This window comes from Pseudomonas sp. LF-5, from assembly GCF_037626295.1.
GTDB lineage: Bacteria > Pseudomonadota > Gammaproteobacteria > Pseudomonadales > Pseudomonadaceae > Aquipseudomonas > Aquipseudomonas monsensis.
On record NZ_JARKMT010000008.1, the window covers coordinates 113,124 to 170,145 of the forward strand.

Below are 57,022 nucleotides of genomic sequence, written 5' to 3' on the forward strand. Positions count from 1 at the left end.
AGTGGCCATGCGTGCCCGCCGTCTCGGGTTGCCTCAGGATCAACTGCGGGTGATGACCGAAACCTGCATCGAAACCATCATCGCCACGGCCCGTCAGGAAAAACCCAAGGTGATGGTGATCGACTCGATCCAGACGATCTTCACCGAGCAATTGCAATCGGCGCCCGGCGGCGTTTCGCAAGTGCGTGAGAGTGCGGCGTTGCTGGTGCGCTACGCCAAGCAAAGCGGCACCGCGATTTTCCTCGTTGGCCACGTCACCAAGGAAGGCGCACTCGCCGGCCCCCGGGTGCTTGAGCACATGGTCGACACCGTGCTGTATTTCGAGGGCGAATCCGATGGCCGGTTGCGCTTGCTGCGCGCGGTGAAGAACCGTTTCGGTGCGGTCAATGAACTGGGCGTGTTCGGCATGACCGACAAGGGCCTTAAAGAGGTTTCCAACCCATCGGCGATTTTCCTCACCCGCGCCCAGGAAGAAGTCCCGGGCAGTGTGGTAATGGCGACGTGGGAAGGCACCCGGCCGATGCTGGTGGAAGTGCAGGCGCTGGTCGATGACAGCCATCTGGCCAACCCGCGTCGGGTGACGCTGGGGCTGGATCAGAACCGCCTGGCGATGTTGCTCGCGGTGCTGCATCGCCACGGCGGCATTCCGACCCACGATCAGGACGTGTTCCTCAACGTGGTCGGTGGGGTCAAGGTGCTGGAAACAGCGTCCGACCTGGCGTTGATGGCGGCGGTGATGTCGAGCCTGCGCAACCGGCCGCTGCCCCATGATCTGCTGGTGTTTGGCGAAGTGGGCCTGTCGGGCGAGGTGCGTCCGGTGCCGAGCGGGCAGGAGCGCTTGAAAGAAGCTGCCAAGCATGGCTTCAAACGGGCGATCGTGCCGAAGGGCAATGCGCCGAAGGAATCCCCGTCGGGTTTGCAGATCATCGCCGTGACCCGCCTCGAACAGGCCCTCGACGCGCTCTTCGAATAACTTGAACCCACCGCATAACCTGTAGGCGCTGGCCAGCCAGCGCCTACAGGGTTCAATTGTGGATTCTAGATTTCGATCAGGGCACCCAGTTCGCGCTCCAGTTCGGCTTCGTCAGCCAGGTTCAGCTCGATCAGCCGCCGCAAGCGCTGGATCGATTCCAGGCCGATATGCCGGCAGACAAAGCCCAACTGACCCTGATCTTCATGGGCCAGATGCACATCCATCTGGATATCGACGTCATCGCTCAGATGGATGTCGACGAAAAAATCCTGCTCCGCATTCCCCAGCCACGGCTCGGGCCGCTCGATCAGCAGCCCTTTGAGTGACAGGTCGATCAGCTTGACCGGCCAGATGAATTGGCCCTGACTCAGCTCGGTTCTGGCATCGAACGCAATACGTTTGAAGCGACGGCGATTGGCTGGGTGTTCGCTCATGACGCAATCCTCGGAAGAGTTCGCTGACTATAGACCCGACCAATGGGTGCCTGCCAATCAACCAAGCGTCTAGACCAATGTCGGGGTATGGCCTTTGGCGCCAGTAGCGCTAAACTCGGGGTGGCTGTCTTTCTTGTCCACCCTGGCTGGAATAATAAAATGAAAAATAATAATAGCCTGCTGCGCCACTTACCCTGGCTAGTGCTGGCAATCGTAGGAGCGTGCGCCCTGGGCGTAGTGGCATTACGCCGAGGAGAGGCGATCAACGCCTTGTGGATCGTGGTTGCTGCCGTGGCCATTTATCTGGTCGCGTACCGTTACTACAGTCTGTTCATCGCCAACAACGTGATGCAACTCGACCCGCGTCGGGCCACCCCCGCCGTGCTCAACAACGACGGTCTGGACTATGTGCCGACCAATAAACACATTCTTTTCGGTCACCACTTCGCAGCGATTGCTGGCGCAGGGCCTCTGGTCGGCCCAGTGCTGGCGGCGCAGATGGGGTATCTGCCCGGCACGCTGTGGCTGATTGCCGGCGTGGTGCTGGCGGGCGCTGTGCAGGATTTCATGGTCCTGTTCATGTCGACCCGGCGCAACGGCCGTTCCCTGGGTGACATGGTGCGTGAGGAAATGGGCCGTATCCCCGGCACCATTGCCCTGTTCGGCTGCTTCCTGATCATGATCATCATCCTCGCGGTGCTGGCGCTGATCGTGGTCAAGGCGCTGGCCGAGAGCCCGTGGGGCATCTTCACCGTGATGGCGACCATCCCGATCGCGATGTTCATGGGCATTTACATGCGCTACATCCGCCCGGGCCGCATCGGCGAGATCTCCGTGGTCGGCGTATTGCTGCTGCTCGGGTCGATCTGGCTCGGTGGGCAGATTGCCGCTGATCCGGTGTGGGCCAAGGCGTTCACCTTCACTGGCGTGCAGATTACCTGGATGCTGGTCGGTTACGGCTTTGTGGCTGCATCGCTACCGGTGTGGCTGATTCTGGCGCCGCGTGACTATCTGTCGACTTTCCTCAAGATCGGTACCATTGTCGCCTTGGCGATCGGCATTCTGGTGACCATGCCCGAGCTGAAAATGCCGGCACTGACCCAGTTCGTCGACGGCACCGGCCCGGTGTGGAAGGGCGGTCTGTTCCCGTTCCTGTTCATCACCATCGCTTGCGGTGCGGTGTCCGGTTTCCATGCACTGATTTCTTCGGGCACCACGCCGAAGCTTTTGGATAACGAAACCAACGCCCGTTACATCGGTTACGGCGGCATGCTGATGGAGTCGTTCGTGGCGATCATGGCCATGGTTGCCGCTTCGGTGATCGAGCCAGGCGTGTACTTCGCCATGAACAGCCCGGCCGCCGTGGTCGGCAGTGATGCCGCGTCAGTGGCGCAAATGGTCACGAGCTGGGGCTTCGCGATCACGCCGGAAGCGCTGCAAGCCGTGGCTCACGACATCGGCGAGACCACCATTCTGGCCCGTGCCGGTGGTGCGCCGACCCTGGCGGTCGGTATCGCGCAGATCCTGCACAGTGTCCTGCCGGGTGAAAACACCATGGCGTTCTGGTACCACTTCGCGATCCTGTTCGAAGCCCTGTTCATCCTCACCGCTGTCGACGCCGGTACCCGTGCCGGTCGTTTCATGCTGCAGGACTTGCTCGGCTCCTTTGTGCCGGCGCTGAAACGCACCGAATCGTGGACCGCCAACCTGATTGCCACCGCCGGTTGTGTGGCGATGTGGGGCTGGTTGCTGTATCAAGGCGTGATCGACCCATTGGGCGGCATCAACACCTTGTGGCCACTGTTCGGTATCTCCAACCAGATGCTGGCCGGTATCGCGCTGATGCTCGGCACCGTGGTCCTGATCAAAATGAAGCGCCAGCGCTACATTTGGGTCACTCTGCTGCCAGCCACCTGGCTGCTGATCTGCACCACCACGGCGGGCTTCATCAAGTTGTTCGACGCCAACCCGGCGATCGGCTTCCTGTCGCTGGCCAAGAAATACAGCGATGCGCTGGCCAATGGTCAGGTGCTGGCACCGGCGAAGAGCGTTGAGCAGATGCAGCACGTGATCTTCAACGCTTACACCAACGCAACGCTTACCGTGCTGTTCCTGTTCGTGGTCTTCAGCATCCTGTTCTACGCGCTCAAGGTCGGCATCGCCGCCTGGGGCAAAAAAGAGCGTACGGATAAAGAATCGCCATTCCAGGCTCTGCCGGATGCGTAACCAGAGGATTGCACCATGTTCAATGACCTGAGTCGCCTCGGTAAATACCTCGGTCAGGCCGCGCGCCTGATGGTCGGCATGCCCGACTACGACACCTACGTCGAGCATATGCAAACCAAACACCCGGACAAACCGGTGATGAGCTACGAGATGTTCTTTCGCGAACGTCAGGAAGCCCGTTACGGTGGCAAGGGTGGGCCGAAGTGCTGTTGAGCTGACAGCGCAAGGTTGAGGTAATCCCTGTGGGAGCGAGCCTGCTCGCGAATACGGAGTGTCAGTTGATGAATAATTTGACTGGCACACCGCTTTCGCGAGCAAGCTCGCTCCCACATTTGTTTTTGTGTTGTTCATTCATTTGAAGGAGATCGAGTTTTGTCTTCTCCCATCCCCGTAACGGTACTCAGCGGTTTTCTCGGCGCCGGCAAGACCACCTTGCTGCGGCACCTGCTCAAAGCCGAGCACGGCCTGAAAATCGCCGTGATCGAAAACGAATTCAGCGACGCCGGCATCGACACTCAGTTGCTGGGTGATGAGCCGGTGCAAGTCATGACCCTGGCCAACGGCTGCGTCTGCTGCACCATTCACACTGACCTGACCAAGGCCCTGTACCTGCTGCTCGAACGCCTGGACAGCGGCGAAATCGCCTTCGACCGTCTGGTGATCGAGTGCACTGGCCTGGCCGACCCGGCCCCGGTGGCGCAAACCTTCTTTATTGAGGAAGAACTGCGCGAGCGCTACCTGCTTGACGGCATCATTACCCTGGTGGATGCCGCCCACGCCGATCTGCACCTGACCCAGACCATCGCCCAGGCACAGATCGGTTTCGCCGACCGCTTGCTGGTGAGCAAGACCGATCTGGTGGACGAGGCGACGTTCACCGCGCTGAGCGAACGCCTGACGCGAATCAACCGTCGTGCGCCGATCCGCGTGGTCGAGCATGGCAACATCAATCTGGCTGAACTGCTGGATGTGCGTGGTTTCAACCTCAACGCTGATCTTGGTGGCGGGGTGAGTCTGCGTCCGGTCAGCAAGGCGCCCTCCATCGACCGTATCTCCAGCCTGGTGCTGCGCACTGAGCAACCGCTGGATATCGATCAGCTCAGCGAGTTCATGAATGAGCTGCTGGAAGACCACGGCAAGCAATTGCTGCGCTACAAAGGCGTGCTGAACATCGCTGGTGAGGATCGGCGCCTGGTGTTTCAGGGCGTGCTGAAACTCTATGGTTTCGACTGGGATACCGAATGGGCCGAGGGTGAGGCGCGGGAAAGCGTAATTGTGTTTATTGCCGATGATTTGCCGGAAGAGAAGATTCGGGCGGGGTTTGCCAAAGTGGCTTCTGCCTGATGGATCTTGGTTGTCAGTGATGGCCTCTTCGCGAGCAAGCTCGCTCCCACAGGAGACCGTATTCTGTCCAGAGGAATGCGGTCAACTGTGGGAGCGAGCTTGCTCGCGAAGGCGATCTAACCGACAGCACAATGCTCAAGGTCTGAACCGAGCAGTGCCTGTTCAAGATGATCCAGATGTCGATTCATCAGCATCCCGGCCGTGGAAGCATCGCCTCGCTCCACCGCCTCGATCAGCGCCAGATGCTCCTGCCACGCGCAACAGCTGTGCGTCTGGCGCTCACTTCGCGCAATCGCCAATGACGTCAGCGGCACCAGGCTGCCGAGAAAATGCGCCAGCGGGGCATTCCCCGCCATTTGCGCCAACTGCAGATGAAACTCTCCGGACAAGCGAATCGCCGCCCCCCGCCGATCCTGTTCGACGGCCAGGCGCTCGCGCTCGATCAGCGTGCGCACGCGCTTCAAAGCGTCTGCCTGCGGGCGCTGGCAGGCCAGATACACCAGCGTGCTTTCGGTCAGGCGCCGCGCCTGCAGAGCTTGCCGTGTCTGCTCCGGATCCGGTTCCGCCACCCGTGGCCGGTGATTGGCCCGCAGCACGATGATGTGCTCATGTGACAGTTGGGTCAGTACCCGGCGCACGTCTGCACGGCTGGCGCCGAACATGTCTTTCAGGCTGTCTTCGGTAAAACGGCTGGCCGAATGGATGCGCCGCTCGAGAATCGCATCGAACAGTCGCGGATACAGATCCGCCGCCGGTGCGCGCGGGCGGGAGAAGGGCAGGGGCGTCGGGGGCTGGCGAGTGGGCGACGCTGCGGCAAAACTGTTCATGGCCTGTCTCCAGTAGGGGTCAGCGACTCAAGTGGTCATCCGGAATATTCAGTTCGATACCCATCCGCTGGCCCTCACGCAGAATGTGCCGACGCATTTCGGCGCTGGCCTGGGCGCTGTTCTTGCTGCGGATGGCGCGTACCACCGCCTCGTTTTCTTCCAGGCGTTCGGCCAAGTGTTCGGGCGAATTGCGCAGCACTTCGGCGCTTTGCTTGAGGGCGTTGCTGGTCTGTTGCACCACGCTCTGGAAGATCGGGTTGGAGGTCAGGGTGAACAATTCTTCGTGAAAGGCGATGTAGGCGCTGACTCCGGCTTCGCTGTCGCCCGCTTCCAGCGCTTCGCGCATGTCCATCAAGGTCAGGCGCAGTTGCCCGACTTCCTTGCTGCTGATCGACTGCGCCACCAGACCGACGATGAACGGTTCCAGGGTGTAGCGCAGTTGCAGCACGTCTTCGAGGCTGGCGCCGGCGACTGCGCTGTCGTGATTCTGGCTGTCGCTCATTTGCGCATCGAGCACGACCACGCCTTTGCCCGGCATCGAGCGTACAAGGCCGAGGGTTTCCAGGACGATGACCGCTTCGCGCAGGCTTGGGCGGCTGATGCCCAGTTGCTCGGCCAGTTCGCGCTGGCCCGGCAGCATCTCGCCGGAGCGCCACTGGCCACGGGCGAGGGCGCTGCGCAGTTTTTCTACGACTGAGTTGACGACGGTTGATGTGGTAATCACTTGTCTTGCTCCATGTGCCCGTCAGGAGCCGGCAAACGAAGATCAAAAGATCGCAGCCTGCGGCAGCTCCTGCAGGAGTTAAATCAGAACTCTTGCTGGTGCGCCGGAGTTGCTGTTTTACGCGGTTGAAAGGTGTAGCCCTGCTGACCGCTGAGTACTTTGTTTGCGCGTTGCACGTCGATGTCCTTTTCCCAACGGGCGATGGCCACGGTGGCGACACAGTTGCCGATCATGTTGGTCAGTGCGCGGCCGATGCCCATGAACCAGTCCACGGCCAGGACCAGCACCAGACCGACCACCGGGATTGCCGGAATCGCCGTCAGCGTGGCCGCCAGAATCACCAGTGCCGAGCCGGGAATGCCGTGGGCGCCTTTGGAGGTGATCAGCGACACCAGCAGAATGGTCAGCAAGTCGGTCATGGCCAGTGGTGTGCCGGTGGCGTTGGCGATAAACACAATCGCCAGGGTCAGGTAGATCGAAAAACCGTCGAGGTTGAACGAGTAGCCAGTGGGGATCACCAGGCCGACCGTCGAGCTGCCAATGCCGAGATGTTCAAGCTTGCGCATGATTTGTGGCAGCACGGCGTCGGAGGAGGCGGTGCCCATGACAATCAGCAATTCTTCGCGCAGGTATTTCAGCAACGGCCACAGACGCAGGCCGGACGCACGCATCACCAGACCCAGAATCACGCTGACGAACGCCATGCAGGTCAGGTAGAACAGGCCGACCAGACTGCCCAGGTGTTGCAGCGAATCGAGACCGTATTTGCTGGTGGTGAAAGCAATGGCGCCGAACACCCCGATTGGCGCCAGACGCACGATCATGCCCATGATCCGGAAAATCACATGGCTCAGTTCGTTGATCAGTCGCGAGATCCCGGATGCTGCTTCACCGACCAGATTCAAGGCACTGCCGAACAACACCGAGAACAGCAGCACTTGCAGGATGTTGTTGTCGGCGAAGGCGCCGAGCACCGAGGTCGGAATCAAATCCATCAGGAACTGGGTGGTGGTGTGTATGTGTTGACCGCGTTCGGCGATGTCGCCCATGTCGGCGGCAGACAATTGTTCAAGATGGATATTCGCGCCGCTGCCAATGCCGGTGCTGAAGGCGAATACCAGGCCGATCACCAACGCGAGGGTGGTCAGCACTTCGAAGTAGATCACCGATTTGAGGCCGATGCGCCCGACCTTTTTCAGATCACCCGCGCCGCTGATACCGCTGACCACCACGCAGAACACGATCAGGCCGATGAGCATCTTGATCAGTTTGATGAAGCCGTCGCCGAGCGGTTTGAGCTGAGCAGAGTATTCGGGAAGGGTCAGCCCGCAGACGATGCCAAGCACCAATCCGAGAACCACTTGGAGGAAGATTGAACGCGAGCACCATCTGAGCATGGGAGGAATCCTGGTCGGTGTCCTGGCTGCCGTGCGCGGGGCGCATCAGATTCAGGACTTAATTATTGTGGTCTTACCGGTATGTCCAGTGCAGGCGCAGTCTAGGATTGGTTTTGGCGGGATCGCAAGTGAAAAATGACGAATTGGCATGACCGGTCTGACCAGTCAGGGGCAATGCCGCGTTCTTGAGCCATTCACGGGTTTGAAAATTTTTTGCAGGCGAAAAAAAACCGGCCATCACTGGCCGGTTTTTTCATGCTGCGGGTTTAACGTCGCAATTAAGCGCCGTACACCGGCAGTTTCTTGCAGATGGCTTTGACTTTCTCACGCACGGCGTCGATCACCGCTTCGTTGTTCAGGTCAGCCAGGATGTCGCAGATCCAGCCGGCCAGCTCTTTGCACTCTGCTTCCTTGAAGCCGCGAGTGGTCACAGCCGGGGTACCGAAACGCAGGCCGGAAGTGACGAATGGCGAGCGTGGATCGTTAGGCACGGAGTTCTTGTTCACGGTGATGAACGCTTTGCCCAGAGCGGCGTCGGCGTCTTTACCGGAGATGTCCTGCTTGATCAGCGACAGCAGGAACAGGTGGTTCTTGGTACCGCCGGAGACTACGTCGAAACCGCGCGCGATGAACACTTCGGCCATGGCCTGGGCGTTCTTCACCACTTGTTCCTGGTAAGCCTTGAACTCAGGCTGCAGCGCTTCCTTGAAGCAGATCGCTTTAGCGGCGATCACGTGCTCCAGCGGGCCACCCTGGGCGCCCGGGAATACTGCGGAGTTCAGCTTTTTCTCGATCTCGGCGTTGGCGCGCGCCAGGATCAGGCCGCCACGTGGACCGCGCAGGGTCTTGTGGGTGGTGGTGGTCACGACGTCAGCGAAAGGCACCGGGTTCGGGTAGACGCCAGCGGCGACCAGACCGGCTACGTGAGCCATGTCGACGAACAGGTAGGCACCGACTTTGTCAGCGATTGCACGGAAGCGCGGGAAGTCGAGGATCTGCGAGTAGGCAGAGAAACCGGCCACGATCATTTTCGGCTTGTGCTCAACGGCCAGACGCTCGACTTCGTCGTAGTCGATCAGGCCGTTGGCGTCGATGCCGTACTGCACCGCGTTGTACAGCTTGCCGGAGGACGACACGCTGGCGCCGTGGGTCAGGTGACCACCATGGGCCAGGCTCATGCCCAGGATGGTGTCGCCACCTTGCAGCAGGGCCAGGTAGACCGCGGCGTTGGCTTGCGAACCGGCGTGCGGCTGAACGTTGGCGTAATCGGCGCCGAACAGCTCTTTTGCACGATCAATTGCAAGCTGCTCAACAACGTCGACGTACTCGCAACCACCGTAGTAGCGCTTGCCCGGGTAGCCTTCGGCGTACTTGTTGGTCAGTACCGAGCCTTGAGCTTCCATCACCGCAGGGCTGGTGTAGTTTTCCGAAGCGATCAGCTCAATGTGCTCTTCCTGGCGCTGAGCTTCTTGCTCCATGGCGGCAAAGAGATCGGCGTCGTACTTGGCAATAGTCAAATCACGGCTGAACATGGCGGTCCTCAAGGATCGGGGGCAGAAAAGGGGGGCATTCTAACTCAATGGGTTTTGGATGGCATATGAAACGACATCATGTCGCAGACAAGTGGCATTCATGACAGATGTGCGGTGCATCTGCCGGCCCCATCGCTGGCAAGCCAGCTCCCACAATGTCTGTGTTTCAATCGGAGAATATTGATCCACGGCAAGTCCTCGGGGAACCGGAGTGGCCGCAGGATTTCGTGATCGCCATCCATCCCTGTGGGAGCTGGCTTGCCAGCGATGAGGTCAGCAGCAACACCCGAAGGTTTCAGTCGAACATGAAGAGGGCGTCGTTACTGAACTGCGCCTCAAACCGGCTCGCCGGCATTGGCCGGCCGAACAGATAGCCCTGCACCTCATCGCAACCGTGCTCGCGCAGGAAGTCCAGTTGCTCATGGGTTTCCACGCCCTCGGCGATCACCGCCAGGTTCAGGCTGTGGGCCATGGCGATGATCGCCCGGGCAATCTGCGCGTCCTGTTCACCGGACGGCAAGCCATCGACGAAGGTACGGTCGATCTTCAGCACGTCGATCGGGAATTGCTTGAGGTAGTTCAACGATGAATAACCGGTGCCGAAGTCGTCGACCGCAATGCTCAGGCCGAGGTTTTTCAGGCCGGCGAGAATCTGCATCGCCTCGCTGACTTCGCGCATCAGGATACTTTCGGTCAGTTCCAGTTCCAGGCACGCCGGCGGCAGGCCGGTTTCGCGCAGGATCGTGGCGATCCGCGTGCCGAGCTGGCCATCGGAGAACTGTCGCGCGGAAATGTTCACCGAGACCTTCGGCACCCGCACCCGGCTCTGGTGCCAGGTCTTGAGTTGACGGCAGGCCTCGCTGATCACCCAGTCGCCCACGTCTACCACCAGCCCTAGCTCTTCCAGCACCGGAATGAAATCCCCCGGCGGCACCAGCCCGCGACGCGGATGACGCCAGCGCAGCAGCGCTTCGGCGCCGGTCAGGCGTTTGCCGTCGCCGCTGAATTGCGGCTGATAATACAGGACGAATTCGTTCTGTTCGAGGGCGTGGCGCAGGTCGCTTTCCAGCTCCAGACGTTCCAGCGCACTGGCGTTCATGTCGGCCTGGTAGAACTGGAAATTGTTCTTGCCGCGTTCCTTGGCGTGGTACATCGCGGTGTCGGCGTTCTTCATCAACTGGCTGAGTTCGTTGCCGTCCTGCGGACTCAGGGCGATACCGATACTCGCGGTGACAAAGAATTCGCGACCTTCGAGCACAAACGGCCGCACCAGGCTGGCGAGGATCTGCTCGGCGACATGAATCGCCCGGTTCAAGGCCATTTCGCGGCTGGAGCGATGTTGCAGCAGCAAGGTAAATTCGTCGCCGCCCATGCGCGCCACGGTGTCGTCATCGTCGACGCAGGCCAGCAGGCGCGTGGCCATGTCTTTCAACATGCGGTCGCCGGCGGCGTGGCCGAGGGAGTCGTTGATCGGCTTGAAGCGGTCGAGGTCGAGGAACATCAGCACCACCCACGACTTCTGCCGTTCGGCCGATTGCAGTGCGGTGTGCAGGCGATCCTGGAACAGCGTGCGGTTTGGCAGATGGGTCAGGGCGTCGTAGTAGGCGAGGCGGTGAATCCGCTGTTCGCTGGCCTTGCGCTCGCTGATGTCGCTGAAGAAGCACACGTAACTGGCGAGGTCGCCTTCATCGTCGAGTACCGCAGTGATGCCGACCCACGCCGGGTAATGCTCGCCGTTACGGCGCTTGAGCCAGACTTCGCCTTCCCAGGTGCTGTGCTGGTGCAATTGCTTGAGCACGTAGCGCAGGTGCGCGTCCTGTTGCTCGTCGACGGTGAGCATGTTCGGCAACTGATCGAGCACCTCCGACACGGCGTAACCGCTGACCCGGCTGAAGGCTTCGTTGGCCTGCACGATGTAGCCGGCGGGGTCGGTGATCAGGATCGCCGACGTCGAGTGTTCGAATACCGTAGCGGCCATGCGCAGGTCTTTTTCAGCGCGGCGTTGCTGGCTGATGTCGCGGCCGACGCCGAGCACGCCTTCGAACGCGCCGTGTTCGTCCCACACCAGCACCAGGCGCAGTTCGATCGGGATCTTGCGGCCGTCTGCGCGCAGGCAATCGAACAGGAACATCTGGGTCTGCACCTGGTTGCGCAGCAAGGCCAGTTGTTCAGGCTTGTCGAGCGCTTTGCTGACCCGGTCCATCAGGGAGTAAATGCCGCTCAGCTGTTGCGGGTTGGCGATGGTCGATTGCCAGCCGTTCTGGAAAATCCACTCGGCGTCGTAGCCCAGCACTGCCTGCACCGACGGGCTGACGTAGTTCAGCGACAGCTTGCTGTCGGTGGAGAAAATCACGTCGCTGATGCTTTCGGCGAGCATGCGGTAGCGCTGTTCGCTGTCGCGCAGGGATTCACTGGCCTCGATCTGTTCGGTGATGTCCTTGGCCACGCCGATGATCCGCGTGACCTGATCGTGTTTGTCCCGGGCCAGCGCCTGCTCGCGAATATCGAAACGCCGCCACTTGCCGTCACGATGACGGAAACGCAACTGGCATTGCAGCAACTGGCTGTAGCCGGCGTGCCGCTGCATCTGCCGCGAACGGTGGTAGTAATCGGCGTCTTCCGGGTGCAGGAGGATTTCCCAGAAGTACTCGCCCATCTGATGCAGTTCGGTGCGGTTGTAACCGAGGGTCTGGCCGAGGTGGTGGTTGCTGAAAATCATCCGCTGGCTGATCACGTCTTGCACGTACAGATGATCCGGCACGGTGCGCACCACGTCCGACCAGAAACCTTCGCGCTCCAGCAACGACAGCTCGATCAGCTTGCGGCTGGTGATGTCGTTGATGCTGAGGATCACCGCTTTGTAGTCGTGCTGTTCCTGCGGCAGGCGCAATACCATCCACAGGTGCTGGTCGCGGCCGTTGCTGTTCGGCAGTTTGGCTTCCAGTTCCAGCTGTTTTTGCTGCTGCAGGACGGCGTCGAGCACCTGATTGCCGATCGCGCAGTGGTAGTGCGGATGGCCGTCAATCAACAGCTGCCAGGCGTGTTCGCAGGAATTGACGTTGAGCAGTTGCAGCGCCACCTGGTTGACCTCGGTGACGCGCAATTCCTGCAGCAGTTGCTGGCGTTGCACCGGTTGGTCGAGCCAGGCCTTGAGCTGATCGCTGGTCTGAATCTGCGCCCTGTCGAAGAATTGCTTGAGCCCGGACAGGTCCAGCACACACAGCGCGACGCCGGTGCCTTCGAAAATATCCTGATAACGCCGACGCCCTTCATGCACCTGACGCTGGCGACGGCGCATGTTCAGCAGCGCGATCACCGGCAACATCGAGAAGGCCAGGCCCAACAGGCATTTGCCGATGAACGCCGGTAGCAGTTCTTCGAGCACGCGCTGCCGATCGAACAGACCACGCAACTGCCAGTCGCTGCTGCTCAGCGGCACGGTCAGCACGGTGTTGGCCAGATCGTCCGGTGTCAGGACACCGGGCTTGGCTGCGGGCAGGGCTTCGTCGCGGCTGATGATCTGATGGTTGACGCGGTTTTCCACCAGCCACAGGGGCCGTGCTCCGGCTTCGTTCTGTTTGGTCAGAGAATCGAAAAATGTCGGCGTCAGACGCAGGGCCCAATAGCCGCGGGTGCTGCCACTGGCCTGATGCAGTAACAGGTGCACCACCGACCCGTCATCGGCGTTGCTGAAATAATGGGCTTGCGAATGACTGCGGCGCACCAGTTCGGTGAGGTAGTCGGCGTCAGCACTGTTGGCGGTGCTGTCGCTGATGATTCTGCCGGAAGGGCTGAGCAGCGCGATGCTGCGCAGGTCCGGCAGCGAACGCTGCAGCTTGCGCAGCAGGGCCTGCTGTTCGTCGGCCGATTGCGGTTGTTCGACGATCGGTAGCAGGTTGAGGGCGATTTGCGCGTTCAGCGCCATGTTCAGGCTGACCTGCGAAGCGAGATCGGCGGTGTAGTCGATGGTGTACTGGCGCTGGTTTTTCTGGGTTTCACGCAGTTGATCGAGCAGTTGCCAGAACAGCAAGGCCAGCAATAAAAGCACCAGAGTCGCCAGCGCGCCCTTCAATGTTCCGCGCAGGGGCGAGCCGGGCGCCGGTTGGAGGCTGCTCACAGAGGCTGGCGGAGTGACGTTGGACAAGCTGTAATCCTGCGATTTGGCTGGACTGGCGCGACGTGCACTATAAGCCGGACGCCCAAAGGGCGGCTAGCATGCCTTGAGTTGTGGCGAAGTGCCAGCCCCGCTCGGCTGGACTGCCACCGGTCATTAAGGTAGCTTTGCCGGTTACGCGGGAGCGTTCCAGCTCCTAGAATCAGACTTTTTTCAGCGCGCACGCATTGATGGCCATCAAGTGGTCTAGTGAACGACGCGCATCGGTCTGGCCGGGCATCGCCTGCGCTCCAATCATTCATCTGTCACTGACCCAAGGTTCTCCATGGCTCAATACGTCTTCACCATGCATCGGCTGGGCAAAGTTGTTCCGCCGAAGCGGGAAATTCTGAAAAACATTTCGCTGTCGTTCTTCCCTGGCGCCAAGATCGGCGTACTCGGCCTCAACGGTTCGGGTAAATCCACGCTGCTGAAAATCATGGCTGGCGTCGACACCGAGTTCGAGGGCGAAGCCCGTCCGATGCCGGACCTGAACATCGGTTATCTGCCGCAAGAGCCACAACTGGATCCGGCCAAGACCGTGCGTGAAGTGGTCGAGGAAGCAGTCAGCGTGATCAAGGATGCGCAAGCGCGTCTGGACGAGGTGTACGCCGCTTACGCCGATCCGGATGCCGACTTCGACAAGCTGGCTGCCGAACAGGCCAAGCTCGAAGCGATCCTGCAAGCCAGCGATGGTCACAACCTCGAGCGTCAACTGGAAGTTGCTGCCGATGCGTTGCGCCTGCCGGCCTGGGACGCAAAAGTCGAACACCTGTCCGGTGGTGAAAAGCGCCGTGTGGCCCTGTGCCGTCTGCTGCTGTCCGCCCCGGACATGCTGCTGCTCGACGAACCGACCAACCACCTGGATGCCGACTCCGTAGCCTGGCTGGAGCACTTCCTGCACGACTTCCCGGGTACCGTGGTTGCGATCACGCACGACCGTTACTTCCTGGACAACGTTGCTGGCTGGATTCTGGAACTCGACCGCGGCGCGGGCATTCCTTACGAGGGTAACTACTCGGGTTGGCTGGAAGCCAAATCCGATCGTCTGGCGGCCGAATCCAAGCAGCAGTCGGCTCACGAAAAAGCCATGAAGGAAGAACTGGAGTGGGTGCGCAAAGGCGCCAAGGCCCGCCAGTCGAAATCCAAGGCACGTCTGCAACGCTTCGAAGAAATGCAGTCGCAGGAATTCCAGAAGCGTTCGGAAACCAACGAGATCTACATCCCGGCCGGTCCGCGCCTGGGCGACAAGGTCATCGAATTCAAGAACGTCACCAAGGGCTACGGCGATCGCGTGCTGATCGACAACCTGTCGTTCTCCATGCCGAAAGGCGCCATCGTCGGCGTGATCGGTGGTAACGGTGCCGGTAAGTCGACCCTGTTCCGCATGCTGATGGGCAAGGAAACGCCGGATTCGGGCACCATCGAAGTCGGCGAAACCGTGCAACTGGCCTGCGTGGACCAGAGCCGTGAAGACCTCGACGGCAGCAAGACCGTGTTCCAGCAGATCTCCGACGGTTCCGACCAGATCCGCATCGGCAACTACGAGATCCCGTCGCGCACCTACGTCGGTCGCTTCAACTTCAAGGGCGGCGACCAGCAGAAGTTCGTCAAGGACCTGTCCGGTGGTGAGCGCGGTCGCCTGCACCTGGCGCTGACCCTGAAGGAGGGCGGCAACGTCCTGCTGCTCGACGAACCGTCCAACGACCTCGACGTTGAAACCCTGCGTTCCCTGGAAGAAGCCCTGCTGGACTTCCCGGGCGCCGCCATTGTGATCTCTCACGATCGCTGGTTCCTGGACCGCGTCGCGACCCACATCCTGGCGTACGAAGACGACTCGCAAGCGGTGTTCTTCGAAGGCAACTACACCGAGTACGAAGCCGACCGCAAAAAGCGCCTCGGCGAAGCGGCTGCCCAGCCACACCGGGTACGCCACAAAAAACTGGCCTGATTCGGGTTGGTTGCATAAAGAGCGGAGCCTTCGGGCTCCGTTTTTTTTGCCCGGGTTTTGTCAGCGGGACCGAGTCGCGACCCCTTCGCGAGCAAGCTCGCTCCCACAGGGGAACGCATTTCAAATGTGGGAGCGAGCTTGCTCGCGAAGGCGGTATAACTGTTGGTGCATAACTCAAATTTAGAATCACCATACAGGTGCAAAAAGCCCAAAAAACCGCCTGATTTATATCCTGTGCACCATTTAATTTCATAACTGCGACATTTTGCGCTGTTCCTGTGCGCAAATCGTTTGCTACAGTCCGGCTCAATCGCTTCCAACGACAATAAATTTGCCGAGACTTTTCCCATGATCGAATCCGTCGAATCCTTCCTCGCCCGGTTGAAAAAACGCGACCCGGATCAACCCGAATTCCACCAGGCCGTCGAAGAAGTCTTGCGCAGTCTGTGGCCGTTTCTCGAAGCCAATCCGCGTTACCTGACGTCGGGCATTCTGGAGCGCATCTGCGAGCCGGAGCGCGCAGTGGTGTTCCGTGTGTCGTGGGTCGACGATCAGGGCAAGGTCCAGGTCAATCGCGGTTTCCGTATTCAAATGAACAGCGCCATCGGCCCGTACAAGGGCGGCTTGCGCTTCCATCCTTCGGTGAATATGGGCGTGCTGAAGTTTCTCGCCTTCGAACAGACCTTCAAGAACTCCCTGACCTCGCTGCCCATGGGCGGCGGCAAGGGCGGTTCGGACTTCGATCCAAAGGGCAAGAGCGATGCCGAAGTCATGCGTTTCTGCCAGGCGTTCATGAGCGAGTTGTACCGCCACATCGGCGCCGACGTCGACGTGCCGGCCGGCGATATCGGCGTCGGTGCGCGGGAGATCGGTTTCCTGTTCGGCCAGTACAAACGCCTGAGCAACCAGTTCACCAGCGTGTTGACCGGCAAGGGCATGACCTACGGCGGCAGCCTGATTCGCCCGGAAGCCACCGGTTTCGGTTGTGTGTATTTCGCTGAAGAAATGCTCAAGCGCCGCGGGCAGGCCGTCGAAGGCAAGCGCGTGGCGATCTCCGGTTCGGGCAACGTCGCCCAGTACGCGGCGCGCAAGGTCATGGATCTCGGCGGCAAAGTGATTTCCTTGTCCGATTCCGAAGGCACGTTGTACTGCGAGTCCGGCCTGAGCGAAGAGCAATGGCTGGCATTGCTGGAGTTGAAGAACGTGAAGCGCGGACGCATCAGCGAGCTGGCGACCGCGTTTGGCCTGGAATTCCGCGCCGGGCAGCTGCCGTGGTCGCTGGCCTGCGACATCGCGCTGCCTTGCGCCACCCAGAACGAACTCGACGCCGAAGCTGCACGAACCCTGCTGCGCAACGGCTGCGTGTGCGTGGCCGAAGGCGCCAACATGCCGACGACGCTTGCGGCTGTGGATATCTTCATCGAGGCCGGCATTCTGTTTGCGCCGGGCAAGGCGTCCAACGCCGGCGGGGTTGCGGTGAGCGGTCTGGAGATGTCGCAGAACGCCATGCGCCTGCTGTGGACGGCGGGTGAGGTGGACAGCAAGCTGCACGCGATCATGCAGTCGATCCACCACGCCTGTGTGCATTACGGTGAAGAGAACGGCCAGGTCAACTACGTCAAAGGCGCGAACATCGCCGGCTTCGTCAAAGTCGCCGATGCGATGCTCGCCCAAGGCGTGGTTTAACCCGCTTCGATGCGGATCACTTCGATCATCTGATCGCCAGCGGGGCGCTGCCACAGCACTTCGTCATTGAGCCGGGCACCGAGCAAGGCCCGGCCCAACGGCGAGGCCCAGTTGATCAGGCCCTGACTGGCGTCGGCCTGATCTTCGCCGACCAGTTGCACTCGGCGTTCGGTGTTGTGTTCGTCGGCATAAGTCACCCAGCTGCCGATCTGCACCTTGTCGGTGGACGTCGCAGGGGCGGCGACCTGCGCACTGCTCAGGCGCTGATTGAAATAGCGCAGATCCCGTTCCAGATCGGCCAGACGCTGCTTGTCGGCCTGCTCGCCTTTGGCTGATTGTTCGGCGTGCAGGGTCTGCAAGTCGGCGACTTTGGCCTGCAACTGTGCCAGGCCTTGTGGTGTGACGTAATTGGGCTGCGCGCTGACCTGCCGTTCGACGGGCTGATCGGCTTGCGCGGCGGCGTTGTCTTCGTTGACGAAAGCGCGGCTCATGGTGTCCTCCTGTGATAGGAATTGGTCCATGGTCGCCGGCATTTGGTTTCACTGGATGTCTGGAAACGACCTATTGCGAGCGATAGGCTCGTCCGGCGTCCTGATCTTTCTGCTGCTGCCAGGCACGCTCGCGTTCGTCCCAGTGCTCGTTGCGATACGCCTCGCGATCCTTGTTCTCCAGCATCGCCTGACACTGGCGAAAGCCGTCGGTCCAGCCTTCGGCGTATTGTTTGTCCTTGAGATAGCGCGGCACGTTCTTGCGAAACTCGCCACTGATCGAGCCGGCGGCTTGCCGTCCGCTGACGCAACCATCGTCAAAGCCATCGGCGAAGGCCGGTGGATAACCTCTGGCGATCAAATCTTCATGGGTGGTCTGGCAACCGCCCAGTAACAGCACAACACCCAACAGTCCCGCACACCGCCACATCGCACTCTCCCGCGCCGGTTGTCCGGCTTATGGGGAAAGTCTAGAAGCTGATTCATGACACGGCTGTCGAAGCCCCGTGAAAAATCCATTAACACCACAAGACCAAATGTGGGAGCGAGCAGGCTCGCTCCCACAGGGGGAGTTTGTCGGGCTTCAGATCAGTAGTGATACCACTTCACTTCAAGCATGACCTCTGTTTCCGGGGTCGCGAGATGGCTGAACTCACGCTGCGCACTCAGGCGCAAACCGAGGTTGCGCGACAGCTCCCACTGCTGGTTCAGGCTCAGGCTGCGGCGCACTTCGCCGTTGGTGAAGTAATCGCCCTTGGCCTCGACGCTGAGATTGCCCAGCGGGTTTTTCCACAGCACGCCGCTGTTGAAACCGGCCGCCGGGGTGATGAAACCGGCGAAGTCATTGTTGTGCTCGATGCGCACGGTGCCGAGGGCAAAGCCGAGCATGTCTTCGCCCAGTTGCCAGGTGCCGCCACCGCCACCGTTGACGTGGCTGACCAGGGTTTCGTCATCGTGCTTGCCGGGCACACGCTCAAGGCCGCCGGTGACTTGCCATGACAACGGCTGCAACAACTCATTGCGCGGGGTCAGCGAGCGGATGGTCGCCAGATCCAGTTGCTGGAACTGCCACTGGTTGCCTTCGTACTGGCGCAGTTTCATCTGCAGGATCTCGATCTGCGCGCCGAGCGGGAAGCTCTCGGCGTTGTCGTTGAGGTCGTGGTAAGCCATGCGCAAGCCGTATTCGCCGAAGGCGCGGTCGCCTCGGGTGCCGAGACCGGCCTGCCAGGTGCGCGATTCGTGGCCGTCCTCGGGCAGGCCGGGTTGCGGGATGTCCAGCTCCGGCGCCGGATTCTTGTTGATCGCCCGCAGCAGTTCGAAGCTGCGCTGTGCCCGTTGCGAGTCGCGTTCCTGACCGTTGGCGCGGTAGCGCTCCAGGCGATATGCCGCGTCGATGATCAATGCTTGGCGGTCACGGGGCAGCGTTTTGAACGCCGGGTCCTGCAACACCTGTTGATCGGCACTGACTTTCAGCACCCATTGCTGTTCGTCACTGGTCAACGGCTCGGCACGGCTGAGCAATTCACGCTCGCGGGACGGGCGGTACTCGATACTTTCCACCAGCCCGGCTTCCTTCACCGCTTTGACCGTGTCGGTGGGGATGGCGGTCAACGGGAATTGTTCGGTCAGGCGCAGGCTCGGCCGTGCCACTTGCAGCAGCTCAAGCAGGCGATACGAGCAGTTTTCGTCGAAGAAGAAATAGTCGAACTGGATCTGCTTCAGCTCCCACACATGTTCGACCATGCGTGCGGTTTCTTCCTGCGTCAGGTTCAGCCGGTACTCCCACAAGTCGCGGTTTTCCAGGCTGCGGTATTCGGAGAGTTTTTCCTGATAGGGCACCAGCGCGAACAGCCCCGGATAGCCGCCCATCAAGCCTTTCCAGGCGTAGAGGATGCTGTTGTCCGAGCCTTCGATGTAGGCGCCGAAGTTGATCGCGTAACTCAGCAGTGAAGTCTTGTCGGCTTGCACATCAGCCTGGTCGATGCGCAGCAAGGTGTGGCCGAACATCGACGAAGGACTGTTGAGATAAGCCGCCGGGAAAATCATCACCGCGCTGTGCGGCGAGACATCCTTGAACCATTTTTTGTATTCGGCGCATTCCGGCGTCGGCAGATCGCTGAGGTTGAGCTGTGCCTTCAGCCAGCGCGTGCGCGCCGGGTAGACGCACTGCGCGTGTTGTTCGCCGAGACTGGCCGGAGCGTACAGCGCTTGCACGGTGGCGGCCAGTTCACGGTCGGGGTGTTCGTTGCCATCGGGCGCGAGGAAGAACTTCTTGTCGCTGACATAGCTGCGCCAGCCGCCAAGCTTGGCGGTTTCGTAGTGACCGAGGGAAATCCAGAAACGATCATTGGCCAGTTGCTGCAAACGTTGAGGGTCGATGTGAGGCGCGGCGGATAGCGGGGCGCAGACACAGAGCGCCAGCCAGGCAAGGCGTTTGAGCATAGGTGGCAACTTAAGTCGAAAGAAAATAAAACCCGGATCGGGGTGTAATCACTCCACCCTGTGGCGAGGGGATTCATCCCCGTTGGGCTGCGAAGCGGCCCCGGAACCTGAATTCCCAATGCATCAGATACAGAGCATGCACGGGTTTGGCGACGGCTTCGCAGCCGAACGGGGATGAATCCCCTCGCCACAGGTTCAGCGTCACAGCGAACTGATTGCATTCAAAAACAAAACCCGCTTCCCGAAGGAAGCGGGCGGGGTCGAGCTTAAGCCTGAGTCGCGTACTTGGCCAGACGTGGGTCTGATTTCAGCACGGCCAGAGTGTTGGTATGCACGTCTTCAGCGGTCACGTCAGCCTTGCTGAAGATCTGCTGGAAGTGTTCGTGAGTGACGGCAGCGAAGTGCGCACGGTCTTCCGGCGCCACACCCAGTACCACGGCATAAGTCGTCAGCGCTTCGCCGTTGCCTTTGGCCATGTCTTCGGACAGTTCGTTCATCATGCCATTCATGGCGAACCAGGATTTGCCGCCGTACGTCAGCGACGCGTTGGTGGAGCAACCGTTGGTGCCGGACGTCATGCCGAACGTGGCGTTACCGGAAGTGCCGTTGGTGGTGGAAGCGAGGAAGTGCGCCGGGGTGCCACGCTGACCTTCGAACAGCATGTTGCCCCAACCGCAATCCGGGCCGCCCGGGGCTTGCGCCATTGCGTTGATGGATACAGCGGTGAAGAGAGTACCGAGAAGAATCCGTTTCATATCTTTGTTCTCTTTGTGTGCATACCAATGGACAGGGTTCTGGCCCCCCAAGCTCTGTACGAAACAGACCCAAACGAAGCCAGTGGGCCAGTATTAGTTCCAGCCGCGCAGTTTGGAGTTTAGGCACGTTCTAACGGTTCCGTGATTTTTTACAAAAGATTCGGTAATAGCCCCGGTTTCAGGGAACCTGCTGCGCAGAGGGCCGGTTGTCTATGCTTTGGCAGATGGCGCGCCTTGCCAGTGGGGCACGGGCGGCGCCAGAATGCCGCTATCTGCCCCGCCTGATTGTTAAGGAAGTCCGATGCCTGATCCTGTTGCTGCCAGCCTGCGTATAGCGCCCGAAGCGCTGACTCGTCCGTTTTCCGCTGAACAGTTCAGCTTCACTACCACCAATGATCTGGAGCCCTTTCGCGGTGTGCTCGGCCAGGAACGCGCGGTCGAAGCCTTGCAGTTCGGTGTGGCCATGCCACGCCCCGGTTACAACGTCTTTGTCATGGGCGAGCCCGGCACCGGGCGCTTCTCGTTCGTCAAACGCTACCTGAAAGCCGAAGGCAAACGCCTGCAGACCCCGGCGGACTGGGTTTACGTGAACAATTTCGATGAACCGCGCGAGCCGCGCGCACTGGAGTTGCCATCGGGCACTGCCGGTTCGTTCATCGGCGACATCAACGGTCTGATCGACAACCTGCTGGCGACGTTTCCGGCAGTGTTCGAGCACCCGTCCTACCAGCAAAAGAAAAGCGCCATCGACCGCGCTTTCAATCAGCGCTATGACAAGGCCCTCGACATCATCGAGCGTCTGGCTCTGGAAAAAGACGTCGCCCTGTACCGCGACAGCAGCAACATCGCCTTCACCCCGATGCTCGACGGCAAGGCGCTGGACGAGGCGGAGTTCGCGCAGTTGCCGGAAGCCGATCGCGAGCGTTTCCACGATGACATCTCCGGCCTCGAGGAGCGCCTGAACGAAGAACTCGCCAGCCTGCCGCAGTGGAAGCGTGAATCGAACAATCAACTGCGTCAGCTCAACGAAGAAACCATCACCCTGGCCTTGCAGCCATTGCTCTCGCCGCTGTCGGAGAAATACGCGGAGAACGCTGCGGTCTGCGGTTACCTGCAAGCCATGCAGGTATATCTGCTGAAAACCGTGGTCGAGCAATTGGTCGACGACAGCAAGACCGACGCCGTTGCGCGCAAGCTGCTCGAAGAGCAATACGCCCCGAGCCTGGTGGTCGGGCATCCGGCCAGCGGCGGTGCGCCGGTGGTGTTCGAGCCGCACCCGACCTACGAAAACCTGTTCGGCCGCATCGAGTACACCACTGATCAGGGGGCGCTCTACACCACCTATCGGCAGTTGCGTCCGGGGGCGCTGCACCGCGCCAATGGCGGCTTCCTGATTCTGGAAGCGGAAAAAATGCTCAGCGAGCCGTTCGTGTGGGATGCGCTGAAACGCGCCCTGCAATCGCGCAAGCTGAAAATGGAATCGCCTCTGGGGGAGATGGGCCGTTTCGCGACCATGACCCTCAACCCGCAGCACATTCCGTTACAGGTCAAAGTCATCATCATTGGCGCGCGGCAGCTGTATTACACGCTGCAGGATCTCGATCCGGACTTCCAGGAGATGTTCCGCGTGCTGGTCGATTTCGACGAAGACATCCCGATGGTCGACGAAAGCCTGGAGCAATTTGCCCAGTTGCTGAAAACCCGCACGTCGGAAGAAGGCATGGCGCCGCTGACCGCCGATGCGGTGGCCCGTCTGGCGACCTATAGCGCGCGGCTGGCCGAGCATCAGGGACGTTTGTCGGCGCGTATCGGCGATCTGTTCCAACTGGTCAGCGAAGCGGATTTCATCCGTCACCTGGCCGGCGATGAAATGACCGACGCCGGGCATATCGAGCGCGCACTGAAAGCCAAAGCCACGCGTACCGGGCGGGTGTCGGCGCGGATTCTCGACGACATGCTCGCCGGGATCATCCTGATCGACACCGACGGCGCGGCGGTCGGTAAATGCAACGGGCTGACCGTGCTGGAAGTCGGCGATTCGGCGTTCGGTGTGCCGGCGCGTATCTCCGCCACTGTGTATCCGGGCGGCAGCGGCATCGTCGACATCGAGCGCGAGGTCAACCTTGGCCAGCCGATCCACTCCAAAGGCGTGATGATCCTCACCGGGTATCTGGGCAGCCGTTACGCGCAGGAATTCCCGTTGGCGATTTCCGCGAGTATCGCCCTGGAGCAGTCCTACGGTTATGTCGATGGTGATAGTGCGTCGCTGGGCGAGGCGTGCACGCTGATTTCGGCGCTGTCGAAAACCCCGCTCAAGCAGTGCTTCGCGATCACCGGTTCGATCAACCAGTTTGGCGAAGTACAAGCGGTCGGCGGGGTCAACGAGAAGATCGAGGGCTTCTTCCGCCTCTGCGAAGCACGCGGGCTGACCGGCGAGCAGGGCGCGATCATTCCGCAGGCCAACGTCGCCACGCTGATGCTCGACGAAAAGGTCCTGGCGGCGGTGCGCGCCGGGCAGTTCCACGTGTACGCCGTGCGTCAGGCGGACGAGGCGTTGAGCCTGCTGGTCGGTGAACCGGCCGGTGCACCGGATGCTGACGGTCAGTTCCCCGAAGGCAGCGTCAACGCGCGGGTGGTGGAGCGTCTGCGGGTGATTGCCGAGATGATCAGCGAAGAGGACCTGAAAGAGGCCGAGAAGGAGCTGGCGCAGGAGGCGTTGGCAGAGGCCAAACCGGCATAAGCCTTAACCCGGGCAAACTGTAGGAGTGAGCCTGCTCGCGATAGCAAATCATCAGTCACTGTGACTTTGACTGATACACCGCTATCGCGAGCAGGCTCACTCCTGCATTTGTTTTTGCGGTGATCTTCGGGAAAAGTGCCACTACTCTGACGTCAATATTCACACAATGACCATTCGGCGCCTTCTGGTTCTATGCGGCTTGCTCGGCAGACTTTTCTTCTATTCTCAGCTCAAGGACATCGACAGTATCACTGGATCGAAACAGCCTTCGCGTGAGGGCTGAACACCGGCTTTACCGAGGGTCGCCGCCATGTCGCGCAACCTCTGCCTCACCCGTCAATGCCTGGGTCTTGTGACCCGTATCGAGTGCGCCATCAAGCCGTTGGCCGGCGATAACGGCATGTGGACCTTGCTCTTCGCTGCCGGCATGGCCGGTGAACAACCTTCCGCCATCAAGGCCCAGGGCCCGTTTCATGGGCCGGTCGCCGCCGAGTCGATTCTCGACACCATCGTCGAAAGCCTGACGATGCATGGTTACGAACTGGCCGACGATCCGCAGATCTGGAGCCTGCACCTGCAAGCCCAACTTCGTCAGATTAATGGTGGGCGTGGGCGTACGGTCGGCATGTTCGACCATTAGGCGCAATCACGGCGCAGTGTCGGGCAACTGCGCCTTGTCGAGTTTGACCTCAAAACCGTATTGCACGGTATTGAGTTCAGTTCGCTGATAGGTCTCCACGTGCGTTGGATGGCCATAGAAGTAATGCACGCCGAACAGCGCCGGACCTTCCGCACTCGCGTCATGACTGACCGACAGAATCTGTTTCAGGTAGTTGCCGCTGTCGTCTTTGACGAAGAATCGCCAGGCGTTGGCCGGGAACTGTTTCAGGTCGACCACTAGCGTGTTGTTCTTGATCTCCAGGCCTTTGGGCAGCGACTTGGCGTCGTAGGATTTTTTCTCCACGCTGGCGAGAAACAACGGCATCGAACCCACGGCAATCGCCGGGGTTTCCGGGAACAGGTTCAAATCGTAAGTGATGGTCGCCTGCAGCGGATCGACTTGATACGCCTCGGGCGGCAGTTCGATCGGCTCATCGAGTTTGCCGCTGCGTTTCTCGGTGAAGAACGTGACCGGGCTTTCACCCGGGCTGAAATCATCGCCGAGCAGCTCATCGTTGAAGGTCCGCCGGTGAGAGAACTCGATGCGTGCAGCGCTCGGATCCTCCACCGACTGATGGATGCGGATGCCGGCCTTCAACGCTTCCTCGGTGAGGCTCGCGCCCTTGAGCCAGTTCGGCGCCAGATCGTCATAGACCACCACCGCCGGGTCCAGCGGCTGGATGGCTTTTTCCGTGGTGTGCTGACTGAACGTGCGCACCGGCAGGTCCAGCGCCTTGCGGGTCACGGTCGCCGATGAGAAATCGAGCACGCTGACTTCCAGGGTCTCGACAGGGCCGTTGAAGTAGACCTTGTTGTAACGGCGCGGGTGCTGTTGCTCGAAGGCCTGCTGGTCGTCCTCGAGCTGTTTTTCCAGGGTTTCGCTCCAGGTTGTCTGCTGTTGCAGATGCGCCAGTTGTTTCTCGTAGAAGGCCACTTGTGCCGGGCTCTCGTTGATCGAACCGGCGCGCACCAGGTATTGCCCGGTGCTGTCGCGGGCCTGAACGATCAACGGATTGAGCTGTACCCCTTGGACCTCGGGGGCCAGTGGCAGGCTGTTACTGAATTCGACTTCGGCGTAGTTCTTTTCCAGTTTCAGCAGGGTGACGCTGAGGTTGTCGTCGGTGCGAGTCTGGCCGACGTCCTTCTGGCTCAGGTTGAAGCTGAACAGGCGGCGCGGGGTGATGACTTCGACCTTGCCTTGCAGGCTCACCGGTTGCGGCTGGGTTTTCTTGTCCACGTTCAGACCGTCGATGAACGGGTAGGTGACGGTCAGGTCATCGGGGTGGGTGACGTTGGAGCTGGAAGGACTGAGCTGGATGCCCGGGTCGGTTTCCGACCACTCCGGCTGCCAGGCGATCACGCGTTTGTTGCTCAATGTCACCGATTGCCATTCCACGCCATGGGGGAACGGGAAGCCACCGGGAGCGTTGAGGTTGAAGGGGAATACCGGTTGCAGGTCGGTGAGGTAATCGGAGCTGGCGTCCTTGTGCAGCACGAACAGGCCGTTGATGAGCGTATCGACCAGCGCCTGTGGGGAAGGGTAGTGCTTGAGGATGCCGAGGGTGTCTTCGCCGTGGACGGTTTTCAGCTCGGTGCTGTCGAGCTTGAGTCGCGCGCGTTCGAGCAGCAGCAGTGAGCCGCCGAGTTCGGTTACGGCATCCTTGAGTTTCGGGTCGGTAATGGCGTCCAGTGAGTGTTCGAACGTTGCCGTCTTCGCGTCGAGGCTGACCGAGGGTTTTTGCTCTTCGCCGGGAGAGCAGCCACCCAGCAGCAGAGCGAGGCAAATTCCGGCAGTCTTCAACGGTAATCGCACATCCATTTCCAGTCGTCCTGTCCACTTTCGCTAGGCGGTCAATGGTTTGGACAGTAGCAGAAAAAAAATCGCACACACACGCAGGTCGCGGTGATCGGAGGTGCGAGCCGGGCGGTTTCTGGCTGTCACAGCTGGCTGTTATACTCGCCCCCGATTACAACCCCCCCTTGTGTGAGATTCAATGGAACGCTTTTTCGAAAACGCAATGTACGCCTCGCGCTGGCTGCTGGCGCCGATCTACTTCGGCCTGTCCCTCGGGTTGCTGGCGCTGGCACTGAAATTTTTCCAGGAAGTCTTCCACGTCATCCCCAACGTGTTCTCGATGGCCGAATCGGACCTGATCCTGGTGCTGCTCTCGCTGATCGACATGGCGCTGGTTGGCGGCCTGCTGGTGATGGTGATGATTTCCGGTTACGAAAACTTCGTCTCGCAGCTGGACATCGACGACAACAAGGAAAAGCTCAACTGGCTGGGCACCATGGACTCTTCGTCGCTGAAGATGAAAGTGGCGGCGTCGATCGTGGCGATTTCCTCGATCCACTTGTTGCGCATCTTCATGGACGCCAAGAACGTCGATCCCGAGCACCTGATGTGGTACGTGATCATCCACATGACCTTCGTGATCTCGGCGTTCGCCATGGGTTATCTGGACAAGGTCACCAAGCACTGATCATTAATTGATCACTGCCAAAACACCGCCCGTCTGTTGCGAAACAGACGGGCGGTGTCGTTTGTGGCTTGTGCTTTGGTGCGCGCGGGCATATCCCTGTAGAGGTCCTGATTCGCCACTGCGTGAGGTGCGTTCATGAACCTGCAAGAGCTGAATGCGTTTGCCATCGCCAGGAAGGTTGATGAGCTGAACCTGATCTCCATGGAAGGCGGGATTTATCTGCTGGAAGCGCGGATGCACGGGGCGGCGTATCCGTTGAGTGATCTCAAAGGCAACATGCTGACGTTGCGATCAGTGGAGCATGCGCGGGATCTGCTGCATAACTTTCCATTGCTGCCGTTCAACCTTGTACACACCTCGGTGCACGATGAAATGTGCGGCCTGGGTGGCAGCGTTGATGAGAGCCTGAAAGTGCCGCTTGCCTGGCGCTCGGCCCTGTAGGGCCTGCCACACACAGGTTCGGCATCTGTGCTAGTCTGCTCGCCCTTTTGGTTCCGGGCGCGCCGGGACGCGCTGTGCACGCACGGCAAGTCTTGTGGCCGTCCGCACAGCGGAGCAGTGTCATGTCCGAAGTAAATCTGTCCACCGACGAAACCCGCGTCAGCTACGGCATCGGCCGTCAGCTGGGTGACCAGCTGCGCGACAACCCGCCACCGGGTGTCAGCCTGGACGCCATCCTGGCTGGTCTGACCGACGCGTTCGGCGGCAAGCCAAGCCGTGTGGGTCAGGAAGAAATGTCCGCCAGCTTCAAAGTGATCCGCGAGATCATGCAAGCCGAAGCGGCGGCCAAAGCTGAAGCGGCTGCTGGTGAAGGTCTGGCTTTCCTGGCTGAAAACGCCAAGCGTGAAGGCATCACGACCCTGGCTTCCGGCCTGCAATTCGAAGTGCTGACCCAGGGCGAAGGCGCCAAGCCATCCCGTGAAGACACCGTGCGTACTCACTACCACGGCACCCTGATCGACGGCACTGTGTTCGACAGCTCCTACGAGCGTGGCCAGCCTGCTGAATTCCCGGTCGGCGGCGTGATCGCTGGCTGGACTGAAGCCCTGCAACTGATGAATGCCGGCAGCAAATGGCGTCTGTACGTGCCGAGCGAACTGGCTTACGGCGCGCAAGGCGTTGGCAGCATCCCGCCGCACAGCGTGCTGGTATTCGACGTCGAGTTGCTGGACGTTCTGTAATGCCAGGCCTGCCTTGATGGCGGGCTAATGCAGGAGTGAGCCTGCTCGCGATGGTGTCTGTTCAGTCGACTACTCAGTTGCCTGATATGCCACTATCGCGAGCAGGCTCACTCCTACAATTTTTTTGGGGCTTCATATTTCGATCTTGTGATTCAGCTCATGGGTCGGGCGCAAGGCCCGGGCATAGCAGAACAGGAATAGATTGCGCACCAGCTCCTTGAGCACCAGCGGTTCGCTGGAATTCAGGCTGCTGACGTCCAGATCGCCCTGATCCTGCAGCTCATGCAGGGCATCTTCTTCCAGTACCGCACAGACTTCTCCGGTTTCCCGATGCAGGATCCTGAGGTAAGGGTGTGGACGATCCAGCCAGGCGTCGATCAAATAAGTCATGGGTCTCATCTCCTTGAAAGGTTTCAATGAGAATAATTCTTATTCGTCAAATAGCAAGTGCCTATTGGCGGATCGGGATTTTTTCCGGGTAAAGATTGCGTAAGGTCAAAACGGCTGGCGTCTGGCTATTACGTGTGCGTGCAGGGGCAAGGCGGGGAGGGCGAAGCACCATCCCGCGCCGGGCGCGGGATGGCTGACAGCCGGATCAGACTTTTCTGACGAACTCGGATTTGAGCTTCATTGGGCCGATGCCGTCGATCTTGCAGTCGATGTCGTGGTCGCCATCGCACAGGCGGATGTTCTTGACCTTGGTGCCGACCTTGACCACCAGCGAGGTGCCCTTGACCTTCAGGTCCTTGATCACGGTGATGGTGTCGCCATCCTGCAGGACGTTGCCAACCGAATCCTTCTTCACGGCATCATCGGACGCCACTTCAGCTTCGCCGCTGGCCGACCACTCGTGGGCGCACTCAGGGCAGATCAGTTGGGCACCGTCTTCGTAGGTGTATTCGGAATTGCATTTCGGGCAGGGTGGCAACGTGCTCACTAAGGCTCCTTGAGGGATGTGGTTCGCTAAAAGTCGCACATTGTATAAGGTTTTAGCGCTTGGTGGGCAGGCAACAAAAAGCCGCAGGCTTCGGGGGAAGGCTGCGGCTGTTTGATTGCGCGGTAATCAGTGCGTGCGGGCGACCGCAAACTCACTCAATTCAACCAGTGCATCGCGGTACTCGCTGGCCGGCAGCGCATCGAGGCACTTGATTGCACGGGCCACATAATCACGCGCCAGTTGTGCGGTGTAGTCCAGCGAACCCGAGGCTTCCACGGCGATGCGGATGCTTTCCAGGTCTTCGATCCCGCCCTTCTGGATCGCCTGACGCACCAGTGCCGCCTGCTCTGGCGTGCCTTCGCGCATGGTATAGATCAGCGGCAGGGTCGGCTTGCCTTCGGCCAGATCGTCACCGACGTTCTTGCCCAGGGTCTCGGCGTCGCCCTTGTAGTCGAGCAGGTCGTCGACCAGTTGGAACGCCACGCCCAGATGATCGCCGAAGGTGCGCAGGGCTTCGCTCTGCTCGGCAGTCGCGCCCGCCAGTGCGGCGGCGCTGTGGGTCGAGGCTTCGAAGAGCATCGCGGTCTTGCCGCGGATGACTTCCATGTAGGTTTCTTCGGTAGTGCTGGCGTCGCGAACCTTGGACAACTGCAACACTTCGCCTTCGGCGATGATGCGTGTGGCCTGGGACAGGATCTTCATCACCGGCATCGAGCCCAGTTCGACCATCATTTCGAACGAGCGCGAGTACAGGAAGTCGCCGACCAGCACGCTCGGGGCGTTGCCCCACATGGCGTTGGCGGTCGAACGGCCACGGCGCATGCCGGACATGTCGACGACGTCGTCATGCAGCAGCGTTGCGGTGTGCAGGAATTCGATGGTGGCGGCCAGCAGGCGCAGGTCATCGCCTTCGCGGCCCAGGGCCTTGCCACACAACAACACTAATAAAGGACGCAGGCGCTTGCCGCCGGCCGAAGTGATGTAATCGCCGATTTTCGATACCAGCGGCACTCGGGACGTCAGTTGCTTCTTGATGATGCCGTCGACGGCGCTAAAATCGTCCGCCACCGCGCGGTAGAAAGCTTGGGGTTGCATCAGCGAGAGTCGCTCCAGAAGGGTTGCGCGGCATGCTAGGACCCACACCGGGGCCTGTCAAGGCGCGATGGACGGCCACTTGCATGGCAGCGGCAGCTTGCGTACAATCGCGCACCCTGAACTTCCTGGGCAGCACCTGCCTTACGCAATTGCACTTGGGCCGTTCCAGCCCCATGCAGCCATGCCAGCCAATACCTCTTCTTATAAAGAGCTGGGTGAGCAGGATTATCGGAGAAATACCATGTCTTATGCAGTAATCGTTACTGGCGGCAAGCAATACAAAGTCGCCCCAGGTGAATACCTGAAGATCGAAAAACTGGAAGTCGCTACCGGCGAATCCGTTACCTTTGATCGCGTTCTGTTGGTTGCCAATGGCGACGACGTGAATATCGGCGCTCCAGTTGTTGCTGGCGCTACCGTTGTGGCTGAAGTGATCTCCCAAGGTCGTCACGATAAAGTCCGCATCATCAAGTTCCGTCGTCGTAAGCACCACATGAAGCGTATGGGCCACCGCCAGTGGTACACCGAGATCAAAATCACCGGTATTCAGGCTTAATTACAGCCTAATTCCTCACTAGGAGAATTGAACTCATGGCACACAAAAAAGCTGGTGGTAGTACCCGTAACGGTCGCGACTCAGAAGCCAAACGCCTTGGCGTGAAGATGTATGGCGGCCAGGTCATCAAGGCCGGCAACATCATCGTGCGTCAGCGCGGCACCCAATTCCACGCTGGCTACGGCGTTGGCATGGGTAAAGATCACACCCTCTTCGCGAAAATCGAAGGCGTGATCAAGTTTGAAGTAAAAGGCGCCTTCGGTCGTCGTTACGTGAGCGTTGTCGCGGCTTAATCGCGAGATCGCTGGAAGAGCCCTGTCTTGCGACGGGGCTTTTTCGTTTGTGGGGTGAGTCTCTTGCAAAACTGTTTGTATGGGCTGTCGGCGTGCGATGCAGGTCGTGTTTTGGGGTCGCTGCGCTCATTTTTGCAAGAGTCTTATGTCTTGATTGTTTTTCGGCTCGTCCGTATGGCGAGAGGCGTTGAGTTATGAAGTTTGTAGACGAAGTATCGATCCGCGTAAAAGCCGGCGACGGCGGCAATGGCTGCATGAGTTTCCGTCGGGAAAAATTCATTGAAAACGGCGGCCCGAACGGCGGTGACGGCGGTGACGGCGGTTCCATCTACATGATGGCCGACGAAAACCTCAACACCCTGGTGGACTACCGTTACACCCGGCATTTCGATGCCGAGCGTGGCTCCAACGGCGGCAGCACCGACTGCACCGGTAAAAAGGGTGAAGATCTGATCCTGCGCGTGCCGGTCGGCACCACCGTGATCGACTCGGCCACTCAGGAAGTCATCGGCGACCTGACCAAGGCGGGTCAGAAACTGATGGTGGTGCAGGGCGGCTGGCACGGTCTGGGTAACACCCGTTTCAAATCCAGTACCAACCGCGCGCCGCGTCAGACTACACCGGGCAAGCCGGGTGAGCAGCGCGACCTGAAGCTGGAAATGAAAGTGCTGGCTGACGTCGGTCTGCTGGGCTTGCCGAACGCCGGTAAAAGTACCTTTATCCGTTCCGTTTCGGCAGCCAAGCCGAAAGTCGCCGACTACCCGTTCACCACCCTGGTGCCGAACCTTGGTGTGGTCAGTGTCGATCGCTGGAAAAGCTTCGTCATCGCTGACATTCCGGGGCTGATCGAAGGTGCGTCCGATGGTGCCGGCCTGGGCATTCGCTTCCTCAAGCACCTGGCGCGTACCCGTCTGTTGCTGCACCTCGTCGACATGGCGCCGCTGGATGACAGCAGTGCGCCGGATGCGGCTGAAGTGATCGTCAACGAGCTGGTCAAGTTCAGTCCGTCGCTGGCCGAGCGTGATCGCTGGCTGGTGCTGAACAAATGCGACCAGATTCTCGAGGAGGAGCACGAAGAGCGCGTCAAGGAAATCGTTGAGCGCCTGCAGTGGGAAGGTCCGGTCTATGTGATCTCGGCCATCGCCAAAGAAGGCACCGAGCGCCTGACGCGCGACATCATGCGTTATCTGGAAGATCGTGCCGATCGCCTGGCCAACGACCCTGCCTACAAGGAAGAGCTAGCCGATCTCGATCAGCGCATCGAAGACGAAGCCCGTGCGCAGCTTCAGGCGCTGGATGACAAGCGTGCCCTGCGTCGCAGCGGCGTGAAGTCGGTCCATGACATCGGCGACGATGACTGGGACGAAGAAGATGTGGATGATGAAGACGGTCCGGAAATCATTTACGTGCGTGACTGATCTGTTGCGATAAACTTGAACGCCGCTCAATCGAGCGGCGTTTTGGTATCTGGAAATCGATCGTTGGTGACCAATAGCCACGATTAACGTCACGGGCAGCGCTGGGTCGCGCTGTCCTCAAGCTAAGGTTGAAGATGATGCGGAGCAAAGTGACAGGTGCGCAGCGTTGGGTCGTGAAGATCGGCAGCGCTTTGCTGACAGCTGATGGCAAAGGGCTGGATCGTGCGGCTATGAGTGTCTGGGTCGAGCAGATGGTGGCCTTGCATGAGGCTGGCGTCGAGTTGGTGCTGGTGTCCTCCGGGGCGGTGGCGGCCGGCATGAGTCGCTTGGGCTGGACCGCACGACCCAGTGCGATGCACGAGCTCCAGGCGGCCGCAGCGATTGGCCAGATGGGCCTGGTGCAGGCCTGGGAATCAAGCTTTGCCGAGCATGGCCGGCATACGGCGCAGATTCTCCTGACCCACGACGACCTGTCCGACCGCAAGCGTTACCTGAATGCCCGCAGCACCTTGCGCGCCCTGGTCGAGCTGAAGGTCATCCCGGTGATCAACGAAAACGACACGGTGGTCACCGACGAAATCCGTTTTGGCGACAACGATACGCTGGCGGCGCTGGTGGCCAACCTGGTCGAGGCGGATCTGCTGGTGATTCTCACTGATCGCGACGGCATGTTCGATGCCGATCCTCGTAACAACCCGGACGCGCAATTGATCTACGAAGCGCGCGCCGATGATCCGACCCTGGATGCAGTGGCGGGCGGTACCGGCGGTGCGCTGGGGCGTGGCGGCATGCAGACCAAGCTGCGCGCGGCGCGGCTGGCGGCGCGTTCCGGTGCGCACACCATCATTGTGGGTGGGCGTCTTGAGCGTGTGCTCGATCGCCTGAAAGCTGGCGAGCGCATTGGTACGCTGCTGTCGCCTGAGCGTGGCATGCTGGCGGCGCGCAAGCAGTGGTTGGCCGGGCATCTGCAAACCCGCGGCACGCTGGTGCTGGACGAGGGCGCGGTGTCGGCGTTGTCGCAAGGCAACAAGAGTCTGTTGCCGGTGGGGGTCAAGCTGGTGCAGGGCAGCTTCCGTCGCGGCGAAATGGTAGTTTGCGTGGCGCCTGACGGTCGTGAGATCGCCCGGGGTCTGGCCAACTATAGTGCTCTGGAAGCGCAAAAAATCATCGGTCAGTCGTCGGATGCGATTGTCGGCGTGCTGGGCTACATGGCTGAGCCGGAGTTGGTTCACCGTGACAACCTGATTCTGGTCTGAGGAAAACGCGATGCGCATGGCAAAAGGATTGTTGGGTCTGTTGATGGCGTTGCCATTGCTGGCCTCGGCCGAGGAAGTCGGTCAGGTGTCGACGGTGTTCAAGTTCGTCGGCCCGAATGACCGGATCGTGGTGGAGGCCTTCGATGATCCGAAGGTCGATGGCGTGACGTGCTATCTGTCGCGCGCCAAGACTGGTGGGGTGAAGGGTGGTCTAGGGCTGGCGGAAGATCGCGCCGAAGCGTCGATCGCTTGCCGTCAGGTCGGCCCGATCAAGTTCAAGGGTGATCTAAAGGATGGCGATGAGGTGTTCAAGGAGCGCACTTCGCTGGTGTTCAAGACCATGCAGGTGGTGCGTTTCCTCGACAAGAAGCGCAATACGCTGGTGTACCTGGTCTACAGCGATCGCCTGATCGAGGGCAGTCCGCAGAATGCGGTGACGGCCATCCCGATCCTGCCGTGGGTGCCGGTCCAGCAATAACAACGCAAAGCCACTGTAGGAGCGAGCCTGCTCGCGATAGTGGTGTGTCGGTCGAGATCAACTTTGACTGACGCGCCTGTCGCGAGCGGGCTCGCTCCTATATTTTTTCGTGCTGCGTTTCTCAAATTGCAGGCAATAAAAAACCGACCCTGAGGTCGGTTTTTTAATGACTACGTCGCTTAGGCAGCTTCTTTCAGTGCCTTGACGTGGCCATTCAGACGGCTCTTATGACGAGCAGCCTTGTTCTTGTGGATGATGCCTTTATCGGCCATGCGGTCGATAACTGGCACAGCCAGAACGTATGCAGCTTGAGCTTTTTCAGCGTCTTTTGCGTCGATGGCTTTAACTACATTCTTGATGTAGGTACGAACCATGGAACGCAGGCTGGCGTTGTGGCTGCGACGCTTCTCAGCCTGTTTTGCACGTTTTTTGGCGGAAGGTGAGTTGGCCACCGTCGAGCTCCTCGAAAGACTTTTTAGGAAATAGCAAACAAAATAGGCCGCGAATCATGCCGATGAGTTGGAGTCTTGTCAAGGGCACTTCAATCGTTCCGCTAAGTGGTAGGTATAAAGAGGCGGGATATTTATTTCCGGCGCTTGACCTGTAAACTCGCGAGCTTTGGCTCTGTGCTGTTGCGGCGCGGAGTATCGCACAAGTGGGCGCATTGTTCGCCTGCTGTTTATCGACAGGCACACATTCCCTCAATGAATCTGCTCAAATCGTTGGCCGCCGTCAGCTCTATCACGATGCTTTCCCGGATTCTCGGGTTTGTCCGCGACACCCTCATCGCGCGCACATTCGGCGCCGGGATGGCAACGGACGCCTTCTTTATTGCCTTCAAATTGCCCAATCTGTTGCGGCGTATCTTTGCCGAGGGCGCGTTTTCGCAAGCCTTTGTGCCGATTCTGGCCGAATACAAAAGCCAGAAGGGCGAGGAGGCGACACGCACCTTCATTGCCTACGTGTCAGGTCTGCTGACCCTGGTGCTGGCGCTGGTCACCGCGTTGGGCATGATTGCCGCACCGTGGGTGATCTGGGCCACGGCGCCCGGCTTCACCGATACGCCGGAAAAATTCCAGCTCACCTCCGACCTGTTGCGGGTGACGTTCCCCTATATATTGCTGATCTCCCTGTCGTCGCTGGCCGGGGCGATCCTCAATACCTGGAACCGCTTCTCGGTGCCGGCCTTCGTGCCGACGCTGCTCAACGTCAGCATGATCGTGTTCTCGCTGTTCCTGACGCCGTACTTCGATCCACCGGTCATGGCCCTTGGCTGGGCGGTACTGGTCGGTGGTCTGGCGCAGTTGCTCTATCAACTGCCGCATCTGAAAAAGATCGGCATGCTGGTACTGCCGCGCCTGAACCTGCGCGATAGCGGCGTATGGCGGGTGATGAAACAGATGCTGCCGGCCATCCTCGGCGTGTCGGTCAGCCAGATTTCGCTGATCATCAACACCATTTTTGCCTCGTTTCTGGTGGCCGGTTCGGTGTCGTGGATGTATTACGCCGACCGTTTGATGGAGTTGCCGTCCGGCGTACTCGGCGTGGCACTGGGCACAATCCTGTTGCCGACCCTGGCCAAGACCTACGCCAGCAAGGATCGTCATGAGTATTCGCGGATCCTCGACTGGGGTTTGCGCCTGTGCTTCGTGCTGGTGCTGCCGTGTTCGCTGGCGTTGGGCATTCTTGCCGAACCGTTGACCGTTTCATTGTTCCAGTACGGTCAGTTCAGTGGCTTCGATGCCGAGATGACCCAGCGCGCGCTGATTGCCTATTCTGTCGGTTTACTGGGGATTATCGTGATCAAGGTGCTGGCGCCGGGCTTTTATGCGCAACAGAACATCCGCACGCCGGTGAAAATCGCAATCTTCACCCTGGTCTGCACGCAGTTGTTCAACCTGATGCTGATCGGTCCGTTGGCCCATGCCGGTCTGGCCTTGGCGATCAGTGCCGGTGCCTGCCTCAACGCCGGGCTACTGTTCTACCAATTGCGCAAACAGCAGATGTATCAGCCGCAGCCGGGCTGGGCCAAATTCGGTTTCAAACTGGTGGTGGCGGTGGCGGTCATGTCGGCGGTGTTGTTGCTCGGCATGCATTTCATGCCCGCCTGGGATCAGGGGCACATGCTTGAGCGCTTCCTGCGTCTGGGCGCTCTGGTGATTGCGGGCGTGGTGGCGTACTTCGGCATGTTGCTGCTGCTCGGTTTCCGTCTGCGCGACTTCAATCGCAAGGCGTTGAGCTGAGGTTTCATCCTTGAAAGACGGGCGTGGGCCGGCAGTTTTGTCGGCTCGATCACTTTGCGTTACGGTGTCGCCTGTCGTCGGCCGTCGGGTGTGGTTATAATCGACCACTTTATGAGCAAGAAGCGCGTTATGCAGCTGGTTCGAGGCCTCCACAACTTGCGCCCCCAGCATCGGGGCTGCGTCGCCACTATTGGCAACTTTGACGGTGTTCACCGTGGTCATCAGGCTATCCTGGCCCGACTGCGTGAGCGTGCGCTCGAGTTGGGCGTACCCAGCTGCGTGGTGATTTTCGAGCCGCAGCCACGGGAATTTTTCGCTCCCGAGACCGCGCCGGCACGTCTGGCACGCTTGCGCGACAAGCTGCAACTGCTGGCCGCCGAAGGCGTCGACCGGGTCCTGTGCCTGGCGTTCAACCAGCGGTTGAGCAAGCTCAGCGCCAGTGAGTTCGTCGATACCATCCTGGTCGATGGCCTCGGCGTGCAGCATCTGGAAGTCGGCGATGATTTCCGCTTTGGTTGCGACCGCCTCGGCGATTTCGATTTCCTGATTCAGGCCGGACAAGTCCACGGGTTTACCGTGGAAGCCGCACAAACCGTCGAGCTGGACGGCATTCGCGTCAGCAGCACCCAGGTGCGCAACGCGTTGGCCGCCGCCGACTTTGCCTTGGCCGAACGCTTGCTCGGTCGCCCGTACCGGATCGCCGGTCGCGTGCTGCACGGCCAGAAACTGGCCCGGCAACTGGGTACGCCCACTGCCAACATTCAACTCAAGCGTCGTCGCGTGCCGTTCACCGGGGTTTATCTGGTGGATGTGGACATCGACGGCAAGACCTGGCCCGGCGTCGCCAATATTGGCGTCCGGCCCACGGTGCAAGGTGATGGCAAGGCCCACCTTGAAGTTCATCTATTGGATTTTGCCGGCGATCTGTATGACCGGCGTCTGACGGTGGTTTTCCACCAAAAGCTGCGTGAAGAGCAGCGCTTCGCCTCCCTGGAGGCACTGAAAACGGCGATCAACGCGGATGTCGCCGCCGCCCGTGCACTAGCCGCACCTAGCGCCCATCGCTAATGAAGAGCCTTAAATGACCGACTATAAAGCCACGCTAAACCTTCCGGACACCGCCTTCCCAATGAAGGCCGGCCTGCCACAGCGCGAACCGCAGATCCTGCAGCGCTGGGACAGTATTGGCCTGTACGGAAAGTTGCGCGAGATTGGCAAGGATCGTCCGAAGTTCGTCCTGCACGACGGCCCTCCGTACGCCAACGGCACGATCCACATCGGTCACGCACTGAACAAGATTCTCAAGGACATGATCATCCGCTCGAAGACCCTGTCGGGTTTCGACGCGCCGTATGTTCCAGGTTGGGACTGCCACGGCCTGCCGATCGAGCACAAGGTTGAAGTGACCCACGGCAAGAACCTGGGCGCGGACAAGACCCGCGAGCTGTGCCGTGCCTATGCCACCGAGCAGATCGAAGGGCAGAAGACCGAGTTCATCCGCCTCGGCGTGCTGGGCGACTTCGCCAACCCGTACAAGACCATGGACTTCAAGAACGAGGCCGGTGAAATCCGCGCCCTCGCCGAAATCGTCAAGGGCGGTTTCGTGTTCAAGGGCCTGAAGCCTGTGAACTGGTGCTTCGATTGCGGTTCGGCCCTGGCCGAAGCTGAAGTCGAGTACGAGAACAAGAAGTCCTCGACCATCGACGTGGCTTTCCCGATCGCCGACGAAGCCAGACTGGCCGCCGCGTTCGGTCTGCCGTCGCTGAGCAAGCCTGCCTCGATCGTGATCTGGACCACCACCCCGTGGACCATCCCGGCCAACCAGGCGCTGAACGTACACCCGGAATTCAACTACGCCCTGGTCGATATCGGCGACAAGCTGCTGGTCCTGGCTGAAGAGCTGGTTGAATCCTGCCTGTCCCGTTACGGCGTTGAAGGCACCGTACTGGCCATCGCGCCGGGCTCGGCGCTGGAGCTGATCAACTTCCGTCACCCGTTCTACGACCGCCTGTCGCCAGTCTACCTGGCCGACTACGTGGAACTGGGCGCCGGCACCGGTGTGGTTCACTCCGCCCCGGCCTACGGCGTGGATGACTTCGTGACCTGCAAGAAATACGGCATGGTCAACGACGACATCCTCAACCCGGTGCAGAGCAACGGCGTGTACGTGCCGTCGCTGGAGTTCTTCGGCGGCCAGTTCATCTGGAAGGCCAACCCGGCCATCGTCGACAAGCTGACCGAAGTCGGTGCGCTGATGCACACCACCGTCATCGAACACAGCTACATGCACTGCTGGCGCCACAAGACCCCGCTGATCTACCGCGCCACCGCGCAGTGGTTCATCGGCATGGACAAAGAACCGGTCAGCGGCGACACCCTGCGCGTACGCTCGCTCAAAGCCATCGAAGACACCAAGTTCGTTCCGGCCTGGGGCCAGGCGCGCCTGCACTCGATGATCGCCAACCGTCCGGACTGGTGCATCTCCCGTCAGCGCAACTGGGGCGTGCCGATCCCGTTTTTCCTCAACAAGGAAAGCGGCGAGCTGCACCCACGCACCGTCGAACTGATGGAAGAAGTGGCCAAGCGCGTTGAAGTCGAGGGCATCGAAGCCTGGTTCAAGCTCGACGCTGCCGAACTGCTGGGCGACGAAGCGCCGCTGTACGACAAGATCAGCGACACCCTCGACGTCTGGTTCGATTCGGGCACCACGCACTGGCACGTATTGCGCGGTTCGCACCCGATGGGCCACGAGACCGGTCCACGCGCCGACCTCTACCTGGAAGGTTCCGACCAGCACCGCGGCTGGTTCCACTCGTCCTTGCTGACCGGTTGCGCGATCGACAACCACGCGCCATACCGCGAGCTGCTGACCCACGGTTTCACCGTCGACGAGTCCGGCCGCAAGATGTCCAAGTCGCTGGGCAACGTGATCGCGCCGCAGAAAGTCAACGACACCCTGGGCGCCGACATCATGCGTCTGTGGGTCGCGTCGACCGACTACTCCGGCGAAATGGCCGTGTCCGAGCAGATTCTGCAACGCAGTGCGGACGCCTATCGTCGCATCCGTAACACGGCGCGCTTCCTGCTTTCCAACCTGACCGGTTTCAACCCGGCCACCGACCTGCTGCCGGCTGAAGACATGCTGGCGCTGGATCGCTGGGCCGTGGACCGTACCCTGCTGCTGCAACGCGAGTTGCAAGAGCACTACGGCGAATACCGTTTCTGGAACGTCTACTCGAAGATCCACAACTTCTGCGTGCAGGAGCTGGGTGGTTTCTACCTCGACATCATCAAGGATCGCCAGTACACCACCGGCGCCGACAGCAAGGCCCGTCGCTCGTGCCAGACCGCGCTGTTCCACATCTCCGAAGCGCTGGTGCGCTGGATCGCACCGATCCTCGCGTTCACTGCCGACGAGCTGTGGCAGTACCTGCCGGGCGAGCGCAACGAATCCGTCATGCTCAACACCTGGTATGAAGGTCTGACCGAGCTGCCGGAAGGCTTCGAGCTGGGTCGCGCTTACTGGGATCGCATCATGGAAGTGAAGGTTGCGGTCAACAAAGAGATGGAAATCCAGCGTGCGGCCAAAGCCGTCGGTGGCAACCTGCAGGCCGAAGTGACGCTGTTCGCCGAAGACGCGCTGAGCGCCGACCTGGCCAAGCTGAGCAACGAGCTGCGCTTTGTCCTGATCACCTCGACTGCGAGCGTGGCACCTTTCGTTCAGGCACCGGCGGACGCGGTCACCACCGAAGTCAGCGGCCTGAAACTGAAGATCGTCAAATCGGCCTTCGCGAAATGCGCCCGTTGCTGGCACTGCCGCGAAGACGTCGGCGTGAACCCGGAGCATCCGGAAATCTGCGGCCGTTGCGTCGACAACATCAGCGGCGCCGGCGAGGTTCGTCACTATGCCTGATTCCGTTGGCCGTTTCGGACGGTTGAGCTGGCTCTGGTTGAGTTTGCTGGTTCTGGTCATCGACCAGGCCAGCAAGTTCTACTTCGAAAACAAGCTCGAAATGTTCCAGCAGATCGTGATCATTCCCGATTACTTCAGCTGGACCCTGGCCTACAACACCGGCGCGGCGTTCAGCTTCCTGGCTGACAGCTCCGGCTGGCAGCGCTGGCTGTTCGCCCTGATCGCGATTGTGGTCAGTGCGGTGCTGGTGGTCTGGCTCAAACGCCTGGGCCGCAACGATACCTGGCTGGCCGTCGCGCTGGCGCTGGTGCTGGGCGGTGCGCTGGGCAATCTGTATGACCGCATTGCCCTGGGCCATGTGATCGACTTCATTCTGGTGCACTGGCAGAACCGCTGGTACTTCCCGGCATTCAACTTCGCCGACAGCGCTATCACCGTTGGCGCGATAATGCTGGCACTGGACATGTTCAAACCGAAGAAAACCGGAGAAGCCGTTCATGACTGAACAGGTAGTGGCTGAGCAACGCATCGGTCAGAACACGGAAGTCACCTTGCACTTCGCATTGCGCCTGGAGAATGGCGACACGGTCGACAGCACCTTCGACAAAGCCCCGGCGACCTTCAAGGTCGGTGACGGCAATCTGCTGCCGGGTTTCGAAGCTGCACTGTTCGGCTTCAAGGCCGGCGACAAGCGCACGCTGACCGTCGAGCCGGAAAACGCCTTCGGCCAGCCGAACCCGCAAAACGTACAGGTCATCCCGCGTTCGCAGTTTGCCGACATGGAGCTGTCACCGGGTTTGCTGGTGATCTTCAACGATGCGGCCAATACTGAGCTGCCGGGTGTGGTGAAAGAGTTCGACGACGCGCAAGTGACCGTCGACTTCAACCACCCGCTGTCCGGCAAGACGCTGACCTTTGACGTCGAGATCATCAACGTCAAAGCGATCTGACTGACTCTATGAAGTCAAATGTGGGAGCGAGCTTGCTCGCGAATGCGGTGTGTCAGCCAACAGTAATGTTGCAGGTGATGGCCTCTTCGCGAGCAAGCTCGCTCCCACAATGTTTTCCACCGTTTTCGTTATTTCTTGCGCGCAAGACACGAGGCACAGCATGCAAATCAAACTCGCCAACCCCCGTGGCTTTTGCGCCGGTGTGGACCGGGCGATCGAAATCGTCAACCGCGCCCTGGAAGTCTTCGGGCCACCGATCTACGTACGCCACGAAGTGGTGCACAACAAGTTCGTGGTCGAAGACCTGCGTAATCGTGGGGCGATCTTCGTCGAAGAGCTGGATCAGGTGCCGGACGACGTCATCGTGATCTTCAGTGCCCACGGCGTTTCCCAGGCCGTGCGCAACGAAGCCGCCGTTCGTGGTTTGAAGGTGTTCGACGCCACGTGCCCGCTAGTGACCAAGGTGCACATCGAAGTTGCGAAATACAGTCGCGACGGTCGTGAGTGCATCCTGATCGGCCACGCCGGTCACCCGGAGGTCGAAGGCACCATGGGCCAGTACGACGCCAGCAACGGCGGCGCGATCTACCTCGTCGAAGACGAGAAGGATGTGGCTGAACTGCAAGTGCGTAACCCGGAAAAACTCGCGTTCGTGACCCAGACCACGCTGTCGATGGACGACACCAGCCGCGTGATCGACGCACTGCGCAGTCGCTTTCCGTCCATTGGTGGCCCGCGCAAAGACGACATCTGCTACGCCACGCAAAACCGTCAGGACGCGGTCAAGCAACTGGCCGACGAATGCGACGTGGTGTTGGTGGTGGGCAGCCCGAACAGCTCCAACTCCAATCGCCTGCGTGAGCTGGCTGAGCGCATGGCCACGCCGGCCTACCTGATCGACGGCGCCGAGGATCTGCAGAAGAGCTGGTTCGATGGCGTCGAGCGTATCGGCATCACCGCCGGTGCTTCTGCGCCGGAAGTGCTGGTGCGCGGCGTGATCCAGCAATTGCAGGCGTGGGGCGCGACCGGTGCCGATGAGCTGGCCGGGCGCGAAGAGAACATCACCTTCTCGATGCCGAAAGAACTGCGCGTCCGCTCGATTTAACGCTTTGCGCTTTCTCGCACAGCGCCTGCCCGGTTTTCTCCCGGGCCAGGCGCACCCGACCGGTCGCCGCCAGCACCACTTGCAGCTGGCTGACCGGTTCGTGTGCCGAACACAGATGTAACGTCCCTGCCTGAAACGCCCGCCCGGGCATCAGCGGCTGCCCCAGACTGCTGAAGCGCACGTAACGACTGACCGCCCAATTGCCAACAATCGGTATCCGCTGGGCACTCGCCCGCTCCTGTAGCAGTGGGTTGTCGCTGTCCTGCGGCCCCTTGCCACTGATATCCAGAATGATCCGCCAGCCCTGACTCCAGTCGCCGTTGATGCCGTGAATCACCACGCTCTGATTGCGCGTGATGGCCTGTGTTCGGGCATTGCGGATGCCGTCGAGCAAGGACTGCGCAGCCTGGTCGCGATGATTCGCTTCGGTGAAAGCGGCAAACGCCGGACTGACCAGCGCCAGAACAATTGCGCCAATCGCCAGTCCCATAAGCAATTCAATCAGACTGAAACCCTGTTGCGGCATGACGACTTCCTCCCTGAAGCCTGAGGCCCGGCGCAATCCTTGCGCCGGGCACGGCAAATCAACCGACACAGGCCGGTTGAATGTTCTAGTTTGTAGAGGCAGGTATAGCCGACGGCAACGGAGGGCATGGATGAATCATCGTACAAAAGGTTTCACGCTGCCCGAGTTGCTGGTCGCGATCGCCGTGTTGGTGATTCTCCTCACCCTGGCGGTGCCGGGTTTCACCCGTTCGATCCAGAGCAGCAAGGCCGACACCGAAATGGGCGACCTGCAGCGTGCCCTCAACTACGCGCGACTGGAGGCGATCGACCGCGGCGTGACCACGCGCCTGCGGCCGAGCGCCGGTGGCAGCGTGTGGACCGGCGAGTTGTCGGTCTACGACGGTACTGGCAATGCGGCCAATGTATTGCGGGTTGTTCCAGCGATGAGCAGCGGCGCGACTCTGACGCTACCCTCAGGAGTGACTGCACTGGATTTCAACAATCTGGGTGGTCTGGCGGCACCGTCGACGGCGGTGGTCATCAGTTACGTGCTGGGAACGCAAAGCAGGACGCTGAACGTGTGTCTCAACGGACGAATTCAATGGGGTGGAAGTTGCGGATGAGGGCAGGGAGCTTACGGGCACAGGAGGGCATGTCGCTGATCGAGGTGCTGGTTGCGTTGCTGATTCTGACCGTCGGCATATTGGGCGCGGCAGCGGTGCAACTCAATGCGCTGAAGTACACCGACAGTTCACGGATGACCAGTCAGGCCAGCTTCATCGCCTACGACATGATGGACCGCATCCGCGCCAACGCCGCCGCCGATTACACCGGCACGCCGCCGACCTCGGGCAACCTCGGCGTCGCCCGCGATCAGGACCTCTACGACTTCACCACCAACATCATCAATTTCGGCGGGCCGACCGCCACCGGCACGATCACCCTCAATCAGCGGGTGTACACCATCACCATCAACTGGAATGACTCACGGGCCGCGAATGCCACGGGCACCACGCGCAGTTTCGTCCTGACCAGTCGCGCCGCAGTCGACCCGGTGGCCACGCCATGAAGCATCACAATCGGGGGTTCGGCCTGATTGAAATGCTCATCGCCCTGGCACTCGGGTTGATCGTGGTGTTGGGGGTGGTGCAGACGTTTCTCGCCGCGAAAAACACCTATGTCAGCCAGAACACCGGGGCGGCAATGCAGGAGGACGCACGCTTTGTGCTGAGCAAGATGATCCAGGAGCTGCGCATGGTTGGTATGTTCGGCTGCCTCGGTAGCATTACCGACGCAAGTTCGGCCGGGGATTTCAATGCGGCACAGCTCACACCGATCAGTTGGGACAACAGCAACCTCAAGCTGACCCTGGTCACCGCCGACGTCGGCGGCAATGGTGGCACGCCGACCTGGACGGTGGTCTCCGATTGCCGCAACAGCGCCACGGCCTACACCGGATTGCGCGCCGCCGGGAGCGGGCAAATCGCCTTTCCGATCCGCCGCTTGATCTACAGCTTCAGCAACAACCAGATCCTCATGGGCACCGGCAGCGGCACGCCGACCCAGCAGGTGCTGGTGAATAACGTCAGTGCCTTTAACGTGACCTTCGGTCTGGCCTCGTCCGCCACCGATGTCGCGGCGTCCTCTTACAGCAGCAACCCCGGCGATCCGGCGCGCATCCGCAGCGTGCGCCTGAGCCTGACCCTCACCGACCCGAACAACCGGGTGGCCAATCAAACCTTCAACGTGGTTGCCGCGTTGCGCAACCGCTTGCAGTGAGGGCCGGGCCAATGAGGACTTCTTTGCATCAGCGACGCACCCAGCGCGGCATGGTGCTGCTGGTCAGCCTGGTGTTCCTGTTATTGCTGACCCTGGTGGGGCTGTCATCAATGCAAAGTGCCAACCTGCAGGAAAAAATGGCCGGCAGTGTCAGCCTGCGCAATCAGTCGTTCCAGACTGCCGAGGCGGCGTTGCGCATCGGCGAGAGTGCGGTGCAACTCGACAGTTATTCGCTGGCCGTGTGTGCCAGTACTGCGCAATGTGCGCCGCCGGCAGAGTCATCGGTGGTGAGTGCGGCGGGGCTCAATTCGACCTCGGGGGTGACGTGGATCGCCGCCGGCAATGGCTTCTATGGCGTGCAGAACATTGGTACCACCCTGACGGCAGTGAACGTGCCGAGTAATACGTCGGCGACACTGTATCGAGTGACCGCGGTCGGTATCGCCGGCACTTCGCGCAGTGTGGTGGAGAGTGTCTATGCGAAGTATTGAGCGCTGCTGGAGACTGTTGGCGGGCATGCTGGCGGGCTTGTATCTGGCTGCGCCGGCCTACGCGTTCACCCCATCCGATTCTCCACTCTTGAGTGCGGCAGCGGTGCCGCCCAATGTGATGTTGCTGATCGACGACTCAGGCAGCATGAACAGCATCATTTATGCAGCGGGGTTCGATCCGAACGTCACTCGCACGCCGGCCAGGCAGTGCAACGCGTTCCTCGGGCTGTGCTCGGTCCTCAATGCACCCACGATTACTGGCGATCCGGTGTTCTTATCAAGCCTGCCAACGTCTGGATGCTCCGGCGGGGCGTATGCTTTTTACAACAACAGCGTGGCGCCGCTGTGTCTGAAACTGCCTGATCCGGTGGGCGGCGGCAACACCCGCTACACGGGGGATTACATTTCCTACGTGGTCGGGCTGGCGATCAGCAACGGCACGCGCGATTTCACCACCGGAGCGATTCCCAACGACTACCGGATCAACGTGGCACGTAATGTGTCCTCCGCGCTGGTTGCCAGCAACCGAACCTTGCGCATGGGACTGTCGACCTTCAATCCGGTCACCAACAACAACTCCGGCAATGGTGGTTACATCGCTCGATCCATCAGTGACCTGTCGCCGGTCTCCGGCAGCGTGACTCAGGCCCAGGCCGACGCCAACTACAACGCGCTGATTTCGTCGATCAACGGCTTGAGTGCCGTGGCCAACACGCCGCTGGCGGAAACCTATTACGAAATCACCCGCTACATGCGCGGCATGGCGCCGTACTACAACAGCACGCCGACCACCTACACCAGTCCGATCCAGTACCGCTGCCAGAAAAACTACGGCGTGGTCATCACCGATGGTCTGCCGACCTTCGACCGCACGTTTCCCAGCAATGACCCGCTGGGCGGCAGTCGTCTGCCGAACTGGGACGGCGTCAACAATGACGGCGACAACCGCAATGGCGACGACGAAGGTGACACGCTGTATCTGGATGACATCGCCAAATTCGCCTTCGACATCGACATGCGTTCATCGGGGACTGACGCCGCCGGCAAGAGCTGGAACGCCGTGGATTTTCCCAAGCAGAACATGAACACCTACACCGTGGGTTTTACCGCCGACAACGACATGCTCCTGGATGCGGCCAGCTATGGGCAGGGCAAGTATTACCAGGCGACCGACGGCACTGGCCTCAACAGCGCACTGTCCTCGGCCTTGAGTGACATCACCTCCAAGGCTGGCTCCGGTGGCAGCGGCGTCACCAGCGGCACCACGCTGGCCAGTGGCACCAGTTATTTCCAGACCAGCTACGATCCCAGGGACTGGCGCGGGACGATCAAATCCTTCGGCTTCACCTCGGCCGGCGCGGTGAATACCTCCGCGGCCTTGTGGACCACCGACACCACCATCGTTCCGGGCGCAACCGCACCGACCTATCAATCGTGGAACACCGCCAGCAACGCCGCCGTTACCCTGGCGTACGGCAACTTTTCTACGACCCAGCAGACCACGCTCGGTCAGGGCCTGCCGAGCGGCATCAGCGGCAGCGATCTGGTGGAATGGAGCAAAGGCACTAACAAGACCGGGCTGAAGGTGCGCAGCGTATTGCTCGGCGACATCATCAACTCGCCGCTGGTGCTGGCTTCACCCAGTGACAAAACCGCCTCCGACCTGTCGGGCGACAGCACCTACAGCACTTACCTGACCACCAAGGCGGCGAACATGAACCCCAGCCTGGTGGTGAATGCCAACGACGGTTTCGTCAACGTCATCAACTCCGCCAATGGCACCCGGCGCTATGCCTACATGCCGTCCAGCGTACTGCCGTCGCTGCGGCTGATTGCCGACCCGGCGTACGTCAACGGCGTCAGCCACAAGTTTCTGGTGGACGGGCAGGTCGGCGTGTATGACGCGCAACTCAACAGTGCCTGGAAAACCCTGGCGATTGGCGGCACCGGCGCTGGTGGCAAGACTTTCTATGCCTTGCAGCTGTTCGACGCTGCGGCGGGCAATGTGCTCAATGCCCTGTGGGAAGTCAGTGCGCCCGCCACGGCAAACACCGCCAACGCTTTTAATGATCTGGGTTATGCCTACGCGCGGCCGGAAGTGGCACGCTTGGCCGATGGTCGCTGGGCAGCGTTCATTGCCAATGGTTACGGCAGCAACTCCGGGGTGGCGGCGTTGTATGTGCTGGATGTGCGTGACGGTTCGTTGATCAAGAAGATCGTGATAGACAGCAGCGAAACCACCAATGGTCTGTCGTCGGTGAAGCTCAAGGTCAATTCGTCAAACGTGGTGCAGGCAGCCTACGGCGGCGACTTGAAAGGGCGTCTGTGGAAATTCGACCTCAGCGCGACCTCGACCAACAGCTGGGGTCTGGCGTTTTCCGGCAAGCCGTTGTTCACCACGGCGGGCGGGCCGACCCAGCCGATCACGGCGCAGCCGCTGCTGGCGGACAACTCGCTGGGCGGCAAGCAGGTTTTTTTCGGCTCCGGCAAATTCAACGAGACCGCCGACAAGACCAACAAGGATTTGCAGGCGTTTTATTCGGTGTGGGATGCCGACGGTGGTGCCGGGCAACTGACGGTCAGCAGTTTGCAGGCGCAGGCGGTCACCGGGGTGTTTTCCGGCAGCACCGGGCAGTTCATCACCACCAGTCAGAACGACACGACATATCCTGGGGAGAAGGGCTGGTATCTGCCCTTGGTGTACAACAGCGTGCTGACCGGTGAGCGGGTGATCAATCAGGCCAGCCTGGTGCTCGGGCGCATCGTGTTTACCACGGCCAGTGTCGACACCACTGACCCGTGTGCCAGTTTCGGCAGCGGCAAACTGGTCGAACTCGATGCGTTCAGCGGTAAGATGCTCAACTACGCGGTGCTCGACACCAACGCCGACGGCGTGGTCGACAGCAACGACACGATTTCCAGTGGTGTGGTGTTCACTGGTGGCATTCCGACCCTGAACGCCATCATCAATGGCGCGACCCGCAAGATCGTCAACGATTCCAGTGGCACCGTCACCACACTGGTGGAAAAATCCGGCGGCGGCAGCCGTCGTATCATGTGGCGACAAATACAGTAAGTGAGAGTTTGAGGCATGCGCAGAGTCAACCGGGGCTTCACCCTGATCGAAATCATGATCGTGATTGCGATCATCGGGATCATCATCACCATCGCCGCACCGAGCTACACCGAATACCTGAAAAAGGGACGGCGCGCCGAGGTGGTCTCGCTGCTCTCGGAACAGGTGCAGATCCTCGAGCGTTTCTATACCAAAAACAACGTCTACACCGGCATTACCGGTCTGAGCGCGGGCAATGACTTTTACACGCTCACCCCGACGGTCACCGACCAGACCTTTCTGCTGACCGCCACCCGCAAGGCCGGCACTACCATGGCGACCGACAGGTGCGGGGACTTCACCCTGACCAACACCGGCGTCAGAAGCATGAATAACGCTACCACCGGGCTGACCACCAAGGATTGCTGGGGCCGCTGAGGTACTTTCTCAAGGGCGCCTTTTGCGCCCACTGTCTTTTTCACGGTTGGATCAAACATGACCAGGCAACAGCAAGTGGTGATTGTCGGTGGCGGGGTGATTGGCCTGCTGACCGCCTACAACCTCGCCTCCGAAGTGCGCAGCGTGGTGCTGCTGGATCGTTCGGACCTCGGCCAGGAATCGTCCTGGGCCGGTGGCGGCATCGTGTCTCCGCTGTACCCGTGGCGCTATAGCCCGGCCGTCACCGCGCTGGCGCACTGGTCGCAGGATTTTTATCCACAGCTGGGCGAACGCCTGTTTGCCGATACCGGCGTTGATCCCGAAGTGCACACCACCGGCCTGTACTGGCTGGATCTGGATGACGAAGCCGAGGCACTGGCCTGGGCCGCACGGGAGAACCGTCCGTTGCGGTCTGTGGATATCTCGGCAGCACACGATGCGGTACCGGTGCTGGGCGGTGGATTCTCGCGGGCGATCTACATGGCCGATGTCGCCAACGTCAGAAACCCGCGTCTGGTCAAGTCGCTGAAGGCGGCGTTGCAGGCGCTGCCGAACGTGACCCTTCACGAGCAATGCGAAGTCAGCGGGTTTGTGCGTCAGGGCGAGCGGGTGGTGGGCGTGCAGACTTCAACTGGCGTGATCGAGGGCGATCAGATCGTGCTGACGGCCGGCGCCTGGAGCGGCGATCTGCTCAAGACGCTGAACCTGTCGCTGCCGGTCGAGCCGGTCAAAGGCCAGATGATTCTGTACAAATGCGCGGCCGATTTCCTGCCGAGCATGGTTCTGGCCAAGGGACGCTATGCGATTCCGCGTCGTGACGGGCACATCCTGATTGGCAGTACGCTGGAGCACGAAGGCTACGACAAGACGCCGACCGATGTGGCGCTGGAAAGCCTCAAGGCGTCGGCGGTCGAGTTGATTCCCGCGTTGGCGGATGCCGAGGTGGTGGGGCATTGGGCCGGGTTGCGGCCTGGCTCGCCGGAAGGGATTCCGTACATCGGCCGGGTGCCGGGGTTCGCGGGTTTGTGGTTGAACTGCGGGCATTACCGTAACGGGTTGGTGCTGGCGCCGGCGTCGTGTCAGTTGTTTGCCGATGTGATGCTGGGGCGGACACCGATCATTGATCCGGCACCGTATGCGCCTGAAGGCCGCATTTAGTCAGATATTTTTCCAGGGCCTGGCAGACCGTTTTCGCCAGCAAGCCCGCACCCACAGTTGATCGTGTCGGTCACAAATCCAATGTGGGCGCGGGCTTGCTCGCGAAGGTGGCCTCAATCCAGACCGAGTTTCTTCAACCTGTAACGCATCGACCGAAACGACAGGCTCAAGCGCTGCGCCGCTGCCGTGCGATTCCAGCGCGTCTCCTCCAGCGCCTGCAGGATCAACTTGCGTTCGACGTTCTCTAGATAATCTTCCAGGTTGTCGATTTGCGTCAGGTCGGCAATTGCGCCACCCGCCGCGCAGTTACCCTCGCTCAGGCGCAAGTCCTCAGCTTCGATCGTACGGTTTTCACACAAGGTGTGCGCCCGTTCGAGGACGTTTTCCAGCTCGCGCACATTCCCCGGAAAGCGGTAGTTCTTCAGGGTTTCCAGCGCTTGCGGGTGCAGGCGCGCCGGCGGTTGGCCGGTGTCCTTGGCCAGGCGCTTGAGCACGTGCGCCGCCAGCACTTCAATGTCATCGCGTCGTTCGCGCAAGGACGGTACGCGCAATTCGATGACGTTAAGCCGGTAATACAGATCCTGACGGAAGCGTTCGGCAGCCACTTCGGCGTCCAGATCCTTGTGGGTGGCGCACAGAATACGCACATCGACCACGGTTTCCTGTTGGCCACCGACGCTGCGCACGGCTTTTTCCTGAATCGCCCGCAGCAGTTTCACTTGCATGGACAGCGGCAGGTCCGCCACTTCATCGAGAAACAATGTGCCGCCGTGAGCTGCCTGGAACAGTCCGGGCTTGTCCTCGACCGCACCGGTAAAACTGCCTTTGCGGTGACCGAAGAATTCACTCTCCATCAATTCCGAAGGAATGGCCCCGCAGTTCACCGGCACGAAGGGCTGGCTGGCGCGCGGGCCTTGTTCGTGGATCAGCCGCGCCACCAGTTCCTTGCCGCTGCCGGACTCGCCGCTGATGTACACCGGCGCCTGGCTGCGGGCGAGTTTGTCGATCTGTTTGCGCAGATTGCGCATGGGCGACGAGTCGCCGAGCAAGCGCCGGTCAATCGAGGTGCACACGCCACCGGCCACCGGCATGCGCAAGGCGGTGCCGACCAGTTCACGCAGGCGGGTGAGGTCCACCGGTTTGGTGAGAAAGTCGAAAGCCCCGGCCTTCAGCGCGTTGATTGCGGTTTCGAGGCTGCCATACGCGGTGATCATCGCCACCGGCAGCTGTGGATAACGTTGCTGAATGTGTTGTACCAGATCCAGGCCGGTGCCATCGGGCAGGCGCATGTCGGTCAGGCACAGGTCGAAGGACTGGCGCTGCAACAGGGCCTGGGCTTCGCCGAGATTACGCGCGCTGAAGGTGTCGAGTTTCATCCGTCCCAGGGTGATTTCCAGGAGTTCGCGGATATCCGGCTCGTCGTCGACGATGAGGATTTTTTGCCGTGGGCTCGTGTTCAACTTTGTTTCCGTCCGTGAGCAAAGGTGATGCGAAAGCAGCCGCCGTCTTGGCGTGACTGGAAGTCTAGGCGCGCTTGATTGCTTTCGCACAGCTCACGGGACAGATACAGCCCAAGGCCGGTGCCCTGGCTACTGGTGGTGAAGAACGGTTCGAACAGATGTGCCTGTTGATCGAGCGCGACGCCGGGGCCGTTGTCCCGTACTTCGAGCACCGCCAGCTGGCTGTCGGGGTCGACGAACAGGGCCAGCCAGACCTCGGCTTGTTCGTGCAGCAGGGCGCTGTGGCGCCAGCCGTTGCGCAACAGATTGTCGAGAATTTGCGTGAGCTGGTTGGGGTCCATCAGGGTGGTGAAGTCCCCCGAATTGATCCGTAAGTGAATCTGCTGACGCTCAGTGGCCTGCTCGCGGCTTTCGGCAACGAAGTTTTCCAGCCACGGCTTGAGATCCAGGCGTTGCGGTGCACTCTGCTGGCGGCGGGACAGTTGCAGGACGTTTTCGATGACTCGGTTCATGCGCTGGGAGTGGTCTTGAATAATCTGCGTCAGACGGCGATCCGCACCATCGAGTTCCTCGGATTCCCCCAATAGCTGCGCGGCATGACTGATGGCGCCCAGCGGATTGCGGATTTCGTGGGAGATGCCGGCGGTCAGGCGGCCGAGGGCGGCCAGTTTCAGTTGCTGGGCCTGCTGGGCGATTTGCGCGAGGTCTTCGAGAAACACCAGGGTCTGTGGGTTCGGGCTCTGGTCCAGGGCGATGAAGCTGGCTTGCAGTTCGAGGCCGTTGCCGGGGATTTTCAGGCTTTGCGGGCGCAGGGTCGGGTTGTTCATCCACAATTGCAGGCGATCGACCAGTGCCGGCGAATAGTCGTCGATCAGATGCCCTTGAAGATGGGATTGCGCGAGCAGGATCTGCGCGCTGTGGTTGGCCAGTTGCACCCGGCGCGCTCCGTCGAGCACCAGAATGCCGGTGCGCATGCGTTGCAGGATCAGCGCATTGAGCGCTTCGAGGCCGACCACTTCGCTGGCGCGGCGTTCGGCCAGGGTTTCACTGACCTCCAGACGCCTGATCAATCCTTGCACCAGCAGTGAGGCGGCGAAACACAGCGCACCGAGGGTGCCGGCCTGCAGGTATTCATTGGCGCTCAGGGGATGGCTGAAGCTGAGCAGGAAACTCAGGCCGACAATGCCGAGCGCGCCAATGGCGGCGATCAGCAGGCCGATACGCCGCCGCAGCAGGGTATTGCTGATCGCGATCGAAACGATCAGCAGATTGCCCAGGGCACTGACCACGCCGCCGGCCGCGTAGAACAAACCGCACAACAACAGCACGTCGACCAGCGCCAGCGTGAACAGCTGAGTCGGGCGCCGGGTGTTTTCAAAGAACACCACCAACAGAATGTTGAGCACCAGATACAGCCAGCTGCCGCCGCGCAGCAGATCGTCGTTGGCCGAGGTCAGCAGGCGGTTGTCCATGTTGCTGGAGATCAACAGCACCAGGGTGATGCCGACGCTTAAACGGTAGAGATGGTAGAGGCGCAGCAGGCGCTGCGCCTGTTTGCTGTGGGCGCTGGCGGCCTCAGCGATCACTGGAGCCCGGGCCTTGCTCGAGGTGAGCCTGGCTGCAATACCACTGTTGTTGAAGGCTCAGCGCACGGTCGCGCGGCAGGTGAACGCCGCAATGGGCGCAGCGCACCATCGGTGCGGCGTCTTGTTCGCGAGGATCGCGACGGGATGGATTGGACGCGGCGGGTGCCTTGAACTTACGCCACAACCAGAACGCGGCGAAAATCACGGCAATCCAGAACAATAAACGAAGCATGATGAGCGGCTTTTCGACTGATGATCCGGCAGTTTAGCCAAGGACCCGAGACGCGCCCAGTCTATTCAAGCGCGCCCATGAAAAAGGGAGATCCGAAGATCTCCCTTTTTCTGTGCATCGGCTGTATTCAGTCGAACAGGCCGAACGTCATGTAGCTGAACCACGAACGGTCGGAACTGCTGGATTCCGGCGCTGGCTCTTCGATCACGTCGCCGTTTTCGTCTTTTGGCTTGAGCTCGTTCGGAATCGCGTCTTTTGCGTCCTGGAACTGCTTCTGCACGTCCTGGTTGGCGCGGGTTTCGCCCGGCGGCAGCGGTGGACGCGACTCGATCAGACCCAACGTCGCCTTGCTCAGGAACGAACGGTTGTCGGCTTCGGCAACCCGTGGCACGAACTGGCCGTCTTGCAGGCTCGGGTGGTTCGGGTAGTTGAGCTTCAGGGTTTCCAGGCTGGTGGTCGCCAGTTCGTCCAGGTGCAGACGCTGATAGGCCTCAGTCATCACTGCCAGGCCGTCGCCGACCGATGGGGTTTCCTGGAAGTTTTCCACCACGTAACGGCCACGGTTGGCAGCGGCTACATAAGCCTGACGGGTCAGGTAGTAGTCAGCCACGTGGATTTCGTAGGCAGCCAGCAGGTTGCGCAGGTAGATCATGCGCTGCTTGGCGTCCGGCGCGTAGCGGCTGTTCGGGTAGCGGCTGGTCAACTGGGCGAACTCGTTGTACGAGTCGCGAGCGGCACCCGGGTCACGCTTGGTCATGTCCAGCGGCAGGAAGCGCGCCAGCAGGCCGACGTCCTGGTCGAACGAGGTCAGGCCCTTGAGGTAGTAGGCGTAGTCCACGTTCGGGTGCTGGGGGTGCAAACGGATAAAACGCTCGGCGGCGGACTTGGCAGCTTCCGGCTCGGAGTTTTTATAGTTGGCATAGATCAGTTCAAGCTGTGCCTGGTCGGCGTAGCGACCGAACGGATAGCGCGACTCCAGAGCCTTCAGCTTGGCTGTGGCGCTGGTGTAGCTATTATTGTCCAGGTCGGTCTGAGCCTGCTGATACAGCTCGGCTTCGCTCAGGTTTTCGTCGACGACTTCCTTCGATGAGCAAGCAGCGGTCAATGCGAGGATGGCGATCAGCAGCAGGTGTTTCACTTGCATGGCGGCTTGCGTCCCTATGACGGCCGCTGTCTTGGGCGGGGCCGTCCTGTTATGATGAGCGCCCCGTTGAAAAGCCTCGGGGCAAAAGACGCCGTATTTAACCACAAGCGCGCAGCCGAAACCAAAGGCTGTGCCGACGCCCAGTCAGAGCATGTCCGATAAAATTGAACTTCGCGCAGAGGTGCCGTCCGAATTGGGCGGCCAACGCCTCGATCAAGTCGCCGCCCAACTCTTCGCTGAGCACTCACGCTCGCGCCTTTCCGCCTGGATCAAAGAAGGTCGCCTGACTGTGGACGGGGCGGTCATCCGCCCACGCGACATCGTGCATGGCGGTGCCATCCTTGAACTGACTGCCGAGCAGGAAGCCCAGGGCGAGTGGATCGCCCAGGACATCGAGCTCGACATCGTCTATGAAGACGACGACATTCTGGTGATCAACAAGCCTGCGGGCCTGGTGGTGCACCCGGCTGCCGGTCACGCCGATGGCACCTTGCTCAATGCCTTGCTGCACCACGTGCCGGACATCATCAATGTCCCGCGCGCCGGTATCGTGCATCGTCTGGACAAGGACACCACCGGTCTGATGGTGGTGGCCAAGACCATTCAGGCGCAGACAAAGCTGGTTGCACAATTGCAGAGCCGCAGCGTCAGCCGCATTTACGAGTGCATCGTGATCGGCGTGGTGACGGCGGGTGGCAAGATCAATGCACCGATCGGTCGCCACGGCCAGCAGCGTCAGCGCATGGCGGTGATGGAAGGCGGCAAGCCGGCCGTCAGCCACTATCGCGTGCTGGAGCGTTTCCGTTCCCACACCCACGTGCGGGTAAAACTGGAAACCGGCCGGACCCACCAGATCCGCGTACATATGTCGCACATCAACTTCCCGTTGGTCGGCGACCCGGCGTACGGCGGTCGTTTCCGCATCCCGCCGGCGGCGAACCCGACCATGGTCGAGTCGCTCAAGCACTTCCCGCGTCAGGCGCTGCATGCGCGCTTCCTCGAGCTCGATCATCCGACCACCGGTGAACGCATGAGCTGGGAATCGCCGCTGCCGGAAGACTTCGTCTGGCTGCTGACCCTGCTCAAGCAGGATCGCGAGGCATTCGTCGGATGAACTGGCTGACGCCGGACTGGCCTGCGCCGGCCAGCGTCATGGCCTGTGTCACCACTCGCGAGGGCGGTGTCAGCGAGGCGCCGTTCGACAGCCTCAATCTGGGCGATCATGTCGATGATCGCCCAGAGGCTGTTGCCGAGAATCGTCGGCGTCTGACCGAGCGCTTCTCTATAAAGCCGGCCTGGTTGCAGCAAGTGCACGGAATTGTCGTGGCTCATGCTGATCCAGACGTGGTGGCAACGGCTGACGCCAGTTGGACGCAGACCCCCGGCATTGCCTGTACGGCGATGACCGCGGATTGCCTGCCGGCATTGTTCTGCAACCGTGCCGGCACTCGTGTCGCGGCGGCTCATGCCGGTTGGCGCGGGTTGGCGGCGGGCGTGCTCGAAGCCACTCTCGATCAACTCGACACCGCTCCGGCGGACGTGCTGGTCTGGCTCGGTCCGGCCATCGGCCCGAAAGCATTTGAAGTCGGCCCGGAAGTACGGGAAGTTTTCATCAATCAACTGCCCGAAGCGGCATCAGCCTTCGTACCGAGCCACAATGCTGGCAAGTTCATGGCCGACATCTACCTGCTGGCGCGGCTGCGTCTGGCTGAACGGGGTGTCACTGCGGTTTATGGCGGCGATTTCTGCACCGTGACCGATCCACGCTTCTTCTCCTACCGTCGTGCGTCGCGCACGGGGCGCTTCGCCTCCCTGATCTGGCTCACCCGCTAGACTTGTCTGATCTGTATCAACTCTCCGACGCTTGAATCTTCCAGAATCGACCGCATCTACAGTGCTATCTGGCAGGTTTCTTTATTCAGGATGGTTTTTAGGTCCGGCCTGCTCAAAAGGAAGGTGACCCCATGCGTATAGACCGTTTAACCAGCAAATTACAGTTGGCGTTGTCCGACGCCCAATCCCTGGCCGTAGGCCACGATCATCCGGCCATCGAGCCGGCGCACTTGATGCAGGCCATGCTTGAACAGCAGGGCGGTTCGATCAAGCCGCTGCTGATGCAAGTGGGCTTCGACGTCAACAGCCTGCGCAAAGAGCTGACCAAAGAGCTCGACCAATTACCGAAAATCCAGAACCCGACCGGCGACGTCAACATGTCGCAGGATCTGGCGCGCCTGCTCAATCAGGCTGATCGCCTGGCTCAGCAGAAGGGCGACCAGTTCATTTCCAGTGAGCTGGTGCTGCTCGCGGCGATGGACGAGAACAGCAAGCTCGGCAAGTTGCTGCTCGGCCAGGGCGTGAGCAAGAAAGCCCTGGAAAACGCGATCAACAACCTGCGTGGCGGTGAAGCGGTCAATGACGCGAACCACGAAGAGTCGCGCCAGGCGCTGGACAAGTACACCGTCGACCTGACCAAGCGCGCCGAAGAGGGCAAGCTCGACCCGGTGATCGGCCGTGACGACGAAATCCGTCGCACCATTCAGGTTCTGCAACGCCGGACCAAGAACAACCCGGTGTTGATCGGCGAGCCTGGCGTAGGTAAAACCGCGATTGCCGAGGGTCTGGCCCAGCGCATCATCAACGGCGAAGTGCCGGACGGCCTCAAGGGCAAGCGTCTGTTGTCGCTGGACATGGGCGCGCTGATTGCCGGCGCCAAGTATCGCGGGGAGTTCGAAGAACGCCTGAAATCGCTGCTCAACGAGCTGTCGAAACAGGAAGGGCAGATCATTCTGTTTATCGACGAACTGCACACCATGGTCGGCGCCGGCAAAGGCGAAGGCTCGATGGATGCCGGCAATATGCTCAAACCTGCGCTGGCGCGCGGTGAGCTGCACTGCGTCGGTGCGACCACGCTCAACGAGTACCGCCAATATAT

General features: G+C 60.5%; 52 protein-coding genes (2 of these 52 only partly in view). 32 read left to right on the plus strand and 20 right to left on the minus strand.

Features of this window, described 5'->3' with window-relative positions; all coding sequences use genetic code 11:
- On the plus strand, window positions 1-973 hold the 3' portion of the coding sequence (radA, locus tag PseuLF5_RS21100; protein WP_340134736.1) for a DNA repair protein RadA. Its footprint begins 395 nt before the window's first position; the window shows 973 of its 1,368 coding nt (coding positions 396-1,368); its start codon lies beyond the left edge, outside the window; it ends in the stop codon at window positions 971-973.
- 65 nt (window positions 974-1,038) lie between these two features.
- On the opposite strand, the gene PseuLF5_RS21105 is transcribed toward radA, so the two are convergent.
- Window positions 1,039-1,407, minus strand: a complete 369-nt coding sequence (locus tag PseuLF5_RS21105; RefSeq protein WP_128614450.1) for a PilZ domain-containing protein — start codon at window positions 1,405-1,407, stop codon at window positions 1,039-1,041.
- Between the two features lie 159 nt (window positions 1,408-1,566).
- Here PseuLF5_RS21105 and PseuLF5_RS21110 point away from each other — a divergent pair, with 159 nt between their 5' ends.
- The 3 genes from PseuLF5_RS21110 (at window position 1,567) to yjiA (ending at window position 4,977) form a co-directional block, all read left to right on the plus strand.
- The gene (locus tag PseuLF5_RS21110; protein WP_123463975.1) at window positions 1,567-3,633 is read left to right on the plus strand and encodes a carbon starvation CstA family protein; all 2,067 of its coding nucleotides are present in this window, start codon (window positions 1,567-1,569) and stop codon (window positions 3,631-3,633) included.
- Window positions 3,634-3,648: 15 nt separating this feature from the next.
- Window positions 3,649-3,846 carry a YbdD/YjiX family protein gene (locus PseuLF5_RS21115; protein WP_003228401.1) on the plus strand — a complete coding sequence of 66 codons (198 nt, stop codon included), beginning with the start codon at window positions 3,649-3,651 and terminating at the stop codon, window positions 3,844-3,846.
- A 159-nt stretch (window positions 3,847-4,005) separates the two neighbouring features.
- Complete coding sequence (gene yjiA, locus PseuLF5_RS21120) at window positions 4,006-4,977, plus strand: GTPase (protein ID WP_128614448.1); 972 nt, start codon at window positions 4,006-4,008, stop codon at window positions 4,975-4,977.
- A 116-nt stretch (window positions 4,978-5,093) separates the two neighbouring features.
- Here the strand turns inward: yjiA and PseuLF5_RS21125 are convergent, their stop codons facing one another.
- From PseuLF5_RS21125 to morA, 5 genes are all read right to left on the minus strand, one after another.
- A complete protein-coding gene (locus PseuLF5_RS21125) occupies window positions 5,094-5,804 on the minus strand; it encodes a GntR family transcriptional regulator (RefSeq protein ID WP_222834260.1) in 711 nt (236 codons plus the stop codon).
- 19 nt (window positions 5,805-5,823) lie between these two features.
- Complete coding sequence (locus PseuLF5_RS21130; RefSeq protein WP_123463980.1) at window positions 5,824-6,528, minus strand: FadR/GntR family transcriptional regulator; 705 nt, start codon at window positions 6,526-6,528, stop codon at window positions 5,824-5,826.
- Window positions 6,529-6,611: 83 nt separating this feature from the next.
- Window positions 6,612-7,925: a C4-dicarboxylate transporter DctA gene (locus PseuLF5_RS21135; protein ID WP_340134709.1), complete on the minus strand. Its 1,314-nt coding sequence runs from the start codon at window positions 7,923-7,925 to the stop codon at window positions 6,612-6,614.
- A gap of 278 nt (window positions 7,926-8,203) precedes the next feature.
- Window positions 8,204-9,457, minus strand: coding sequence for a serine hydroxymethyltransferase (glyA, locus tag PseuLF5_RS21140; protein ID WP_123463984.1), 1,254 nt, complete (start codon window positions 9,455-9,457; stop codon window positions 8,204-8,206).
- Window positions 9,458-9,752: 295 nt separating this feature from the next.
- Window positions 9,753-13,601, minus strand: a complete 3,849-nt coding sequence (gene morA, locus PseuLF5_RS21145; RefSeq protein ID WP_340134711.1) for a cyclic di-GMP receptor MorA — start codon at window positions 13,599-13,601, stop codon at window positions 9,753-9,755.
- Window positions 13,602-13,896: 295 nt separating this feature from the next.
- Between morA and ettA the strand changes: the two genes are divergently transcribed.
- Both ettA and gdhA read left to right on the plus strand, forming a co-directional pair.
- The gene (gene ettA, locus PseuLF5_RS21150) at window positions 13,897-15,561 is read left to right on the plus strand and encodes an energy-dependent translational throttle protein EttA (protein ID WP_186748043.1); all 1,665 of its coding nucleotides are present in this window, start codon (window positions 13,897-13,899) and stop codon (window positions 15,559-15,561) included.
- Window positions 15,562-15,909: 348 nt separating this feature from the next.
- Window positions 15,910-17,247, plus strand: coding sequence for an NADP-specific glutamate dehydrogenase (gdhA, locus tag PseuLF5_RS21155; protein ID WP_123463990.1), 1,338 nt, complete (start codon window positions 15,910-15,912; stop codon window positions 17,245-17,247).
- Here the strand turns inward: gdhA and PseuLF5_RS21160 are convergent.
- The 4 genes from PseuLF5_RS21160 to PseuLF5_RS21175 form a co-directional block, all read right to left on the minus strand.
- A complete protein-coding gene (locus PseuLF5_RS21160; protein WP_128616064.1) occupies window positions 17,244-17,738 on the minus strand; it encodes a GreA/GreB family elongation factor in 495 nt (164 codons plus the stop codon). The genes gdhA and PseuLF5_RS21160 overlap by 4 nt on opposite strands.
- A 70-nt stretch (window positions 17,739-17,808) precedes the next feature.
- Window positions 17,809-18,165, minus strand: a complete 357-nt coding sequence (locus tag PseuLF5_RS21165; protein ID WP_222834264.1) for a hypothetical protein — start codon at window positions 18,163-18,165, stop codon at window positions 17,809-17,811.
- 158 nt (window positions 18,166-18,323) lie between these two features.
- The gene (locus PseuLF5_RS21170) at window positions 18,324-20,177 is read right to left on the minus strand and encodes an Lnb N-terminal periplasmic domain-containing protein (RefSeq protein WP_340134712.1); all 1,854 of its coding nucleotides are present in this window, start codon (window positions 20,175-20,177) and stop codon (window positions 18,324-18,326) included.
- 266 nt (window positions 20,178-20,443) lie between these two features.
- A complete protein-coding gene (locus PseuLF5_RS21175) occupies window positions 20,444-20,932 on the minus strand; it encodes a DUF3015 domain-containing protein (protein WP_007909797.1) in 489 nt (162 codons plus the stop codon).
- Window positions 20,933-21,233: 301 nt separating this feature from the next.
- Between PseuLF5_RS21175 and PseuLF5_RS21180 the strand changes: the two genes are divergently transcribed.
- Complete coding sequence (locus PseuLF5_RS21180) at window positions 21,234-23,672, plus strand: Lon protease family protein (RefSeq protein WP_123463997.1); 2,439 nt, start codon at window positions 21,234-21,236, stop codon at window positions 23,670-23,672.
- Between the two features lie 310 nt (window positions 23,673-23,982).
- A complete protein-coding gene (locus tag PseuLF5_RS21185; RefSeq protein ID WP_123463999.1) occupies window positions 23,983-24,312 on the plus strand; it encodes a PA4575 family protein in 330 nt (109 codons plus the stop codon).
- Window positions 24,313-24,318: 6 nt separating this feature from the next.
- On the opposite strand, the gene PseuLF5_RS21190 is transcribed toward PseuLF5_RS21185, so the two are convergent.
- Window positions 24,319-26,151, minus strand: a complete 1,833-nt coding sequence (locus PseuLF5_RS21190) for a hypothetical protein (protein WP_340134713.1) — start codon at window positions 26,149-26,151, stop codon at window positions 24,319-24,321.
- Between the two features lie 175 nt (window positions 26,152-26,326).
- On the opposite strand from PseuLF5_RS21190, the gene PseuLF5_RS21195 reads away from it, so the two are divergent.
- From PseuLF5_RS21195 to PseuLF5_RS21205, 3 genes are all read left to right on the plus strand, one after another.
- Complete coding sequence (locus PseuLF5_RS21195) at window positions 26,327-26,815, plus strand: TIGR00645 family protein (RefSeq protein WP_003228371.1); 489 nt, start codon at window positions 26,327-26,329, stop codon at window positions 26,813-26,815.
- 135 nt (window positions 26,816-26,950) lie between these two features.
- Window positions 26,951-27,256, plus strand: a complete 306-nt coding sequence (locus PseuLF5_RS21200) for a DUF6482 family protein (protein ID WP_123464003.1) — start codon at window positions 26,951-26,953, stop codon at window positions 27,254-27,256.
- 122 nt (window positions 27,257-27,378) lie between these two features.
- Window positions 27,379-27,996 carry an FKBP-type peptidyl-prolyl cis-trans isomerase gene (locus PseuLF5_RS21205; RefSeq protein WP_123464005.1) on the plus strand — a complete coding sequence of 206 codons (618 nt, stop codon included), beginning with the start codon at window positions 27,379-27,381 and terminating at the stop codon, window positions 27,994-27,996.
- 132 nt (window positions 27,997-28,128) lie between these two features.
- Here the strand turns inward: PseuLF5_RS21205 and PseuLF5_RS21210 are convergent, their stop codons facing one another.
- From PseuLF5_RS21210 to PseuLF5_RS21220, 3 genes are all read right to left on the minus strand, one after another.
- The gene (locus tag PseuLF5_RS21210; RefSeq protein WP_123464008.1) at window positions 28,129-28,386 is read right to left on the minus strand and encodes a PA4570 family protein; all 258 of its coding nucleotides are present in this window, start codon (window positions 28,384-28,386) and stop codon (window positions 28,129-28,131) included.
- Between the two features lie 205 nt (window positions 28,387-28,591).
- Window positions 28,592-28,933 carry a zinc ribbon domain-containing protein YjdM gene (locus PseuLF5_RS21215; RefSeq protein ID WP_025108781.1) on the minus strand — a complete coding sequence of 114 codons (342 nt, stop codon included), beginning with the start codon at window positions 28,931-28,933 and terminating at the stop codon, window positions 28,592-28,594.
- A gap of 126 nt (window positions 28,934-29,059) precedes the next feature.
- Complete coding sequence (locus PseuLF5_RS21220; RefSeq protein WP_123464010.1) at window positions 29,060-30,028, minus strand: polyprenyl synthetase family protein; 969 nt, start codon at window positions 30,026-30,028, stop codon at window positions 29,060-29,062.
- A 241-nt stretch (window positions 30,029-30,269) separates the two neighbouring features.
- Here PseuLF5_RS21220 and rplU point away from each other — a divergent pair, with 241 nt between their 5' ends.
- The 5 genes from rplU (at window position 30,270) to PseuLF5_RS21245 (ending at window position 34,029) form a co-directional block, all read left to right on the plus strand.
- Window positions 30,270-30,584 carry a 50S ribosomal protein L21 gene (rplU, locus tag PseuLF5_RS21225; protein WP_007950961.1) on the plus strand — a complete coding sequence of 105 codons (315 nt, stop codon included), beginning with the start codon at window positions 30,270-30,272 and terminating at the stop codon, window positions 30,582-30,584.
- 35 nt (window positions 30,585-30,619) lie between these two features.
- Window positions 30,620-30,877, plus strand: coding sequence for a 50S ribosomal protein L27 (rpmA, locus tag PseuLF5_RS21230; protein ID WP_003228360.1), 258 nt, complete (start codon window positions 30,620-30,622; stop codon window positions 30,875-30,877).
- Window positions 30,878-31,071: 194 nt separating this feature from the next.
- Window positions 31,072-32,295, plus strand: coding sequence for an Obg family GTPase CgtA (cgtA, locus tag PseuLF5_RS21235; RefSeq protein ID WP_064589260.1), 1,224 nt, complete (start codon window positions 31,072-31,074; stop codon window positions 32,293-32,295).
- Window positions 32,296-32,432: 137 nt separating this feature from the next.
- A complete protein-coding gene (gene proB, locus PseuLF5_RS21240; RefSeq protein WP_027612826.1) occupies window positions 32,433-33,551 on the plus strand; it encodes a glutamate 5-kinase in 1,119 nt (372 codons plus the stop codon).
- Between the two features lie 10 nt (window positions 33,552-33,561).
- Window positions 33,562-34,029: a CreA family protein gene (locus tag PseuLF5_RS21245; protein ID WP_340134714.1), complete on the plus strand. Its 468-nt coding sequence runs from the start codon at window positions 33,562-33,564 to the stop codon at window positions 34,027-34,029.
- Window positions 34,030-34,208: 179 nt separating this feature from the next.
- Here PseuLF5_RS21245 and rpsT read toward each other — a convergent pair whose 3' ends face one another.
- The gene (gene rpsT, locus PseuLF5_RS21250) at window positions 34,209-34,481 is read right to left on the minus strand and encodes a 30S ribosomal protein S20 (protein WP_003228351.1); all 273 of its coding nucleotides are present in this window, start codon (window positions 34,479-34,481) and stop codon (window positions 34,209-34,211) included.
- Window positions 34,482-34,733: 252 nt separating this feature from the next.
- Between rpsT and murJ the strand changes: the two genes are divergently transcribed.
- The 6 genes from murJ to ispH all read left to right on the plus strand — a co-directional run bounded on the left by murJ (window position 34,734) and on the right by ispH (window position 42,240).
- Window positions 34,734-36,272 (plus strand): murein biosynthesis integral membrane protein MurJ, encoded by a 1,539-nt coding sequence (gene murJ / locus PseuLF5_RS21255; RefSeq protein WP_128616067.1) that lies wholly within the window; start codon window positions 34,734-34,736, stop codon window positions 36,270-36,272.
- 129 nt (window positions 36,273-36,401) lie between these two features.
- Entirely contained in the window at window positions 36,402-37,340 is a 939-nt protein-coding gene (gene ribF / locus PseuLF5_RS21260) for a bifunctional riboflavin kinase/FAD synthetase (RefSeq protein ID WP_340134715.1), read from the plus strand.
- A gap of 13 nt (window positions 37,341-37,353) precedes the next feature.
- Window positions 37,354-40,185: an isoleucine--tRNA ligase gene (gene ileS, locus PseuLF5_RS21265; protein WP_123464017.1), complete on the plus strand. Its 2,832-nt coding sequence runs from the start codon at window positions 37,354-37,356 to the stop codon at window positions 40,183-40,185.
- A complete protein-coding gene (gene lspA / locus PseuLF5_RS21270) occupies window positions 40,178-40,690 on the plus strand; it encodes a signal peptidase II (RefSeq protein WP_064589254.1) in 513 nt (170 codons plus the stop codon). Before ileS ends, lspA begins: the two co-directional genes overlap by 8 nt.
- Window positions 40,683-41,135 carry an FKBP-type peptidyl-prolyl cis-trans isomerase gene (gene fkpB / locus PseuLF5_RS21275; RefSeq protein ID WP_123464019.1) on the plus strand — a complete coding sequence of 151 codons (453 nt, stop codon included), beginning with the start codon at window positions 40,683-40,685 and terminating at the stop codon, window positions 41,133-41,135. The genes lspA and fkpB overlap by 8 nt, the downstream gene beginning before the upstream one ends.
- A gap of 160 nt (window positions 41,136-41,295) precedes the next feature.
- Window positions 41,296-42,240 carry a 4-hydroxy-3-methylbut-2-enyl diphosphate reductase gene (ispH, locus tag PseuLF5_RS21280; protein WP_336347968.1) on the plus strand — a complete coding sequence of 315 codons (945 nt, stop codon included), beginning with the start codon at window positions 41,296-41,298 and terminating at the stop codon, window positions 42,238-42,240.
- Here the strand turns inward: ispH and PseuLF5_RS21285 are convergent.
- A complete protein-coding gene (locus tag PseuLF5_RS21285) occupies window positions 42,197-42,766 on the minus strand; it encodes a GspH/FimT family pseudopilin (protein WP_340134716.1) in 570 nt (189 codons plus the stop codon). The genes ispH and PseuLF5_RS21285 overlap by 44 nt on opposite strands.
- A 130-nt stretch (window positions 42,767-42,896) precedes the next feature.
- On the opposite strand from PseuLF5_RS21285, the gene PseuLF5_RS21290 reads away from it, so the two are divergent.
- From PseuLF5_RS21290 to thiO, 7 genes are read left to right on the plus strand one after another with little or no spacing between them, the layout of a single operon-like run.
- Window positions 42,897-43,370 carry a GspH/FimT family pseudopilin gene (locus PseuLF5_RS21290; RefSeq protein ID WP_186747878.1) on the plus strand — a complete coding sequence of 158 codons (474 nt, stop codon included), beginning with the start codon at window positions 42,897-42,899 and terminating at the stop codon, window positions 43,368-43,370.
- Complete coding sequence (gene pilV / locus PseuLF5_RS21295) at window positions 43,367-43,816, plus strand: type IV pilus modification protein PilV (protein WP_123464027.1); 450 nt, start codon at window positions 43,367-43,369, stop codon at window positions 43,814-43,816. Before PseuLF5_RS21290 ends, pilV begins: the two co-directional genes overlap by 4 nt.
- Window positions 43,813-44,526, plus strand: a complete 714-nt coding sequence (locus PseuLF5_RS21300; protein WP_340134717.1) for a PilW family protein — start codon at window positions 43,813-43,815, stop codon at window positions 44,524-44,526. Before pilV ends, PseuLF5_RS21300 begins: the two co-directional genes overlap by 4 nt.
- An 11-nt stretch (window positions 44,527-44,537) precedes the next feature.
- Window positions 44,538-45,017, plus strand: coding sequence for a pilus assembly PilX family protein (locus tag PseuLF5_RS21305; RefSeq protein WP_322375523.1), 480 nt, complete (start codon window positions 44,538-44,540; stop codon window positions 45,015-45,017).
- On the plus strand, window positions 45,004-48,093 hold the full coding sequence (locus PseuLF5_RS21310) for a pilus assembly protein (RefSeq protein WP_340134718.1): 3,090 nt from the start codon (window positions 45,004-45,006) through the stop codon (window positions 48,091-48,093). Before PseuLF5_RS21305 ends, PseuLF5_RS21310 begins: the two co-directional genes overlap by 14 nt.
- Window positions 48,094-48,108: 15 nt before the next feature.
- Window positions 48,109-48,510 carry a type IV pilin protein gene (locus tag PseuLF5_RS21315; RefSeq protein ID WP_340134719.1) on the plus strand — a complete coding sequence of 134 codons (402 nt, stop codon included), beginning with the start codon at window positions 48,109-48,111 and terminating at the stop codon, window positions 48,508-48,510.
- 57 nt (window positions 48,511-48,567) lie between these two features.
- Window positions 48,568-49,668, plus strand: coding sequence for a glycine oxidase ThiO (gene thiO / locus PseuLF5_RS21320; protein WP_123464037.1), 1,101 nt, complete (start codon window positions 48,568-48,570; stop codon window positions 49,666-49,668).
- 113 nt (window positions 49,669-49,781) lie between these two features.
- On the opposite strand, the gene PseuLF5_RS21325 is transcribed toward thiO, so the two are convergent.
- The 4 genes from PseuLF5_RS21325 to PseuLF5_RS21340 all read right to left on the minus strand — a co-directional run bounded on the left by PseuLF5_RS21325 (window position 49,782) and on the right by PseuLF5_RS21340 (window position 54,090).
- The gene (locus PseuLF5_RS21325) at window positions 49,782-51,128 is read right to left on the minus strand and encodes a sigma-54-dependent transcriptional regulator (RefSeq protein ID WP_128614391.1); all 1,347 of its coding nucleotides are present in this window, start codon (window positions 51,126-51,128) and stop codon (window positions 49,782-49,784) included.
- The gene (locus tag PseuLF5_RS21330) at window positions 51,125-52,714 is read right to left on the minus strand and encodes a sensor histidine kinase (RefSeq protein ID WP_336347972.1); all 1,590 of its coding nucleotides are present in this window, start codon (window positions 52,712-52,714) and stop codon (window positions 51,125-51,127) included. Before PseuLF5_RS21330 ends, PseuLF5_RS21325 begins: the two co-directional genes overlap by 4 nt.
- The gene (locus PseuLF5_RS21335) at window positions 52,704-52,946 is read right to left on the minus strand and encodes a PP0621 family protein (RefSeq protein ID WP_128616134.1); all 243 of its coding nucleotides are present in this window, start codon (window positions 52,944-52,946) and stop codon (window positions 52,704-52,706) included. The genes PseuLF5_RS21330 and PseuLF5_RS21335 overlap by 11 nt, the downstream gene beginning before the upstream one ends.
- A 127-nt stretch (window positions 52,947-53,073) precedes the next feature.
- Window positions 53,074-54,090 (minus strand): outer membrane protein assembly factor BamD, encoded by a 1,017-nt coding sequence (locus PseuLF5_RS21340; RefSeq protein ID WP_123464044.1) that lies wholly within the window; start codon window positions 54,088-54,090, stop codon window positions 53,074-53,076.
- 151 nt (window positions 54,091-54,241) lie between these two features.
- On the opposite strand from PseuLF5_RS21340, the gene rluD reads away from it, so the two are divergent.
- From rluD to clpB, 3 genes are all read left to right on the plus strand, one after another.
- Entirely contained in the window at window positions 54,242-55,204 is a 963-nt protein-coding gene (rluD, locus tag PseuLF5_RS21345) for a 23S rRNA pseudouridine(1911/1915/1917) synthase RluD (protein ID WP_123464046.1), read from the plus strand.
- Window positions 55,201-55,923, plus strand: coding sequence for a peptidoglycan editing factor PgeF (gene pgeF, locus PseuLF5_RS21350; protein ID WP_123464048.1), 723 nt, complete (start codon window positions 55,201-55,203; stop codon window positions 55,921-55,923). The genes rluD and pgeF overlap by 4 nt, the downstream gene beginning before the upstream one ends.
- A 131-nt stretch (window positions 55,924-56,054) precedes the next feature.
- Window positions 56,055-57,022, plus strand: the beginning of a protein-coding gene (gene clpB / locus PseuLF5_RS21355; RefSeq protein ID WP_123464050.1) for an ATP-dependent chaperone ClpB. It continues 1,597 nt past the right edge of the window; 968 of the gene's 2,565 nt are visible here — the first part of the coding sequence; the start codon lies at window positions 56,055-56,057; its stop codon lies off the right edge, out of view.

Coding starts and splice junctions, on each gene's coding strand:
- rpmA (WP_003228360.1), top strand. CDS start 30,620: ATGGCACACAAAAAAGCTGGTGGTAGTACCCGTAACGGTCGCGACTCA.
- PseuLF5_RS21115 (WP_003228401.1), top strand. CDS start 3,649: ATGTTCAATGACCTGAGTCGCCTCGGTAAATACCTCGGTCAGGCCGCG.
- pilV (WP_123464027.1), top strand. CDS start 43,367: ATGAGGGCAGGGAGCTTACGGGCACAGGAGGGCATGTCGCTGATCGAG.
- PseuLF5_RS21245 (WP_340134714.1), top strand. CDS start 33,562: ATGCGCATGGCAAAAGGATTGTTGGGTCTGTTGATGGCGTTGCCATTG.
- ettA (WP_186748043.1), top strand. CDS start 13,897: ATGGCTCAATACGTCTTCACCATGCATCGGCTGGGCAAAGTTGTTCCG.
- murJ (WP_128616067.1), top strand. CDS start 34,734: ATGAATCTGCTCAAATCGTTGGCCGCCGTCAGCTCTATCACGATGCTT.
- PseuLF5_RS21125 (WP_222834260.1), bottom strand. CDS start 5,804: ATGAACAGTTTTGCCGCAGCGTCGCCCACTCGCCAGCCCCCGACGCCC.
- PseuLF5_RS21285 (WP_340134716.1), bottom strand. CDS start 42,766: ATGCCGCAACAGGGTTTCAGTCTGATTGAATTGCTTATGGGACTGGCG.
- ileS (WP_123464017.1), top strand. CDS start 37,354: ATGACCGACTATAAAGCCACGCTAAACCTTCCGGACACCGCCTTCCCA.
- cgtA (WP_064589260.1), top strand. CDS start 31,072: ATGAAGTTTGTAGACGAAGTATCGATCCGCGTAAAAGCCGGCGACGGC.
- glyA (WP_123463984.1), bottom strand. CDS start 9,457: ATGTTCAGCCGTGATTTGACTATTGCCAAGTACGACGCCGATCTCTTT.
- PseuLF5_RS21165 (WP_222834264.1), bottom strand. CDS start 18,165: ATGTGGCGGTGTGCGGGACTGTTGGGTGTTGTGCTGTTACTGGGCGGT.
- proB (WP_027612826.1), top strand. CDS start 32,433: ATGCGGAGCAAAGTGACAGGTGCGCAGCGTTGGGTCGTGAAGATCGGC.
- PseuLF5_RS21220 (WP_123464010.1), bottom strand. CDS start 30,028: ATGCAACCCCAAGCTTTCTACCGCGCGGTGGCGGACGATTTTAGCGCC.
- PseuLF5_RS21200 (WP_123464003.1), top strand. CDS start 26,951: ATGAACCTGCAAGAGCTGAATGCGTTTGCCATCGCCAGGAAGGTTGAT.
- ispH (WP_336347968.1), top strand. CDS start 41,296: ATGCAAATCAAACTCGCCAACCCCCGTGGCTTTTGCGCCGGTGTGGAC.
- PseuLF5_RS21300 (WP_340134717.1), top strand. CDS start 43,813: ATGAAGCATCACAATCGGGGGTTCGGCCTGATTGAAATGCTCATCGCC.
- PseuLF5_RS21310 (WP_340134718.1), top strand. CDS start 45,004: ATGCGAAGTATTGAGCGCTGCTGGAGACTGTTGGCGGGCATGCTGGCG.
- PseuLF5_RS21195 (WP_003228371.1), top strand. CDS start 26,327: ATGGAACGCTTTTTCGAAAACGCAATGTACGCCTCGCGCTGGCTGCTG.
- PseuLF5_RS21135 (WP_340134709.1), bottom strand. CDS start 7,925: ATGCTCAGATGGTGCTCGCGTTCAATCTTCCTCCAAGTGGTTCTCGGA.
- PseuLF5_RS21170 (WP_340134712.1), bottom strand. CDS start 20,177: ATGCTCAAACGCCTTGCCTGGCTGGCGCTCTGTGTCTGCGCCCCGCTA.
- PseuLF5_RS21105 (WP_128614450.1), bottom strand. CDS start 1,407: ATGAGCGAACACCCAGCCAATCGCCGTCGCTTCAAACGTATTGCGTTC.
- PseuLF5_RS21290 (WP_186747878.1), top strand. CDS start 42,897: ATGAATCATCGTACAAAAGGTTTCACGCTGCCCGAGTTGCTGGTCGCG.
- PseuLF5_RS21305 (WP_322375523.1), top strand. CDS start 44,538: ATGAGGACTTCTTTGCATCAGCGACGCACCCAGCGCGGCATGGTGCTG.
- PseuLF5_RS21160 (WP_128616064.1), bottom strand. CDS start 17,738: ATGAGCCGCGCTTTCGTCAACGAAGACAACGCCGCCGCGCAAGCCGAT.
- PseuLF5_RS21180 (WP_123463997.1), top strand. CDS start 21,234: ATGCCTGATCCTGTTGCTGCCAGCCTGCGTATAGCGCCCGAAGCGCTG.
- PseuLF5_RS21110 (WP_123463975.1), top strand. CDS start 1,567: ATGAAAAATAATAATAGCCTGCTGCGCCACTTACCCTGGCTAGTGCTG.
- lspA (WP_064589254.1), top strand. CDS start 40,178: ATGCCTGATTCCGTTGGCCGTTTCGGACGGTTGAGCTGGCTCTGGTTG.
- PseuLF5_RS21210 (WP_123464008.1), bottom strand. CDS start 28,386: ATGACTTATTTGATCGACGCCTGGCTGGATCGTCCACACCCTTACCTC.
- rluD (WP_123464046.1), top strand. CDS start 54,242: ATGTCCGATAAAATTGAACTTCGCGCAGAGGTGCCGTCCGAATTGGGC.
- rplU (WP_007950961.1), top strand. CDS start 30,270: ATGTCTTATGCAGTAATCGTTACTGGCGGCAAGCAATACAAAGTCGCC.
- PseuLF5_RS21175 (WP_007909797.1), bottom strand. CDS start 20,932: ATGAAACGGATTCTTCTCGGTACTCTCTTCACCGCTGTATCCATCAAC.
- gdhA (WP_123463990.1), top strand. CDS start 15,910: ATGATCGAATCCGTCGAATCCTTCCTCGCCCGGTTGAAAAAACGCGAC.
- PseuLF5_RS21335 (WP_128616134.1), bottom strand. CDS start 52,946: ATGCTTCGTTTATTGTTCTGGATTGCCGTGATTTTCGCCGCGTTCTGG.
- PseuLF5_RS21185 (WP_123463999.1), top strand. CDS start 23,983: ATGTCGCGCAACCTCTGCCTCACCCGTCAATGCCTGGGTCTTGTGACC.
- ribF (WP_340134715.1), top strand. CDS start 36,402: ATGCAGCTGGTTCGAGGCCTCCACAACTTGCGCCCCCAGCATCGGGGC.
- thiO (WP_123464037.1), top strand. CDS start 48,568: ATGACCAGGCAACAGCAAGTGGTGATTGTCGGTGGCGGGGTGATTGGC.
- fkpB (WP_123464019.1), top strand. CDS start 40,683: ATGACTGAACAGGTAGTGGCTGAGCAACGCATCGGTCAGAACACGGAA.
- pgeF (WP_123464048.1), top strand. CDS start 55,201: ATGAACTGGCTGACGCCGGACTGGCCTGCGCCGGCCAGCGTCATGGCC.
- PseuLF5_RS21190 (WP_340134713.1), bottom strand. CDS start 26,151: ATGGATGTGCGATTACCGTTGAAGACTGCCGGAATTTGCCTCGCTCTG.
- PseuLF5_RS21315 (WP_340134719.1), top strand. CDS start 48,109: ATGCGCAGAGTCAACCGGGGCTTCACCCTGATCGAAATCATGATCGTG.
- PseuLF5_RS21205 (WP_123464005.1), top strand. CDS start 27,379: ATGTCCGAAGTAAATCTGTCCACCGACGAAACCCGCGTCAGCTACGGC.
- PseuLF5_RS21340 (WP_123464044.1), bottom strand. CDS start 54,090: ATGCAAGTGAAACACCTGCTGCTGATCGCCATCCTCGCATTGACCGCT.